General features: G+C 63.0%; 52 protein-coding genes and 6 pseudogenes. 39 read left to right on the top strand and 19 right to left on the bottom strand.

Annotation, left to right across the window (positions count from 1 at the left end; genetic code table 11):
• The 4 genes and pseudogenes from BLV20_RS29670 to BLV20_RS29655 form a co-directional block, all read right to left on the bottom strand.
• Positions 1-473: pseudogene (locus BLV20_RS29670) on the bottom strand (glycine dehydrogenase (aminomethyl-transferring)); the annotation flags it as partial.
• A gap of 9 nt (positions 474-482) precedes the next feature.
• Positions 483-866, bottom strand: coding sequence for a glycine cleavage system protein GcvH (gene gcvH / locus BLV20_RS29665; RefSeq protein WP_092305918.1), 384 nt, complete (start codon positions 864-866; stop codon positions 483-485).
• A gap of 302 nt (positions 867-1,168) precedes the next feature.
• Positions 1,169-2,677, bottom strand: a complete 1,509-nt coding sequence (locus BLV20_RS29660; RefSeq protein WP_092305917.1) for a sigma-54-dependent transcriptional regulator — start codon at positions 2,675-2,677, stop codon at positions 1,169-1,171.
• 104 nt (positions 2,678-2,781) lie between these two features.
• The gene (locus tag BLV20_RS29655) at positions 2,782-3,696 is read right to left on the bottom strand and encodes a LysR family transcriptional regulator (protein ID WP_092305916.1); all 915 of its coding nucleotides are present in this window, start codon (positions 3,694-3,696) and stop codon (positions 2,782-2,784) included.
• 152 nt (positions 3,697-3,848) lie between these two features.
• Here BLV20_RS29655 and speB point away from each other — a divergent pair, with 152 nt between their 5' ends.
• The 9 genes and pseudogenes from speB to BLV20_RS31845 form a co-directional block, all read left to right on the top strand.
• Complete coding sequence (speB, locus tag BLV20_RS29650) at positions 3,849-4,847, top strand: agmatinase (RefSeq protein ID WP_092305915.1); 999 nt, start codon at positions 3,849-3,851, stop codon at positions 4,845-4,847.
• A gap of 71 nt (positions 4,848-4,918) precedes the next feature.
• Positions 4,919-6,427 carry an aldehyde dehydrogenase family protein gene (locus BLV20_RS29645; RefSeq protein ID WP_092305914.1) on the top strand — a complete coding sequence of 503 codons (1,509 nt, stop codon included), beginning with the start codon at positions 4,919-4,921 and terminating at the stop codon, positions 6,425-6,427.
• A gap of 127 nt (positions 6,428-6,554) precedes the next feature.
• Positions 6,555-8,075, top strand: coding sequence for a purine-cytosine permease family protein (locus tag BLV20_RS29640; RefSeq protein ID WP_092305913.1), 1,521 nt, complete (start codon positions 6,555-6,557; stop codon positions 8,073-8,075).
• A gap of 31 nt (positions 8,076-8,106) precedes the next feature.
• Positions 8,107-9,795, top strand: a complete 1,689-nt coding sequence (gene betA, locus BLV20_RS29635) for a choline dehydrogenase (RefSeq protein WP_092305924.1) — start codon at positions 8,107-8,109, stop codon at positions 9,793-9,795.
• A 245-nt stretch (positions 9,796-10,040) separates the two neighbouring features.
• Complete coding sequence (locus BLV20_RS29630; RefSeq protein WP_092305912.1) at positions 10,041-10,955, top strand: helix-turn-helix domain-containing protein; 915 nt, start codon at positions 10,041-10,043, stop codon at positions 10,953-10,955.
• 67 nt (positions 10,956-11,022) lie between these two features.
• A complete protein-coding gene (locus BLV20_RS29625; RefSeq protein ID WP_092305911.1) occupies positions 11,023-11,679 on the top strand; it encodes a 2Fe-2S iron-sulfur cluster-binding protein in 657 nt (218 codons plus the stop codon).
• A gap of 3 nt (positions 11,680-11,682) precedes the next feature.
• Positions 11,683-12,672: an FAD binding domain-containing protein gene (locus BLV20_RS29620; RefSeq protein WP_092305910.1), complete on the top strand. Its 990-nt coding sequence runs from the start codon at positions 11,683-11,685 to the stop codon at positions 12,670-12,672.
• On the top strand, positions 12,669-14,906 hold the full coding sequence (locus tag BLV20_RS29615; RefSeq protein WP_092305909.1) for a xanthine dehydrogenase family protein molybdopterin-binding subunit: 2,238 nt from the start codon (positions 12,669-12,671) through the stop codon (positions 14,904-14,906). The genes BLV20_RS29620 and BLV20_RS29615 overlap by 4 nt, the downstream gene beginning before the upstream one ends.
• Before the next feature lie 40 nt (positions 14,907-14,946).
• Positions 14,947-15,190: pseudogene (locus BLV20_RS31845) on the top strand (LysE family translocator); the annotation flags it as partial.
• Positions 15,191-15,384: 194 nt separating this feature from the next.
• On the opposite strand, the gene BLV20_RS31240 reads toward BLV20_RS31845, so the two are convergent.
• Entirely contained in the window at positions 15,385-15,798 is a 414-nt protein-coding gene (locus BLV20_RS31240; protein WP_139192766.1) for a hypothetical protein, read from the bottom strand.
• Positions 15,799-15,825: 27 nt separating this feature from the next.
• Positions 15,826-16,785: a lipid II-degrading bacteriocin gene (locus BLV20_RS29605; RefSeq protein ID WP_139192765.1), complete on the bottom strand. Its 960-nt coding sequence runs from the start codon at positions 16,783-16,785 to the stop codon at positions 15,826-15,828.
• A 215-nt stretch (positions 16,786-17,000) separates the two neighbouring features.
• Here BLV20_RS29605 and BLV20_RS31615 point away from each other — a divergent pair.
• The 3 genes and pseudogenes from BLV20_RS31615 to BLV20_RS29590 form a co-directional block, all read left to right on the top strand.
• Positions 17,001-17,259: pseudogene (locus BLV20_RS31615) on the top strand (LysE family translocator); the annotation flags it as partial.
• Positions 17,260-17,275: 16 nt separating this feature from the next.
• Positions 17,276-17,518, top strand: a pseudogene (locus BLV20_RS32190) (hypothetical protein); the annotation flags it as partial.
• A gap of 88 nt (positions 17,519-17,606) precedes the next feature.
• Positions 17,607-18,068 (top strand): GNAT family N-acetyltransferase, encoded by a 462-nt coding sequence (locus BLV20_RS29590; RefSeq protein WP_092305907.1) that lies wholly within the window; start codon positions 17,607-17,609, stop codon positions 18,066-18,068.
• 91 nt (positions 18,069-18,159) lie between these two features.
• Here BLV20_RS29590 and BLV20_RS29585 read toward each other — a convergent pair whose 3' ends face one another.
• From BLV20_RS29585 to BLV20_RS29575, 3 genes are all read right to left on the bottom strand, one after another.
• On the bottom strand, positions 18,160-18,642 hold the full coding sequence (locus BLV20_RS29585) for a GNAT family N-acetyltransferase (protein WP_092305923.1): 483 nt from the start codon (positions 18,640-18,642) through the stop codon (positions 18,160-18,162).
• A gap of 167 nt (positions 18,643-18,809) precedes the next feature.
• The gene (locus BLV20_RS29580) at positions 18,810-19,769 is read right to left on the bottom strand and encodes an HlyD family secretion protein (protein WP_092305906.1); all 960 of its coding nucleotides are present in this window, start codon (positions 19,767-19,769) and stop codon (positions 18,810-18,812) included.
• Between the two features lie 3 nt (positions 19,770-19,772).
• Positions 19,773-20,126 carry a DUF3302 domain-containing protein gene (locus tag BLV20_RS29575; RefSeq protein ID WP_092305905.1) on the bottom strand — a complete coding sequence of 118 codons (354 nt, stop codon included), beginning with the start codon at positions 20,124-20,126 and terminating at the stop codon, positions 19,773-19,775.
• Positions 20,127-20,482: 356 nt separating this feature from the next.
• Between BLV20_RS29575 and BLV20_RS29570 the strand changes: the two genes are divergently transcribed.
• Entirely contained in the window at positions 20,483-21,688 is a 1,206-nt protein-coding gene (locus tag BLV20_RS29570) for a PrpF domain-containing protein (protein ID WP_092305904.1), read from the top strand.
• A gap of 78 nt (positions 21,689-21,766) precedes the next feature.
• Here the strand turns inward: BLV20_RS29570 and BLV20_RS29565 are convergent, their stop codons facing one another.
• A complete protein-coding gene (locus BLV20_RS29565) occupies positions 21,767-22,891 on the bottom strand; it encodes an endonuclease/exonuclease/phosphatase family protein (RefSeq protein WP_092305903.1) in 1,125 nt (374 codons plus the stop codon).
• A 156-nt stretch (positions 22,892-23,047) separates the two neighbouring features.
• On the opposite strand from BLV20_RS29565, the gene thpR reads away from it, so the two are divergent.
• Both thpR and BLV20_RS29555 read left to right on the top strand, forming a co-directional pair.
• Positions 23,048-23,593 (top strand): RNA 2',3'-cyclic phosphodiesterase, encoded by a 546-nt coding sequence (gene thpR / locus BLV20_RS29560; RefSeq protein ID WP_092305902.1) that lies wholly within the window; start codon positions 23,048-23,050, stop codon positions 23,591-23,593.
• A gap of 84 nt (positions 23,594-23,677) precedes the next feature.
• On the top strand, positions 23,678-23,872 hold the full coding sequence (locus tag BLV20_RS29555) for a hypothetical protein (protein WP_092305901.1): 195 nt from the start codon (positions 23,678-23,680) through the stop codon (positions 23,870-23,872).
• Between the two features lie 52 nt (positions 23,873-23,924).
• Here the strand turns inward: BLV20_RS29555 and BLV20_RS29550 are convergent, their stop codons facing one another.
• Together BLV20_RS29550 and BLV20_RS29545 are read right to left on the bottom strand one after the other, a co-directional pair.
• Complete coding sequence (locus tag BLV20_RS29550) at positions 23,925-24,410, bottom strand: adenosine-specific kinase (protein ID WP_092305900.1); 486 nt, start codon at positions 24,408-24,410, stop codon at positions 23,925-23,927.
• A 203-nt stretch (positions 24,411-24,613) separates the two neighbouring features.
• On the bottom strand, positions 24,614-28,177 hold the full coding sequence (locus tag BLV20_RS29545; RefSeq protein ID WP_092305899.1) for a hypothetical protein: 3,564 nt from the start codon (positions 28,175-28,177) through the stop codon (positions 24,614-24,616).
• Between the two features lie 358 nt (positions 28,178-28,535).
• On the opposite strand from BLV20_RS29545, the gene BLV20_RS29540 reads away from it, so the two are divergent.
• From BLV20_RS29540 to BLV20_RS29525, 4 genes are all read left to right on the top strand, one after another.
• Positions 28,536-28,814 carry a DUF3303 domain-containing protein gene (locus BLV20_RS29540; protein WP_007931878.1) on the top strand — a complete coding sequence of 93 codons (279 nt, stop codon included), beginning with the start codon at positions 28,536-28,538 and terminating at the stop codon, positions 28,812-28,814.
• Between the two features lie 108 nt (positions 28,815-28,922).
• Positions 28,923-29,195 carry a DUF4242 domain-containing protein gene (locus BLV20_RS29535; protein WP_007931876.1) on the top strand — a complete coding sequence of 91 codons (273 nt, stop codon included), beginning with the start codon at positions 28,923-28,925 and terminating at the stop codon, positions 29,193-29,195.
• Positions 29,196-29,417: 222 nt separating this feature from the next.
• Positions 29,418-30,404, top strand: coding sequence for a DUF2157 domain-containing protein (locus BLV20_RS29530; RefSeq protein ID WP_092305898.1), 987 nt, complete (start codon positions 29,418-29,420; stop codon positions 30,402-30,404).
• On the top strand, positions 30,401-31,438 hold the full coding sequence (locus BLV20_RS29525; protein WP_092305897.1) for a DUF2157 domain-containing protein: 1,038 nt from the start codon (positions 30,401-30,403) through the stop codon (positions 31,436-31,438). The genes BLV20_RS29530 and BLV20_RS29525 overlap by 4 nt, the downstream gene beginning before the upstream one ends.
• 53 nt (positions 31,439-31,491) lie before the next feature.
• On the opposite strand, the gene BLV20_RS29520 is transcribed toward BLV20_RS29525, so the two are convergent.
• Entirely contained in the window at positions 31,492-31,845 is a 354-nt protein-coding gene (locus tag BLV20_RS29520; protein WP_092305896.1) for a hypothetical protein, read from the bottom strand.
• A gap of 472 nt (positions 31,846-32,317) precedes the next feature.
• Between BLV20_RS29520 and ltnD the strand changes: the two genes are divergently transcribed.
• From ltnD to BLV20_RS29490, 6 genes are all read left to right on the top strand, one after another.
• A complete protein-coding gene (ltnD, locus tag BLV20_RS29515) occupies positions 32,318-33,223 on the top strand; it encodes an L-threonate dehydrogenase (protein ID WP_092305895.1) in 906 nt (301 codons plus the stop codon).
• Between the two features lie 10 nt (positions 33,224-33,233).
• Positions 33,234-34,526 carry a 3-oxo-tetronate kinase gene (gene otnK / locus BLV20_RS29510; RefSeq protein ID WP_092305894.1) on the top strand — a complete coding sequence of 431 codons (1,293 nt, stop codon included), beginning with the start codon at positions 33,234-33,236 and terminating at the stop codon, positions 34,524-34,526.
• Entirely contained in the window at positions 34,523-35,173 is a 651-nt protein-coding gene (locus tag BLV20_RS29505; protein ID WP_092305893.1) for a 3-oxo-tetronate 4-phosphate decarboxylase, read from the top strand. The genes otnK and BLV20_RS29505 overlap by 4 nt, the downstream gene beginning before the upstream one ends.
• A 188-nt stretch (positions 35,174-35,361) precedes the next feature.
• Entirely contained in the window at positions 35,362-36,822 is a 1,461-nt protein-coding gene (locus tag BLV20_RS29500; protein WP_092305892.1) for a GntT/GntP/DsdX family permease, read from the top strand.
• Positions 36,823-36,837: 15 nt separating this feature from the next.
• Positions 36,838-37,620, top strand: a complete 783-nt coding sequence (gene otnI / locus BLV20_RS29495) for a 2-oxo-tetronate isomerase (RefSeq protein ID WP_092305891.1) — start codon at positions 36,838-36,840, stop codon at positions 37,618-37,620.
• A 154-nt stretch (positions 37,621-37,774) separates the two neighbouring features.
• A complete protein-coding gene (locus tag BLV20_RS29490; RefSeq protein ID WP_092305890.1) occupies positions 37,775-38,182 on the top strand; it encodes a hypothetical protein in 408 nt (135 codons plus the stop codon).
• 21 nt (positions 38,183-38,203) lie between these two features.
• On the opposite strand, the gene BLV20_RS29485 is transcribed toward BLV20_RS29490, so the two are convergent.
• Positions 38,204-39,037, bottom strand: a complete 834-nt coding sequence (locus BLV20_RS29485; RefSeq protein ID WP_092305889.1) for a DeoR/GlpR family DNA-binding transcription regulator — start codon at positions 39,035-39,037, stop codon at positions 38,204-38,206.
• Between the two features lie 255 nt (positions 39,038-39,292).
• On the opposite strand from BLV20_RS29485, the gene BLV20_RS29480 reads away from it, so the two are divergent.
• Both BLV20_RS29480 and BLV20_RS29475 read left to right on the top strand, forming a co-directional pair.
• Complete coding sequence (locus BLV20_RS29480) at positions 39,293-39,508, top strand: hypothetical protein (RefSeq protein WP_092305888.1); 216 nt, start codon at positions 39,293-39,295, stop codon at positions 39,506-39,508.
• Positions 39,509-39,611: 103 nt separating this feature from the next.
• Positions 39,612-39,926, top strand: a complete 315-nt coding sequence (locus BLV20_RS29475; RefSeq protein ID WP_092305887.1) for a hypothetical protein — start codon at positions 39,612-39,614, stop codon at positions 39,924-39,926.
• Between the two features lie 15 nt (positions 39,927-39,941).
• Here the strand turns inward: BLV20_RS29475 and BLV20_RS29470 are convergent, their stop codons facing one another.
• From BLV20_RS29470 to BLV20_RS29455, 4 genes are all read right to left on the bottom strand, one after another.
• Complete coding sequence (locus BLV20_RS29470; protein WP_092305886.1) at positions 39,942-40,844, bottom strand: alpha/beta hydrolase; 903 nt, start codon at positions 40,842-40,844, stop codon at positions 39,942-39,944.
• 20 nt (positions 40,845-40,864) lie between these two features.
• Positions 40,865-43,114, bottom strand: coding sequence for a TonB-dependent siderophore receptor (locus tag BLV20_RS29465; RefSeq protein ID WP_092305885.1), 2,250 nt, complete (start codon positions 43,112-43,114; stop codon positions 40,865-40,867).
• A 73-nt stretch (positions 43,115-43,187) separates the two neighbouring features.
• The gene (locus tag BLV20_RS29460; protein ID WP_092305884.1) at positions 43,188-44,561 is read right to left on the bottom strand and encodes a HAMP domain-containing sensor histidine kinase; all 1,374 of its coding nucleotides are present in this window, start codon (positions 44,559-44,561) and stop codon (positions 43,188-43,190) included.
• Positions 44,561-45,253 carry a response regulator transcription factor gene (locus tag BLV20_RS29455; RefSeq protein ID WP_092305883.1) on the bottom strand — a complete coding sequence of 231 codons (693 nt, stop codon included), beginning with the start codon at positions 45,251-45,253 and terminating at the stop codon, positions 44,561-44,563. Before BLV20_RS29455 ends, BLV20_RS29460 begins: the two co-directional genes overlap by 1 nt.
• Positions 45,254-45,428: 175 nt before the next feature.
• On the opposite strand from BLV20_RS29455, the gene BLV20_RS29450 reads away from it, so the two are divergent.
• The 12 genes and pseudogenes from BLV20_RS29450 (at position 45,429) to BLV20_RS29395 (ending at position 54,096) form a co-directional block, all read left to right on the top strand.
• A complete protein-coding gene (locus BLV20_RS29450) occupies positions 45,429-46,025 on the top strand; it encodes a type II RES/Xre toxin-antitoxin system antitoxin (RefSeq protein WP_092305922.1) in 597 nt (198 codons plus the stop codon).
• Positions 46,025-46,522 (top strand): RES family NAD+ phosphorylase, encoded by a 498-nt coding sequence (locus tag BLV20_RS29445; protein WP_092305882.1) that lies wholly within the window; start codon positions 46,025-46,027, stop codon positions 46,520-46,522. The genes BLV20_RS29450 and BLV20_RS29445 overlap by 1 nt, the downstream gene beginning before the upstream one ends.
• A gap of 326 nt (positions 46,523-46,848) precedes the next feature.
• Positions 46,849-47,277 (top strand): PAAR domain-containing protein, encoded by a 429-nt coding sequence (locus BLV20_RS29440; protein WP_175540282.1) that lies wholly within the window; start codon positions 46,849-46,851, stop codon positions 47,275-47,277.
• Positions 47,274-47,849 carry a PAAR domain-containing protein gene (locus tag BLV20_RS29435; protein ID WP_256577912.1) on the top strand — a complete coding sequence of 192 codons (576 nt, stop codon included), beginning with the start codon at positions 47,274-47,276 and terminating at the stop codon, positions 47,847-47,849. Before BLV20_RS29440 ends, BLV20_RS29435 begins: the two co-directional genes overlap by 4 nt.
• Positions 47,846-48,547 carry a VRR-NUC domain-containing protein gene (locus BLV20_RS29430; RefSeq protein WP_092305880.1) on the top strand — a complete coding sequence of 234 codons (702 nt, stop codon included), beginning with the start codon at positions 47,846-47,848 and terminating at the stop codon, positions 48,545-48,547. Before BLV20_RS29435 ends, BLV20_RS29430 begins: the two co-directional genes overlap by 4 nt.
• Before the next feature lie 15 nt (positions 48,548-48,562).
• On the top strand, positions 48,563-49,651 hold the full coding sequence (locus tag BLV20_RS29425; RefSeq protein ID WP_092305879.1) for a DUF3396 domain-containing protein: 1,089 nt from the start codon (positions 48,563-48,565) through the stop codon (positions 49,649-49,651).
• A 182-nt stretch (positions 49,652-49,833) separates the two neighbouring features.
• A complete protein-coding gene (locus tag BLV20_RS29420) occupies positions 49,834-51,294 on the top strand; it encodes a PAAR domain-containing protein (protein ID WP_092305878.1) in 1,461 nt (486 codons plus the stop codon).
• Positions 51,291-51,680, top strand: coding sequence for a hypothetical protein (locus BLV20_RS29415; RefSeq protein ID WP_092305877.1), 390 nt, complete (start codon positions 51,291-51,293; stop codon positions 51,678-51,680). Before BLV20_RS29420 ends, BLV20_RS29415 begins: the two co-directional genes overlap by 4 nt.
• A gap of 215 nt (positions 51,681-51,895) precedes the next feature.
• Positions 51,896-51,982, top strand: a pseudogene (locus BLV20_RS29410) (DUF3077 domain-containing protein); the annotation flags it as partial.
• 410 nt (positions 51,983-52,392) lie between these two features.
• The gene (locus BLV20_RS29405; protein ID WP_092305876.1) at positions 52,393-53,214 is read left to right on the top strand and encodes a formyl transferase; all 822 of its coding nucleotides are present in this window, start codon (positions 52,393-52,395) and stop codon (positions 53,212-53,214) included.
• Between the two features lie 16 nt (positions 53,215-53,230).
• Positions 53,231-53,296, top strand: a pseudogene (locus tag BLV20_RS31940) (DUF3077 domain-containing protein); the annotation flags it as partial.
• A gap of 179 nt (positions 53,297-53,475) precedes the next feature.
• Positions 53,476-54,096 (top strand): dihydrofolate reductase family protein, encoded by a 621-nt coding sequence (locus BLV20_RS29395; protein WP_092305919.1) that lies wholly within the window; start codon positions 53,476-53,478, stop codon positions 54,094-54,096.
• Positions 54,097-54,217: 121 nt separating this feature from the next.
• Here BLV20_RS29395 and BLV20_RS29390 read toward each other — a convergent pair.
• A partial coding sequence (locus BLV20_RS29390) for an IS30 family transposase (RefSeq protein ID WP_139192764.1) occupies positions 54,218-54,557 on the bottom strand: 340 nt, incomplete at its 5' end.

Here is a 54,557-nt window from a genome sequence, read left to right as displayed (position 1 = left end):
CAGAAGGTCATGGCCTCGGCGGCGGCGGTGGCTTCGTCGAGCAGCGAGGCGTTGGCGATCGGCAGGCCGCTGAGGTCGCTGATCAGGGTCTGGAAGTTCAGCAGCGCTTCCAGGCGGCCCTGGGAGATTTCCGGCTGGTACGGGGTGTAGGCGGTGTACCAGGCCGGGTTTTCCAGGAGATTGCGCAGGATCGGCGACGGCGTGTGGCAGTTGTAGTAGCCCTGGCCGATGTAGGTCTTGAACAGCTGGTTCTTGGCGGCGATGGCCTTGATCGAGGCCAGGGCATCGGCTTCGCTCTGGCCGGCGGGCAGGTCGAGCACGCTGGTGCCCTTGATGCTGTCGGGGATCACGCTGGCGCCCAGGGCTTGCAGGGAATCGAAGCCCAGGCTGTTGAGCATGGCCTGCTCGTCGTCCTGGCGCGGGCCGATGTGGCGCGCGATGAATTCGTCACGAGTGTCGCAAAAGGGAGTCATATACCGTCCTCACGCGTCTGCCTGGTCTTGGATCAGGCGGTCATAGGCGGCCTGGTCGAGCAGATGGTCCATTGCGCTGGCATCGCTGGGGCGCAAGCGGAAGAACCAGCCTTGGCCCAGCGGGTCTTCATTGACCTGTTCCGGGGAGTCTTGCAGGGTCGCGTTGACATCGACCACTTCGCCGTCCAGAGGCATGCCGATATTGCTGGCGGCCTTCACCGACTCCAGCACTGCCGCCTCATCGCCGGCGCGATAGCTGCGCAATTCCGGCACCTGCACGAATACCACGTCGCCCAGCGCCGCCTGGGCATAGGCGGTGATGCCGACAGTGATCAGCCCGTCGCTTTCCAGGCGCAGCCATTCGTGATCGACGGTAAAACGTAATGCGCTCATATCCACTCCTCACAGGGTTAGGCGCATCCGCTGCGATGGCGGATGGCGATTGGCAAGCTCGCAGCGGTCGGCGAGCGTTGCCCAGGGACGGACAGCAAGTGCAGTGCCAACTCTATTTATTCGTTATTTATCAAATAGATAGATGTTTTTTTGAATGCTTTGACGGCTGTCTCTGTATTGAAATCAATACAGGCATGGAGGAAAGCGCAGGCGAGGGGAGAGGTGACGCAACGGAGGCCTGACTCGCGGTGTTCCGTCTTGAATTCGATACGCCGTATCGATTTTCAGACAGGCGTCGAGCCTCAGGCCTTGCCGGGAATGCCGTACTTGCGCAGGCGGATAGCGATGGCGCTGTGCGAGGACTGCAGGCGCGCGGCCAGCAGGCGGCTGGAGGGATAGCTGCGGTAGAGCTGTTCCAGCAGGCGCTTTTCGAACTCCTCGACCGCCTGTTCCAGGCTTTCGACTTCGGTGTCGTTCTGGCGCGCCACCGCGGTCCTGGCGATATCCAGGTCTTCGATTTCCACCTGCGGGTTCTCGCAAATAGCTGCGGCGCGAAAGATCACGTTCTGCAGCTGGCGCACATTGCCCGGCCAGCGGTTGCCCAACAGTGCCGGGTAGGTGCCGGGCGCCAGACGACAAGGGGCGCGCTGGATTTGCGCGCAGGCCTGTTGCATGAAGTGCCGGGCCATCAACAGAATGTCCTGGCCGCGCTCGCGCAATGGCGGTACTTGCAGGTTGAGCACGTTCAGGCGGTAGAACAGGTCTTCGCGAAAGTTGCCCTCGGCGACCATCTTTTCCAGGTCGCGATGGGTGGCGCTGAGGACGCGTACATTGACCTTGACCTCGCGGTCGCCACCCACCCGACGGAAGCAGCCGTCGCTCAAGAACCGCAGCAGCTTGGCCTGCAGGTAGGGCGACATCTCGCCGACTTCGTCGAGGAACACCGTGCCCTGGTCGGCCAGTTCCAGCAGGCCGAGTTTGCCGCCGCGCTGGGCGCCGGTGAAGGCGCCTGCGGCATAACCGAACAGCTCGCTTTCGGCCAGGCTCTCCGGCAATGCCGCGCAGTTAAGGGCGAGAAAAGGGGAATCCCGTCGTGCACTGAGGGCGTGGCAGGCGCGAGCCACCAGTTCCTTGCCGGTGCCGGTTTCGCCCTGGATCAGCAATGGCGCATCCAGCGCGGCGACACGCTGGGCGCGGACCTTGAGGGTGCAAATGGCCGGGGACTCGCCAAGCAGCGCGTCGAAACCTTCGGCATGGTCGTGGTGCAGGGCCGACAGGCGTTCGCCGATGCGGTTCGGCTGGTAGAGCGTCAGCAGGGCGCCGGCATCGGTGATTGGTGTCGCATCGAGCAACAGGCTCTGGCCGCCGAGGGTGACTTCGCGCATGGGCAGGCGGTAACCGTGCTCGATCAAGGTGGATTGCAGGGTTGGATCATCGAACAGGGCAGTCAGCGGCTCGCCGGCCGGTTCGCGACCACAGAGCGCGATCAGTGCCGGGTTGGCCAGCAGCACATGGCCGCGGTCATCCACTGCCAGGACCGGGTCGGTGCTGGCGGCCAGCAAGGCGTCCAGCTGCAGATGCCGACGCTGCCCCGGGAGCATGTCGACGACCGTTACCGTCTGCACGCCTTGCACGCCGAGAAAGGCCTCGCGCAGTTCCTCCAGGACATCGGCTTCGAGGGCCGGTGCATCGATGTAGACGTTTGGCGGCGTCATCTCGACGGCATCCAGGTTGAAGCTGCGCCGGCCCAGCAGCGCGAGGACCTCCTGGGTGATGCCGACGCGGTCGATGAACGTGACGTGGATACGCATGGCTGGCCTGCAAAGGGGCGAATGGGGTGCCGGGGCAATGAGTATGCCGGGCTCTGTCCGGGGCTGGCGAGGGGGCGGTGTCCGTGATTGCCCGAGAGTGCTGCCTAGCCGTTGCCCGCCTTGCGCGAACAGGCTGCCAGGTCTTCGAGGAAGGCCTGGAGTATCGGTGGCGGGGCAGTGCCACGGCGGGTGATCACGTCGAAGGGCGACATCAATTGCAGGCTGACGGGGGCCAGCTGGTGCATTTCGCCGGTCTTGATCCACTGCGCGGCGAAGTGCATCGGCAGGAAGCCCAGGTAGGCCCCGGAGATCAGCAGGATGGCCAGGGCCTCGATGTTGTCCACGGTTGCCGCGGCCTTGCTGACCCCCAGGTGCTCCAGGTCGTACTGCTGCATGTAGCCCCTGACGACAATTCGGCTCGTGGCGACCTCATTGAGCAGCTCGTCACCTTCGGCCTTGTTGCCGTACAGCGGATGGCGCCGCCCGCAATACAATCCCAGCGCCTCTTCGTAGAGCGGGGTGTGCAGCAGGCCTGGCACATGGATGGGGAAGTGCCCGATGGCCAGGTGCAGCCGGCCGTCGAGGACCCGTTCTTCCAGTTCGGCAGGGGTGCCGACATATACGTTCAGGTGTACGTCGTGTCCCCTGGACACGAAGCGCTGGGTGGTTCGCGGGATCGGTGAGTCGGGATCGCTGATTGTGGTGTCGATGATCCCCAGGTTGAGCTTGCCGCTGATGTGCTGTTTGAGCACATCGGCGTCCATGCAGAAGTTCTCCACCGCCGAAAGCAGGCGCTGGGTTGCCTCATGGATCGCCACGCCTTGCTCGGTCAGGCGAAAGCCGCTGCGCCCGCGCTGGCAGAGTTTGACCCCGAGGCGGGTCTCCAGGTGGGTCATCTGTTCGCTGATGGTCGACTGGCCGGCATTCAGCGCTGCCTGCGCAGCGGAAAACCCGCCGCAGCGGACAATGGTGGCAAAGACCCTGAGCAATTTCAGGTCGACATCGTGCAGTTGAATCACCTGGGATCTCCCGCCTGTGGATGCATCGGCAATGCCGATATGAGTATCTGATGTTTAGCATTTTTTCCACGAAAACCTGCGCCCATAGTCACCTCCAGCGGCGGTCGCCTTGCAGTCCGCCTGGCCTATAACAAGAAGTGGAGAGGCTTGAAATGTCGAACAATGGTTATGAATCCGGTCGCCTGAACCTGCCATTCGTGGGGCACTGCACCTTTGGCAAATCCCCGGTGTGCACCGATTGGGATGCGCTGGACGCCGATGTGGCGGTCCTTGGCGTGCCGAACGACATGGGCACCCAATGGCGCTCCGGCGCACGTTTCGGACCGCGCGGGATCCGCGAGGCATCGACCCTGTTCGCCTTCGGCCACGCCGGCGCCTACGACCACGAAGATGACGTCATGTACCTGACCGCGGCCGACGTGCGCATGGTGGATGTCGGCGATGCCGATATCGTGCATACCGACATGGCGACCAGTAACGCCAACACCGAATATGCGGTACGCAAGATTCTCGACGCCGGGGTGATGCCGGTGGTGCTTGGCGGCGATCACTCGGTGCATGCTCCGGTGATCAAGGCGTTCGAGGGGCGCGGCCCGATCCATATCATCCACTTCGACGCGCACCTGGATTTCGTCGACGAGCGTCACGGCGTGCGCTATGGCCATGGCAACCCGCTGCGTCGCGCCTCGGAAATGAACCACATCGTCGGCATGACCCAAATGGGCATCCGCAACGTCTCGTCGTCCAACCGCGATGACTACGAAGCGGCCCACGAGGCCGGCTCGAAGATCCTTTCGGTGCGCGATGTCCGCCGCCTCGGCGTCGATGGCGTGCTGGCGTTGATCCCGCAGGATGTCGACTACTACATCACCATCGACATCGACGGTTTCGACCCGTCCATCGCCCCGGGCACGGGCACCCCGAGCCACGGTGGCTTTCTCTACTACGAAGTGCTGGAAATCATCCAGGCCCTGGCCAAGCGCAGCCAGGGCAACATCGTCGGCATGGATCTGGTGGAGGTCGCACCCGTCTATGACCCGACCGGCATGACCTCGATTCTCGCCGCCCAGCTGTTGCTCAACAGCATCGGCTTCATCTTTCACGAGCGGGCCCAGGCGCGCCAGGCCGCAAGCCGAGCCACCCCGGCCTGATCAAGGCCAGGAATCGATCATCGAACCACAATGCCCCGGCGTGACCTGAGCGCCGGGCAGAGAGAATAAAAATGGACACGATCGTCAAGCAATACCTGCAGAAATTCGGTGTCAGCGAAGCCACCCAGCGCTTTCTCGGCAAGCAGCAGAAGATGTTCATCGCCGGCGCCTGGGTCGCGGCCAGCGACGGGCAGACCTGCGATGTCATCGAACCCTCGACCGAGGGCGTGCTCACTCAAGTGCCCGTAGGCACCACCGCGGACCTGGATCGCGCCGTGCAAGCCGCCCGCGCCCAGTTTGACGGCGGCGCCTGGCGCCAGGCGAAACCGGCCGAGCGCGAGCGGATGATCCAGTGCCTGGCCGACCTGATCGAGCAGAACGCCGTCGAGCTGGCCGAAATCGAATCGATCGACATGGGCAAGTCGGCAGCCTTTGCCCGGGATGTCGATATCCAGGGCACGGTCGATACCCTGCGCTATTTCGCCGGCTGGGCCACCAAGCTGCACGGGCGCACAGTCGAACCCTCGCTGCCAGGCAACTACCTGGCCTATACCCGCAAGGAAGCGGTGGGGGTGGTCGGCGCTATCGTGCCCTGGAACTTCCCGTTGCAGACCATGGCCTGGAAGCTCGGCGCCGCCCTGGCGACCGGTTGCACCGTGGTGGTCAAGCCGGCGGAACTGACCTCGCTGTCGGCCTTGCGGTTTGCCGAGCTGGTGCAGGAAGCGGGCATTCCGGACGGGGTGATCAACATCGTCACCGGTCGCGGCAGCGTGGTCGGCGCGGCCATGGCCACCCATCCCGGCATCGACAAGCTGACCTTCACCGGCTCGACTCCGGTTGGCCGTACCGTCGGCCGTGCGGCATTGGACGAAATGAAGCGACTAACCCTGGAACTCGGAGGAAAATCACCGGTAATCGTCCTTGCCGACGCCGACCTTCCAGCGGCTGCCCAGGCCATTGCCAACGGGGTGTTCTTCAACTCCGGCCAGGTCTGCGATGCCGGCACCCGGGCCTATATTCATCGCAGCGTGTACGACGAGTTCCTGCGAGAGCTGATCGCCTATACACGGACGTTGAAGATAGCGCCGGGCCTGGATCCGGACTGCTTCATCAGCCCGCTGGTGTCGGCGTTGCAAAAGCAGCGCGTGACCGACTACATCGAAACCGGCAAGCAGGAGGGCGCCGAACTGGTCTACGGCGGCCAGCCCGTCGCCGGCCCGGGCTACTTCGTCGAGCCGACCATCTTTGCGCATTGCCGCAACGACATGCGTATCGTCCAGGAGGAGATCTTCGGCCCGGTGCTGGTGACCGCGCCGTTCGACGATGAAGAACAGGCGCTGGCCCTGGCCAACGACTCGCCCTACGGGCTGGCGGCGGCACTCTATTCCAACGACCTTGGACGGGTGCACAGCCTGATACCGCGCCTGCGTGCCGGCTCGGTATACGTCAATGCCCATGGCACCCTGGATCCTTCGATGCCGTTCGGCGGCTACAAGCAATCAGGTTTCGGCAAGGACCTGGGGCCGGAACAGCTCGATTATCTGTTGGAGACCAAGGCAGTCTGGATCACGCTGCCCTAGAGGCTCAAAGCAACCTGGCGCCGGGAGGCGCCAGCACGGATTGGGAACGGCAAGGAGGCACCCGGGCGTCGTTCACCCAAAACAACGCAGTTATCCCGTCATGATCTTCCAACAATAAGAGACCATCATGAACATTGACGCCAAGCCTGCCCCGAGCCTGTCCATCCGCGATGATCAGCCGGTCATCGAAGGGCATTCGATCGACTTCATTCCAGAAAACGAACGTACCGACAAATTGGCGAGCCAGGGGCCGTTCTGGTTCCTCGGCAACTTCACCTTCTTCACCATGACCATCGGCTTCGTCGGTCCCAGCGTCGGGCTGACAGCGCTGTGGACCACCCTGGCCGGCACGCTGGGCATCATGTTCGGCACCTTGTTCATGGCCTTCCATGGCTCGCAGGGGCCGCACCTGGGGCTGCCGCAGATGATTCAATCGCGTGCGCAGTTCGGCTATCGCGGGGTCATCCTCGTGCTGTTGGCAACGCTGTTCGTGTTCGCCGGCTTCAATATCGTCAACCTGGTGTTGATGATGCAGGGGCTGCACACGCTCTTCGGCTTCAACCCCGCGGTGGTTGCCGTGGCGGTCACGATACCGGCGGCAGTCCTGGCCATTCTCGGTCATGACTGGATGCATCGCAGTTTCAAATGGGCGCTGTTCCTGTCGATTCCACTGTATGGCCTGGTAACCCTGGCCGTGCTGATGGGCTGGGTGCCCGATGCGCCGTTGCCAGTGCTCGTGGCCGGAGAGACGGCGCCAGCACCCCTGGGCTTCAACTGGACCGGATTCATCGCCCAGTTCGCGGCAGCGGCCAGCTACAACATCGCCTATGCCCCATATGTATCCGACTATTCTCGCTACCTGCCGAAAAACACCTCCAGCGGCAAACTGATCGCCGTGGTATTTCTCGGTGCCTCGCTGTCCGGGGCCTGGATGATCTCGGTGGGCGGCTGGCTGGCCGATCACCTGAAGTCCACCGATGTACTGGTGGCCCTCGGGCAAGTGGGCAACACCGTATCGCCGCTGATGGGAACGGCGGTGGTGGTGATCACCATCCTGGCGTTTCTGCCGGTGATCGCCATGAACATCTACAGCGCCAAGCTGACCACCCTGACCTGCGTCGACTCCATCAGGCACATCGAGCCGACCCGCAAGGCGCGGATCCTGGCCATCGGCTTCGTGATCCTGCTGCAACTGGGGGTAGCCCTGAGCATCCAGAGCAGTGGCAAGGGCCTGTCGGTGCTGGGTATCTACCTGGTGGTGATGCTGTACTTCCTGGTGCCCTGGACCTCGGTCAACCTCACCGACTATTTCTTTGTGCGCAAGGGCCGCTACGCCATCCCGCACTTCTTCATGCCCCACGGCAACATCTATGGCAACTGGGGCCTGCGTGGCATCGCGGCGTATGTGATCGGTTTTCTTTCGATGATCCCGTTCTTCTACATCTACGACGGTGTCGAGCAGCGCGAAGTCTATGTCGGCCCGCTCGCCAAGGCGCTGGGCAGCATCGACGTCGCCTGGCTCGTCGGGTTGATCGTGTCCGGGCTGGCGTACTACTGGCTCAGCCGTTCGATCGACCTCAATCGCGAAGAAGTGGTCATCCAGCATATTGAAAGAACGTCGCCGCAATGCACCACCGGCGACAAGTAAGCGCTCAACGAATAGAGGTCGGGAGATGACCATGGACATGCAGAAATACGACTACATAATCATCGGCGCAGGCTCGGCAGGCTGTGTACTGGCCAACCGGCTGAGCGAAGACAGCACTGTCTCCGTGCTGGTCCTGGAGTTCGGCGGCAGCGACCGCAGTGTGTTGATCCAGATGCCCAGTGCGTTTTCGATTCCGATGAACACCAAGAAGTACAACTGGCGCTATGAAACCGAACCCGAGCCTTACCTCAACGGGCGGCGTATCCACTGCCCGCGCGGCAAGGTGCTGGGAGGCTCATCGTCGATCAACGGCCTGGTCTATATCCGGGGCCACGCCTATGACTTCGACGAATGGGAGGAGCTGGGCGCGCGTGGCTGGGGCTATCGCAATTGCTTGCCGTACTTCAAGCGCGCGGAAAGCTACGAAGCGGGTGGCGATAGCTACCGCGGCCAGGCCGGGCCCTTGCACACCACCAACGGCAACCACATGAAAAACCCGCTGTATGGCGCCTGGATCGAAGCCGGCGCCGAAGCGGGCTACATCAAGACCGAGGACTGCAACGGCTTCATGCAGGAAGGTTTTGGCGCCATGCACATGACGGTGAAAAACGGCGTGCGTTGTTCCACGGCCAATGCCTACCTGCGGCCGGCCATGGGGCGGCCGAACCTGACCGTCATCACCAAGGCGATGACGCGCCGGATCATCTTCGACGGCAAGCGCGCGGTGGGCATCGCCTATGACCGCGACGGCCAGACCCATGAGGTTTATTGCACGCGGGAAATCCTGGTGTCGGCCGGGCCGATCGGTTCGCCGCACCTGCTGCAACGGTCCGGTATCGGGCCGGCACAGGTGCTGCGCAAGGCAGGGGTCGAGGTCCGGCACGACCTGCCGGGGGTCGGGGAGAATCTGCAGGATCACGCCGAGGTCTATATCCAGTTCGGTTGCAAGGAGCCGGTCACGCTCAACAGCAAGATGGATCCTTTGAGCAAGCTGCTGATCGGCCTGCGCTGGTTGTTGTTCAAGGACGGCCTTGGCGCCACCAACCATTTCGAGGCCGGTGGTTTCATTCGCTCCGACAAGGGCCTGCGCTGGCCGGATATCCAGTTCCACTTCCTGCCTGCGGCCATGCGTTACGACGGCAACAAGCCGATCAAGGGGCATGGCTTCATGGTGCTCACCGGGCCGAACAAACCCAAGAGCCGAGGGTATGTGCGGATCCGTTCCGCCGACCCCTACGAGCATCCGCAGATCCAATTCAACTATCTGCAGAGCGAACAGGACCGCGAAGGTTTCCGGCGTTGTATCCGCCTGACCCGGGAAATCATCGGTCAGCCGGCGATGGACCGCTTCCGCGACGGTGAGATCGCCCCCGGGCCCCAGGTGAACAGCGATGAGGAAATCGACGCCTTCGTGCGCGAGAACCTGGAGAGCACCTACCACCCCTGCGGGTCGTGCCGCATGGGCGAGGACGATGGGGCGGTGGTCGATTCCGAGTTGCGTGTGCGTGGCATCGAGGGCTTGCGGGTGATCGACTCGTCGGTGTTCCCAACCGAGCCCAACGGCAATCTCAATGCCCCGACCATCATGCTTGCCGAGCGGGCTTCGGACCTGGTGCGCGGACGCAGCCCGCTGCCCGCATCCGATGCCCCTGTCGGGCTGGTCCAGGATTGGGAAACCAGCCAACGCACCTCGCTGCCGGGACGCAATGTCAGGGTCTGAATGACCCGCGGGGCAAAAATGCTCCGGGCCATGGCCCGGAACATTAGGCCCGGAACATTGGCCCAGGACATCGGCCCGGAACATTGGGCTGGGGCAGTGATGGGAGCTTGCGGCGGCTCTTTGGCGCCAGCGCCGACACCGCATTGGCATCGCCATGGGGGCTGCCGTCGACCATGCAACGGCCTTGACCGAGGAGGACGTTGGAGTACGCTGGCCGTTCGCTGCATATCCGGAGGTGCCTGCTCATGACCCTGTTACGGGAATCCGCAAACCGGTTGCTGGAACCTCGGGTGGGCGCGGGCTGTATCCGCGCGCGCGGGGCGGAGGGCGCGCTCTTGCAATCGGCGTCGCTGTTCGATGGCCTGGTAACCATCGATCACCGCCGCTGGGCCTGTCGCGAGGCCGAGCTCAGCTGGACGGCGCCACAGCACGTGGTGATTCTCACGGAGTGCGGGGCAACGGCCAAGACCCATATCCGCAGCAGTTCGACGCTCACCTACGAAGGCTGCGACCGGCCCGGCTCGATCAGCTTCGTGCCGGCCGGCGTCGAGCGCCAGGGCTATTTTCGCGACGCCGACCTGGTCTACACCGCCCTGTGGATCGACACCGCCCTGGATTTTCCCGGCTGCCCGCGGCTGGCCGAGCTGCCCATGCGCATCAACAGCGGCGACGGGGTGATCCATTCGCTGCTCGCCGCGCTCAGCACCGAGATGGCCGCCGGGCATGTCCTGGAAACCAGCTATATAGAGCACTTGGTGGCGCTGGTGGGGCTGCGCCTGGGACGGGTCGATGCCGCAAGCGCCGGCAGCGGGCGCCTGGGGCCGCTGTTGCGCAAGCGCTTGAGCGACTACATCGACTCGCGGATCGACGGCAGCATTTCGCTGAGCGAACTGGCGCGGCTCGCCGGCATGCCCGTCGATACTTTCGCCCGGCACTTCAAGGCCGAAACCGGCATGGCGCCCTACGCCTATGTGATCGAACGCCGGGTGCGCCGCGCCGAAAGCCTGCTGCGGGCCGGCAGCATGCCGATCAGCGCCATGGCGCTGGAGCTGGGGTTTTCCAGCCAGAGCCACTTCACCTCGACCTTCCGGCGGGTCACCGGGACCACCCCGAGCAGCTACCGCCAGCAGGCGTCCAGAATCCTGACAAACGCGTCCTGATACCTGAAAGAACGGCGCCGCCCACAGGGCGATACTCGCTGGCAGCCGTTCATTTCAGGAGAGCACCATGGAAGACCTGGACCCGCCGCGCCCGTCGCGCCGCGCACTGCTGCAAGCCGGGGCCGCCGCCAGCCTGCTATGGGTAGGCGGCGCCAGGGCGCTGGCCCAGCCCGAGGCCAGCCCCGCGCCAGCCAACCGCTCCCGGCCGCTGCCGTCCCGGGCGATCACCTTGCGTATCAACGCCAGCGACCAGTTGCTGGACCTCGACCCGCGCACCACGCTGCTCGACGCGCTGCGCCATCAGTTGGGCATGACCGGCTCGAAAAAGGGCTGCGACCATGGCCAGTGCGGCGCCTGCACGGTGCTGGTGAACGGTCGCCGGATCAACGCCTGCCTGAGCCTGGCGGTGATGCACGAGGGCGATCAAATCACCACCATCGAGGGCTTGGCCAACGGCGACCTGCTGCACCCCATGCAGGCCGCCTTCATCGCCCGCGACGCCTTCCAGTGCGGGTACTGCACGCCGGGGCAGATCTGCTCGGCGATCGGCCTGCTCCAGGAGGTGCGCGCCGGCTGGCCGAGCCATGTCACCGAAGATGTGGCGGTGCATTCCGTCAGCCTGAGCGACAGGGAAATCGGCGAACGCATGAGCGGCAACCTGTGCCGCTGCGCCGCCTATCCCAACATCGTCGCCGCCATCCGCGACGCCGCCGAGGAGGCCTGAAGCATGATGCCTTTCAGCTACGAACGGGCGAGCGACGTGCAGCAGGCCGTCCGCCTGCTGGCCGCGCAGCCACAGGCGCGTTTTATCGCCGGCGGGACCAACCTGATCGACCTGATGAAGCTGGGCATCGAACGGCCCACGCACCTGATCGACATCAGCCGCTTGCCCCTGGCCGCCATCGAGGACAGCGCCGACGGCGGCCTGCGCATCGGCGCCCAGGTGCGCAACAGCGACCTGGCCGCCGACCGCCGGGTTCGCGAGCGCTACCCCATGTTGTGCCAGGCGTTGCTGGCCGGCGCTTCGGGGCAGATCCGCAACAAGGCCTCGACCGCCGGCAACCTGCTGCAACGCACGCGCTGCGCCTATTTCTACGACCCCGGCATGGCCTGCAACAAGCGCGAGCCCGGCAGTGGCTGTCCGGCCCGCCAGGGGCACAACCGCATGCACGCGATTCTCGGCGCCAGCGAGGCCTGCATCGCGGTGCATCCCTCGGACATGGCGGTGGCCATGGTCGCCCTGGAGGCGCGGGTGGAGACGCTCCTGCCCGACGGCCAGCGCCGCACCCTGGCCCTGGACCAGCTGTACCGCCTGCCCGAGACCACGCCGGAAGTCGAAACCCAGCTGGCCCATGGCGAAATGATCGTGGCCATCACGCTGCCGCCGCCCCCTGCGGGCCGCCAGCTGTATCGCAAGGTGCGCGACCGCGCTTCCTATGCCTTCGCCCTGGTTGCCGTTGCGCTGGTGGTCGAGGTCCGCGCCGGGCAGCTGCGCACGGCGCGCATCGCCTTGGGCGGGGTGGCGCCCAAGCCATGGCGGGCCACGGCGGCCGAGCAGGCGCTGCTCGGCCAGCCGCCATCCCAGGCGCTTTACCAACAGGCTGCCGACGCCGCCCTGGCCGGCGCGCGCGGGCAGGGCGGTAACGATTTCAAGATCCCGCTGGCCAAGCGGACCCTGTGCCAGATGCTGGCCAGCGCCGCCGAGGAGCAAGCATGAACCCAGCCACGCAAAACGGGCCGATCGGCCAACCGCTGGACCGCGTCGACGGCCGGCTGAAAGTCACTGGCCGCGCGACCTACGCCTACGAGCAGCAGGAAATGGGCGACGCCCTGTATGGCTATATCCTCGGCGCGAGCATCGCCCGGGGCCGCATCGACGAGATCGACACCCATGAGGCCGAACGCACGCCGGGCGTGCTGCATGTCATGACCCACCGCAACGCGCCGGCCCAGGCGGCATTCGGCCCGGCCCTGACGCCGACCCCGGCTGAAGTGTTCACCCGCGCCCGCCCGGTGCTGGCCAGCGACCGCGTGCGTTACCACGACGAACCGCTGGCGCTGGTGGTCGCCTCGACCTTCGAGGCCGCGCGCGCGGCGGCCCGGCTGATTCGCGTGCGCTACTCGCCGGAGCAAGGCGACTTCGACCTCGCTTCCCGCCTGGCCCAGGCCTACATCCCGCCGCGCACCAACGCCGGCTTCAAGACCGACAGTGCCCTCGGCGATTTCGAGTCGGGGTTCGACGCAGCGCCGGTCAGGCTCGACGAGACCTACAGCAGCCCCTACCAGAGCCACGTGCCGATGGAGCCCCATGCGTCCATTGCCGTGTGGTCCGGGGACGAGCTGACCCTCTACACCTCGGCGCAAACCCTGGCCAACTTCCGCGGCGGCCTGGCCAATACCCTGGGCATCGCGCCCGAGCGCGTGCGCGTCGTCAGCCCTTATATCGGCGGCGGCTTCGGCGCCAAGCTGATCGTGCATCCCGATGCGGTGCTGGCGGCGCTGGCCGCGCGGGTGCTCGAGCGTCCGGTGAAGGTGGCCCTGACCCGCCAGCAGATGTTCGCCAACGCCGGTTATCGTCCGGCCATGCAACACCGGGTGCGGCTGGCGGCGGACCCCAGCGGCAAGCTCACGGCCCTGGGGCATGACGTCTGGTCGACGACCTCGCGCTTCGAAGAGTACTGCGAGCAGACCGCGGTGTTCGCCCGCTCGCTGTATGCCGCGCCCAACCGCCTGACCCGCCATCGGCTGGTGCCGGTCGACCTCAATCGCGGCGAGTGGATGCGCTCGCCGGGCGAGGCCCCAGGCATGCTGGCCTTCGAAAGCGCCATGGACGAGCTGGCCGAGCGGCTGGGCCTGGACCCCATCCAATTGCGCATTCGCAATGAGCCGCAGCTGGACCCCGAACTCGGTGTGCCGTTCGCCTCGCGCAACCTGCTGGCCTGCATGCGCACCGGCGCCGAGCGCTTCGGCTGGGGCCGCCGCAACCCCAGGCCCGGCAGCGTGCGCGAAGGCCGCAAGCTGATTGGCATGGGCATGGCCGCGGCGATCCGGCCCAACTACCTGGGGCTGTCCAAGGCCGAGGTGAGCCTGAGCCCGACCGGGCGGGTTCTGGTGCGCCTGGACATGACCGATATCGGCACTGGCACCTACACCATCCTGACCCAGGTCGCCGCCCACAGCCTGGGCGTGCCGATGTCGGCGGTGCAGGTGCAACTGGGTGACAGCCGCTTTCCGCGGACCGCGGGGTCGGGCGGTTCCTGGGGCGCGGCCAGCGCCGGTTCGGCGGTGGAGGCCGCCTGCCAGGCGCTGAAGCAGCAGCTTGTCCAGGCTGCCGGCGCGCCTTACCAGCAGGGCGCGGTGCATTTTGCCGACGGCCGCATCACTACGGCCGGGCGCTCGGAGCGTCTCGGCGACTTGCTGCTGCGGATGGCCCCCGCGGGGCTGCGGGCCGAAGGCAGCGTCGGGCCGATGGGCGAGGACTACAAGCAGTTTTCCCAGCATTCCAACGGTGCGCACTTCGTCGAAGTCGCGGTGGACATCGACACCGGCGAAGTCCGCCTGCGGCGCATGCTCGCGGTGATCGGTGCCGGGCGCATCCTCAACCCCAAGACCGCGCGCTCGCAGATCCTCGGCGGCATGGCCTGGGGCGTCGGCGCGGCGCTGATGGAGCAGACCCTGCTGGACATCCGCCACGGCCATTTCGTCAACCACGACCTGGCCGAGTACCTGATACCGGTCAATGGCGATATCGCGGCGATGGATGTGGTGTTTCTCGAGGAACCCGATCCCAGGGCCAACGCCCTGGGCGTCAAAGGGCTTGGCGAATTGGGCGTGTGCGGGGCCGGGGCGGCGGTGGCCAATGCGGTCTACAACGCCACCGGCATTCGTGTGCGCGAATTTCCGCTGACCCTGGACAAACTGCTGCCCGGGCTTGCGGCTCTGGAGGAGTAGGCGCAGCCTGCATCGACAAAAAGTCTCGACGGCGGGCGCCGGCTTTCGCACCTCCTGCTTGGAGGGAGTAGGGCGGCAGCCGGGCTGGCGGTGGTGCTGCAAGCCTCGGAACTGTTGTTCCACGGGATCAAGATGCTCGGCGCCGGCTGCCTGCTGTACCTGCGTACCAGCTACGGACCGCGGACACCCAGGTCGAGGCCGAGAAAAACAGCGCGCCACTGGACCTGCTGGCCTTGGCTCGGCAGGAATTTCTGGTGGCCATCGGCAAACAGAAACTCATCCTCGGTGTTCGTTGAGTCGACGCCGCGGGGTTCTAAAAATAGATAGAAAGTTGGTCCGGGTACAGCACTCGCCTCTGCGTGCCTTTATTTATAGGTGTTTTGGAAAAGATTTTTAAATCCAAAGATTGAGAATCTTCAGAAGTAGATAAATGGCGCTCGGCAGGGAGCAGTATCAGTTCCAAGCGCCATGTAGTTCCTTAAAGGGGGTTTTGTTTTTTTTGATATAGCCTGTATTGAAATGCAATAAAGGTAAGTGCTGCTAAGACATAAAGGATTTTTATATTGAGATCGGTATCTCCATTCCAGAATTCGATGATCCAGCCGAAAATTACCAGTGATATTAACGTTGCGACTATTGCAGTGGCTTTTTTGAGTAGACCTCTGCCAGACCCTGAAGGGCGATGGGTGTAATATGGTAATTGCAGTGCATATAGAAATATTTGGGTTGTCAAAGTAAAAGCTATTGCGAAAATCGGTATCGCAAGGGAGTCCGCTTCGCTACTATATTTTCCGGATGAATAGTTGTTGAGTAGCGCGTTGGCACATAGAGCACTGATGATGAGCAAGATTAATGGATATAAAATTGCAATTATTTTATCTGTTTTTTTCATGTGTGATCCAAATAGTTAGTTTGTCTGTCAATCTAGCGGCGCATTGCCGGCACCAACAAGATTGATTTGATGGGTGCCATAAATATCTATCTCGAAGGGTGTTCCATTAAAGGCTGCACCCAAGGTCGTTGCAGTTTCTGCAACAACTCCCCGATTGCTGGCATTAAAGTCAAATACATCGTGATATGCTCTTGCATCACCTGTAAAGCTCCATGTTCCATTTTCATGCCGAGTGAAATCGCCTTCCACATTCAGAGTTATTCTGCCCAGCAGCGAACCAGTTGCAAGACTGTCATCAAAGGTATTGTATTGTACCTTGGGGTCAGAAATATGATAAGTGCCAGGGGTGTTAGAGAATTGGATATGTTGCGTGAGAAGGGGGAGTTCGTTTGACTTCACATTTAACTGGATGGAGTTGATGTCAACATTCATTTTTTCCCCGTTTCCGAATAGATAGTTTTCCATTGCTTTTACGGGGCTGAATAGGCCACCAGAGAGATGTTTGTCATTGTTGTAGTAGTTGACATGGTCGGCAAGCTTGTCATTGTTGACTTTGATGATGGCATCTCTGCTCGTCATACCTTTGCTCTGCCAGTCATCCGCTGTTGAGAAAGATGCTATTTTACTTTGAAAGTATGGGTCGTACTGCCAGACTTTGTAGTCGTTAATGGTTTGGGGTAGTTTTCCGGCAAGTTGCCAGGCATCTAATACGGCACCTAAAGAGTCCCCCTTGTTGAGGGCCTTGTCCAAAAGTTGTAATTCAAATGTGAATTTACTAATTCCGATTGTTGATTGGATTTGGTTTTCATATAGAGAGTTATTGACGATGTCAGCTGCCCGATAGGGAGGCGCTCCGTTTGTTCCGGCTGGATAATATAGTATGGGGCTGTCCCACCAATCGCTTTGCCAAAAAGAATCGTACATCCAGCTATGCTCGTCTGGATAAACAAAAGTAGGGCTTAGGGTTATAGGTGCAGGCGCGCCCATGCTCAATTTCCTTATTAACTATATAGAATGGAGATCGCTCAAATTTCGATAGGTTGGGTACTTATCGATGTTGCAAATCATTCTCGTTTAATCGGCGCTGAAGCAAGTCTTTTCCTAAGGATGGTTGTTGCAAGATGTTACGGGCTGACTGACCGACGCGTTTTTCTTGGAAAGGCTTGGTCTAGTCACGTAGGCAGTAATGATCATGAACTCATTATTTGAATGCTGGAGGGAAGGCGATCCTTATTTTCACCGCCTTCCTGCCGCAGTTCGTCGACTCTCAGGCCGCGGTTCCTGCCCAGTTCCTGGCGCTCGCGCGCTGTTCCTGGCCCTGGAATGGATCGCCATCAGCGCCTACGCCTGAATGGGCCTGCGCATGCGCCGCTGGTTCGCCGAGCTGCGGGGCAAGAAACTCTTCAACCGCTGCTGTTGTCGGCGGCGGCTTCGGTGCTGCTGTTGGCGCGGCGGGCGTGAGGCGGTCGGTATCGGGCCGACCTTGGCCAGCATGGCTGGCAAGTAGCCCGGGCCGTTGCTTGCCCATGACGACCGATACTGGCATGACGGCCGTTGGCACGATCGTAGAGACCATTGGCGCCGAGACGACTGGCGTAGGGAACAGTGGCGTAGGGAACAAGCCCGCCGAGAAGCTGAACGCCATCGTAATTGGGAGCGCCACCACGATCGAGCCATGCGGCACCGCTACGAAGACAATCACCGCTACTATCGTCGCTAGTGCGACGCCAGGAGATTAATCCAGCTGCAACAGTGCTGTCCGCGCCGATGAGTCAGGCGCAGTGCCAAAGCAAACACAAGGATCTCGAGTGGTTATGTCAACGGACGAACTGGCGATACGCCAGATCTCAGCGCTTTCTCCGGAAATCCTGGCACTGGAAGCGGAGGCGGTTGCGGATGGTTTCAGGTTTCTCACGCGCTTGGTCGCAGAGTGGGAGAACGGGTCGAACCGGTTTGATCAACCGGGTGAATGCCTGCTGGGCGCCTTTCGCAACGGGCAACTGATTGCCATCGGTGGCCTTACTCGTGACCCCTATGCCGGGCCGGATATCGGCAGGCTAAGGCGGTTGTACGTTGCGCGTGCAGCAAGGGGGCGGAATGTGGGCAAAGCCCTGGTGCAGCGGCTTTTGGGACACGCGGCTCAGCAATTTTGTGTGGTACGCCTATCCACGGATACACCAGAGGGCGCCGCGTTTTACCTGCGCTGCGGCTTCCAGCAGATACAGGATGATTTTGCTACGCACGCAAAGTCATTGGCCGATGCCATGTAACCAGGTCATTGGAGGGCAGATGGGGGGCGTAGTCGGTCAACGGCGAAGAGTGAAGGCTTTGCAGGCTTGCAAAGCCTTGCAGCAGGGGACCTCAGCGCGATAGGCCCACCGTCGGAACGCACTGACGAACATAGTAATTATCGAATTCACCGCTTTCGATGAATTGAAAACCGTGGCGGGTATAAAAACGATTCGAAGCGCTGCCTTTGAGGGCACCCACTCTAGTAGGGAGCCCAGCCACATCCGCCTCTTTGAAAATCTGGGCGAGAACAGCAGAGCCTATCCCTGATCCCTGCGCGCTCGGTCTCACATACAAGTGGTCGAGCAAGAGTTCATTGTGCCGGTGCTTGACCACGACAAAACCAACCCTCTCTCCAGATACCTCGATGTAGCGTGTATTGCGGGCTTCAAAGCCGCTAAGAAAACGTTCGCGCGCGCGTACCGGATCAAATCGTCTAACACGCTCCAGGCTTTCGCGCATGGCCTCGATTCGAATGGCTACAAGGTTGTCCAAGTCGCTTTGTCGAGCCGGGACCAAAATGACCTGGGAATTTTTATCGGTTGTGGCGGGCATCATTTGCGCTCTGACTATCATCCTGGGCAGCGAGTATAGAGAGAATAGAAACAAGCGGCTCACCCGCTTTTATCTGTTGAGGGCCACAGGCGAAAACGCCCACTCGACCGGTAGTGAAATCAAGCAGGGCTTGTCACGCACCAAGTATCAGCCCCGATCCCTGCTCATCAATGGAACGGGAAGATGTAGTTCATCCAGGACGCCATGCGCAAAAGGATCTTGCGCATGATTGCCACGTGGTGGAAGTGCTTGCTGTAGAGCGCCGCCTGGCCATAGGCGCCGCCGGGCATGAGTTTGGCGTAGGGCTGGAATAGCGGGTCGGTGATTTCGATGATCACCGGCACTCGCCCCGGTGGCGGTGAGCCGGTGAAGCTCAGCAGGGTGCCGGAGGGTTGGACCTGGCCTTCGCCGATGACCGTCACGACATTTTTCACCCGGCCCTTGAAAACCCGGCCGGGAATGCCGTCGAACGCCACTTCCGCCTCGTCCCCCGGGACCAGGCGCAGCAGGCTGTTCTGGCGCATCCAGGCGGAGAAGTAATGGCCCTCGTCCGGGATGAACACCATCGACGGGCGCAGCGGCAGCTTGCTCGCCATCATGCCCGGGCGCAGCGACACATGGGTGACGAAACCTTTGCTGGGGGCGCGGACCACGCTGTTGTCCAGCTCGAACTGGGCGTTGTCGATCTGTGCCTGCAGGTCGTCGACCCGGGCAATGGCGGCTTCCTGTTCGCGGCGAGTGCCGAAGTTGCGCTTGATCAGCTCGTTGATCCGGTACAGGTCGCCCCGCGCCGCGGTCTGCTGGGCCTTGAGCGACTTGAGGCGGTTCTCGAAAGGTTCCGGGTCGATGCGAAACAGCACGTCGCCCGGCTCCAGCGGCGTGTTGCCCTGGACCGGCACCTCGATCACCCGGCCGGTGACGACCGGGATTACCGGCACCGAGACGAAATAGGAGCGCGCCACTTCCGAATAGGGGTGGTTGTAGTTCATCAGGAAGATCAGCGTGCCGATCAAGACCACGCCGCCCAGCACGGCGGTGGGCACTGTCCATTTGTTGAGCGGGATGCGGAAAATCTTGAAAATGGCGACGCAGATGGCGGTGTAGGTAAGGATCAATAACAAGTCCATGGGTCACCGTTTTCCTTCCGGGTGGAGCCCGGCCTGGGATCGTTGCTCCAGTTGCTCGACCCGTTGCCGCAGTTCGGCGAGCTCTTGCGGCAGGTCTCGTTCAGCCTGGATACGCTGCTTGTCGGTGGCAAAACCCCAGCCTCGATCCTCGCGGTACAACATCGCCCAGATCCACAGGAACGGCCACAGGGCATGGAGGGTGAACAGGCTGACCCAGCCGGCCGCGTGGATTGCGTCCTGGTGCGGATGGTTGCGGTGTACGGCAATTTCGTAGGGGATGTCGTGCAGGACAATGATTCCGTAGAAAAGGACTATCCCGGCAAAGACAAGAATGCCTAGCGCAATTTGATCGAGCATGATTTTCCTCCCGGAAGCCCTCAGCTCGCACGCAACCGCTCAGGATATCGACCAGCAAATGCCGCCTGATATTCCGATGGCGTGGGCCTGGTGAAACTCATACTAGTTCAAGTTCGATTAACTGCCTGGCCGCCTTTTTTAGTGACTGTTGCAAAGAAAACGGGCCGATGATCCGGCGTGGGTTCGAGCCGGGCGGCGGGTGCTTTTAGCGCCGCGCGAGCCTGCCGGGAGGGCTGAGTGGCCTGAAGGTTTGCGCCGACGGGTAAAACCATGCCGGCGCCAGCCGGCAGAAAGCTGCGCCGGGCCCGGCAGCGGTTTATGATCGCAACCTGTCGCCCATCACTGCGAGCCCGATCATGCCTTCAGAACCGGTCCTTCCTGATATCCACGCCGGCATCGTTGAGTTCCCTGTCTGGCATGCGCGCGGCGGCACGTCCACCGGCCTGATCCTGGCCCATGAGAGCCTGCCCGAAGACCCGTTGCTGGTCGAGGAGTTGCTGCGGCATCTGATGGGTGTGCCGTTGACCGGCGAGCTGCCGGGCAATAACCAGATCACCGGGCTCGGCCGCGGCGGGCCCACCAGCAACAAGGTGTTCATCGTCGAGCGGCGGCCCGGCGAGACGCGCATAGTCAGCACCCTGGCGCAGCTGGCGGCGGGCAAGAGCGCGATCGACTGGAGCGTCAACTGCGGCAACATGTCCGCGGCCTTGCCTTTGTATGCCCTGGAGCGTGGCTGGCTGAGCGCGGACCAGGACAGCGCGCAGATCGAGATCTTCAACAGCAATACCCAGACCCGCATGCTCGCGCGCCTGGGCTTTCACGACGGTCGGCTGCTGAGCGATACCCGCATCCCCGGGGTCAATGGCGTGTTCCCCGGGGTCGACCTGTTTCTCAGCGACCCGGTGGGGGCCAAGACCGGCCAGTTGTTTCCCACTGGCCAGCGCATCGACCTGCTCGACGGCGTGCGCGCCACCTGCCTCGATGTGGCGGTGCCGATGGTCATCGTCCAGGCCGCCGACCTGGGCAAGACCGGCCTGGAAAGCCCGGCGCAGCTGGACGCCGATGCCGGGTTCAAGGCGCGGTTGATTGGCCTGATGGTCGAAGGCGGCCTGCGCATGCAATTGCGCAACCGCAGCGGCGCCTTGCTGGGCGCCGACGAATTGCGGCGCAGCGAAACCCTGCCGAAGATCTGCATCGTCAGCCCGGCCCGGGGCGCGGGCGATATCAGCACCCGTTACTTCACCCCGCAAAACGCCCATCCCTCGCTGGCCGTTTCCGGTGGCTGCTGCCTGGCCGCCGCCTGCCTGGCGCCAGGCACCGTGGCCCATGAACTGCTCAAGGCGCCCAAGCCCCTGAGCGCCGTCACGGCGGAATACCCGGTGTCGATCGAAAACCCGGCAGGCCTGCTGGACACCCTGATTACCGCGCGCGAGGAGGGCGGTTCCATCCGCATCGATGCGGCCGCCTACCGGCGCAGCGCGCAGATCCTGCTCAAGGGCCGGGTGCCGCTGTACAACGCCTCGGCGGCGCTGGTCGAGGCGTTGCTGCCAGGGCGGCGCTGAGGCCCGGCCCGGTACTGCCTTTGCCCGCCGTCAACGCGGCGTTGTTTTTCTTTGGCGGGAGAGGCGCTACCTGCTGGCTTACAGGTCCAGGTCGACCCACACCGCGGCATGGTCCGAGCCGGCGTTTTCTTTCCTGTCCAGTTCCGGGTAGACCGCCCAGCGCTGGGGCTTGCTGCCCGGCCACATGCCCTTGCGCCACACGCCGCCGGCGCTGACGGTGGCGAACAGCGCGGGGGACAGCAGCAGGTAGTCGATTTTGTTTGCCGCCTTGCAGGTGTCGAAGGTGCCGGGAAAGCCGCCGTCATCAAAGGCCGGGTGGGCAAAGGCGTCCTTGAGGTCGGTGTCCTGCAGCAGCGGGGCCAGGGGTGCGCTGTCGGGGGTGTCGTTGAGGTCGCCGACCACGGCGATGTAGGTCTCGCCCTGGGACACCAGCGCCTGGTAGATGACCTTGATCCGCTCGGCCTGGGCCCGGCGCTTGTTCGCCGACGCCGCAAGGCTGCCGAAGCCTTTGCTCTTGAGGTGGTTGACCAGGACGATCAGCTGCTTGCCGGTCTGTTCGCCAGACGCCAGCGGAATATGAAACTGCGCGCAATCGCGGGAAAAGATCAGCTCGCCATTGGCCGCCGCATCGTCGACGTGGCTGCGCATTTGGCCGATGGGGTAGCCCGCGGCGGTCATCAAACCGACATCGATGCCGCGTGTATCGTTGCCGTCGATCAGCATCACATGCGGGTACAGCGGGCCGCCCAGGCCGCCGATGATTTCCGTGTTGAAGTCGCGCAGGGCCGGGCGGCTTTCCGCCTCGACCACCGCCAGCACATCGGCTTGCAGGTCGATCATCACCCGCGCGGTATTGCGCATGGCTTCCAGGTCCACCGGGGCCTCGATCAGCTCCAGCGAGCCGACCCACTCGGTGCGGCCGTTGGCGACGACTTCCAGGCCGCCGGCCTTGGGCCGCTTGACCAGGCTCGCGCGGTTCTGCCGCAGGATCACGAAAGGGCCCTTGTCCGACTTGGCCAGCCCCAGTTCGGTCAGCAGCTTGACCATCTGCGCCTTGTCCTGGTCGGTGTAAATGGGCTCGCCCAGCAACTGGTTGAGCCGGGCGAAGCTTTCCAGCACCGGCTTGCCTTCGGCCCAGCTTTCGAGGTTCATGGCCTTGGCGCGGTTGAACAGGTTTTCAACGTTGTAGGTTGCGAGTCTCATCGTGCTCTTCCTGTGCGTGGGGCGGACGTCAACCGGCATTAAAACCGATAAAAATGACCGAATGCCGACAGGCGCGGGCCTTGGCGCCTTCTATATGCTGAACTCAAGAATGGGCAAAACCGGCGCACTGCGCCCGACTGAACGGGAGGACCTGACATGAATGATGAGCCCCGCGAGCAGGGCGAGCCGTTCAAGCGGTTGTTCTTCGCCTTGCCCTGTACCGCCGCGCAGCGCCGGGCCATCGCCCGCTGGCGCGGTGAGCTTGGGCTGCGCAACGGCCGTCCGGTGCCGGCGGAGAACTTTCATTTGACCCTGCTGTTCCTGGGGGCGGTCGCCGTGGCCCAGGTCCCGGGCATCTGCGCCGCGGTCGCCAATATACGGACGTCGGGCCAGCCGTTGTCTGTGCCGCTCGACCGCCTGGAGGTTTGGCGCCGGGCCGGGATCTTGTTGCTGGCCCCGGCACAGGCGCCGCTGGAGTTGCTTCAGCTGGTGTATGCCTTGCAACAGGCGCTGCTGCCCTTTGGGCTGGAGGAGGCGCCGCGCGAGTATCGCCCGCACCTGACTTTGATGCGTGACTATCGGGCGGCGGTTCCCGAGGCGCCGACGCCTCCCGATTTTCACCTGAGCTCCCGCCACTTTGCCCTGTTCGAGTCGCATAAGGGCCGTTATCGGCCGTTGGCCGAGTGGGCGCTGGAGCGCTGATGGCCGGCTGCCGATCGGCCGAAAGCCGGGGTGCCCAAGGCCTGCACGTTATAGTGGAAAAAGCCGAGTCGACGGGGAGGAACCATGCGCCAGATCGTTAGCAAAGAGCCGTGGTGGGCGGCGCCGCCGAAGCCGGGACAGGACGAGTTCGAGCTGGAATGGGGTTGGCTGGTCACTTACAGCGAGGGCGAGCCACGGTTCGAGTTCGTCAAGGAACGGCCTTCGGACCAGGAGATTCGTCAGCGCAAGAGTTGCCGCACCACGCCGGCGTCCGAATAGGCCCTGGCTGCGGCTGATCATACCTACCCGGGCAGTGGCGCTTGCGCGGCATTCACTGTTTGTAGCCGAGCTGGCGCAGCAGCGCCTTGCGCCGCAGGATGTCGTCGTCGCTTTCCAGGCCCTTGGCGCAGTAGCCATCGACCACGCCCAGCACCGCCCGACCCTTTGCCGTTTCCGCGAGAATCACCTCGGTCGGGTTGGCGGTCGCGCAGAAGATGCGGCACACCTCGGGTACCATTTTCAGGGTGTTCAGCACATTCAACGGATAAAAACCGTCGCCCAGGAACACGATAAAGCTATGGCCGGCGCCGATCGCCTGAGCGTTTTTTTGCGCCAGCGCGATCAACAACGGATCGCTGCCCGACCAGCGCACCAGGCATTGGCCGGAGGCTTCGCAAAAGGCCAGGCCGAAGCTGATATTCGGCACGCTGGCGACCAGGGCTTCGTGGATGTCTTCGACCGACTTGATGAAGTGCGTCTGGCCGAAAATGAAGTTGGTGGCTTCCGGCTTGTCGATGTTCACGCTGATCAGTTGCATTTCGGACCGCTCCTTGCCGATGTCGCGCGGCGCTGGGGGGCGTTGACGGAAAGGGTGGGCCCGACGCAGCCCGTTAGCACAGCGGCGGGATTGCTTCCAGCAACAGATCAAGCATAGCCATTCATTGGCTGCTGCCGGGTTCGTCATGCTTGAACGATGGCCGTCAACGGCTGATCGGCCCGTTCGTCCCTGACCGCCGGCACCTAGAACTTGGCGTAATTCAATGCATCGACAATCAGCGAGCCGCCCACGCCGGTCAGCGACAGCAGCAGGGCGCGCACCAGTGGTTCTTGCGAGTAACTTGAGAAGGCTCCGGTATTGAGGGCAACGATGCGTCCGCGGATCAGTTCGAGCTTTTTGTAGATCGGTGCGTCCTCGGGTGTTTCCAGCCGGTAGTTATCCAGACGCTGTAACGCTGCGCCACGTGCCTGTTCCGCGGCACGGCGCAGCGACAACGCGGAAGCGAGCAAGATCAATGTTATCAGCAGGAAGGAAATGACGATGCTGGGCGGTGTCGGCCAGTTGTCGAACACACTGTTGCGCGACGCAATCAGGATCAACATGACGACCGTGGGGGCATAGATCAGGCGATTGACGGTGGCCGTGCGCTTGGCGATCAGTTGCATGTCCATCCAGTCGTCGATGCAGGGGTGCAGAGGCACACCGAAAACCCTCCAGTGCTCCTTGCGCAGTGCTTTTGGCCAGATCGCGTAATGCGTGCTCAGGTTGCGGATGAACCGTGTCAGCAGGCGATTGGCATCCACCACCCAGAACACCAGCAACTGGAAGGCCAGGGTGGGCAGCAGCCAGTTCCACATCCAGATCGGCGATTCGCCCCGGGTGGGCGCGCCTTCCATTGGCCAGAGCACGAAGAGCGCGCTGGTGACTACGACGAATATCCAGGTGGCGAGGATGCTGCGCAGCATTCGGGCGCCGAAGGTGCCAGCCACGCAGTGTTCTCTCCAGAAGCTCGTGACGAAAATGATCCTGCGCTTGTCGGCAACATATGACTGGATTGTGGTCGTCAGTCTCTTCGGCGTGTGCCAGTCGCGCTCGTTGACTAAGAGCGGGAACAGGATCAGGAACAGGCAACGTCCCAGGGCGGCTCGCCACCTATGTGGCGTTGTGCCCCTTTCTCGGTTAACCAGGCGCAGTAGCTGCCCCCACAGGCTCATCTGCAGCCTGCTCATGTATCGATCCAGGTGGTAGGCCTTTTCGATCTCGACACGGTTGATGCGCAGGGTGCGCCAACCCCAGGCCAGCGCCGTGATCGAGATGACCACGGCGAGCAGGCGCAGGGCCACGGTGGGCCAGGCACTGATGCCCTCGAACAGGAACATCGGTTCACCCAGCCCGTCATCCGTCAACGCACGCCGGATCTGGTACATCCACAGCAAGGCCAGGACGAATACCACGATCGGTACCACGACGTACCACGCCGAGGCGTCGAACAAGCCACTGCTTGCAGGAACGGGGACCTGTCCGGGTTGCGCTGGTTGGGGCTGATGACGGCGGATAAGTTCCGAGCAAACGATGCCCAACAGGATCAGCACGAAGGCGGTCCACATGAACTCCACGCGCCAGAACCGCATGGCGAGCCACGCCGACAGTCCGGACACCACATACAGCGTCAGGGGGATACTGTGCACCCAGGCTGGCAGTTTGCTGTCTCTTGATTGCGCATAGGTCCACCACCAGCCAAGGAGGATCACCACTACCAGCAGGATGAACGTCAGCGGCCCGGCCCAGAAAAACGACTGTCTTTCATCGAGCTTGTCGCGTACCGACTGAGAGAGTTCGGGATAAGGAGGGGGTGAAGGATCCTGCAGGCAACGCAACGCCATGAGGTCGTGCGTTGCTTGCTGGGTCTGGCCGGGTGCGGCGCAATCCTTGGGGCGTTCGGCGCTCTTCTTGTTTGACAGGGGGATGAAGCCGCTGATGCCCACCTCATAGATGCCCGGCGAAAGCAGCTCCGATTTGGAGTAGTCGAACTTCGCCCGCTTGGCCTCGTAGTCCTGTGGTGCCTGGGCAGCCAGAACCGCGATGAATACCGCACTTTGCAAACTCTCGCGAAACGGCGGCACATCCTGTTGCAGGGCGCGCGTCAGCGTGAGCCCGTAGGGGGCTGCCAGGACGAGGTTGCGGGTGGTCTGGGCCTGGCCACGCTGGAGCATGCGCGCATCGAGATTGGTCGAGAAAAACACTTTGTTCGGCATCCGGCCCTTGAGGGCCTGCAACACCAGCAGCTTGTCGTAGGTATCGGCCCCCAGCACACCAATGGCGCCGATACCGCTGGTGCCCTTGCGGCGATAGGCTTCGTCCTCGCGCGCGATATGGTCGGCTAGGCGGCGCAGGTAATCGAGCTGGGAATTGCCGTCGGACTTCTCCAGCGGGCTTAGATCCAGGGTGTTCTTGTCCTTGCTGTTTTTATTGTCATCGCTACCAGGCGCCTTGTTGCCGCTGGCGGCCTCCTCTGGTAAACGCCCGTCCACGCCTCGCAGGTAACTGAAGCGCAATACCCAGTTATTGACCGCCGCCTGGTCTTTGCTGTCGATGCCGGCATCCTGGGCAACCTGCGATTTAAAACTCTCGCTCAGTGCGCGGCTGTAGAAACTGTCCCACTCGGAGACCAGCGCGATGCGACTGGGGCGCTGCCAGCCAGTGTCGCAATGTGTACCGACTAGCTGCGGTGCCCCTTCTCTGCATCGCACACCCGCGACTGGATCCACATGGCGCAGCTTCAGTTCGTCCAGCAGCAGGCGTGTCATGACGCCGTCGTCGCTGACGGTGCGCAGCAGGTTCATGGAGGATCTCGGCGTCGCTGGTGTTTGCTGCTGGGAGGTTGTTTCGGCGGGCGAGGGCTTGCCCAAGGCATGCATCAATGTGTCGTAGTCAGCGGTGGCCAGGGGGGAGTAAATCTCGATATTGGGCTTGGCGTGGCCGTTGGCCTCGTCCCGATACATATCGAGCAAGACTTTCGAAGTGGAGGGGCCGATGACCTTCAGCAGTGTCTGGTTGGACACACCAGGGCAGGTTTGTGGCGGGCCGCAATCCGAATGAAGCCTGCTCTGCAGGGTGAGGCGCAAGGCTTCGAGTCGTTGTAGCGGGTGTGAGCCCAGATGCTCCTGCTTTACCCAGAGCAGAATGGTCCGGGCGGATGGGCGCTGTTTGTCCTGCATGTCCCTGGGTGGGTTGAATGGGTTGGCAATGAAGGTTTCATAGGGGATCTCTGCGTACTTCGACTTTTCTTGCTGACCGGCTTGCGACGTTATCGGCCTACCTGACAGGTCGTCGGCAAGGGCCAGGCAGCGGATGTGCTGTTCGTCCTCGGGCACCATGCGGGAGTTTTTGAAGCCGGCCAGGATTGCATAGCGAATGCGCCGGCGCAGCTCCACTTCATCGGCATAGGGGCCGCCTTCGACCAACGCCACCATGAGTTGGGGAGGTTCTGGCGGCTGTTGCGTTTTTTCGTCGTCCAGCACCGCTGGCTTGCTGAAAACAAGATGGGAGCTGCACTCAACAAGCTCAGTACCTGCAGCCTTGTTACCGTCCTTGAACTTTTTGCGATAACGCTCGAGCGCATCGAACGGGTCTTGCCACAGGCGCGCTTCTATCGGTGGTTGCGCCTGGAATTGCGCGCCGATGGGGCGTGGCTCTAGGAAAGGCTCGCGGGTGAGGGCGAAGGTCGAGACGACCAGACTGAGGATGAGGGCGCTACCGGGTAACCAGAGGACGAGGTTGTTACCTGAGCCATTGCTGTTGTCCATGGTCTTTTCCCCCTTCCTTAGGTGTAGGGCCGACCGCTATGCATAGGTATAGCCCCCGGATCAGGCTTTATCTACCGGCCCTCCGACGCTGCAACGAGGGCGTCGCAGGGCCAAACGAGCGTGCTTTCAAGCGGCCTGGGGCGCGCGAGCAACTGGGCCGCTGACCGGTGGCCTCATGCTGCGGGCGGGAACAGGATCGACGGTCATGCGGCGGGGGCGCAAGGCTGCTATTCCTTCCCTTGGGACAATCGTTTCAGACCAGACGGAATGCGGGTCGATACCGATGCGTGGCCGTGGTCAAGGTGCCTGCCAGGTGCGCGCGCAGAACAACGGGCGCCAGTTTCGCTGGAGGTGCCAAATGTTATTCATTGTCAGTTGGTCAATCAGCCCCGAACGTCGTAACAGTGCGATCGAGCGATTTCTCAAGACGGGTGGGGCGCCACCCGCAGGGGTGAGCATGTTGGGGCGCTGGCATGCCGTTGGCGGCATGACGGGCTTTGGGATCGCGGAAACCAGCGATCTCGCGCTGATGCAGAAATGGGTGCTTGAGTGGAGCGACCTGCTGCGCATGGAAGTGCACCCGGCGTTGACCGATGAACAGGCTGCGCCGCTATTGGCGGCAGCGCTTGGCAGGTAACGGGCAAGCAGACCGTTGGCGATCCGCCGAGGGCTGTCTGCCTCGGCCAATATACGGGGTAACGCTGTTTGTCGGCGTGCCCCGGCCATTCACGAAGTGGAGGTTGTCATGCCGAAGTTCGTCATCGAGCGCGAGATGCCGGAAGCCGGGGCGCTTACGCCGCAGGATCTGCAACAGATCTCGCAAAAATCCTGCAAGGTTATCAGTGAGCTGGGGTCGCAAGTGCAGTGGCTGCATAGCTACGTCACGGGCGACAAGATCTATTGTGTCTACATCTCCCCGGACGAGGAACTCGTCAGGGAGCACGCCAGGCTAGGAGGTTTTCCGGCGGATCGGGTATCGCGGGTTACCTCGATCATCGATCCGACGACCGCGGAGTAGGGCCTTGCGGTGACATGTGTGCGCCTGGCTCGGTGCCCCCTTACTCCATGGCGAGGTGATGCCGCTGGCAGGAAGACAAGGCCGCCCCAGGGGCGGCCTTTTTCATGGGCGCGGCGTGCCGCGTTAGTGTCGCGGGGCGTCTTGCCAGACACCCGGCTCGGCTATGCTGCATAGTCGACGGCCGGTTTGCGGCCGATGCCCAAACCTTGAACCAAGAGCGCCATGAGAAAAACCACCCAACAGATGTTGCTCCACGAAATCGCCGACTGGCGCCATCGTGGCCTGATCGATGCCGAGGCGCAGCAGCGGCTTGGCGCCTTGTACGAACGCCCCGGGCATCGCTTGTCCACGGTGCTGCAATGGCTGGGCATCGGCGCGGTGCTGCTGCTCGGCATGGCGGTGCTGGGCGGCCTGAGCCTGTTGGCCGAGTCGGTGCTGGTGGGGGTGGTGCTGTTTTTCGCCGGCGGTGTCGGGCTATGGCTGATCGGCGCGCGCCTGGCCCGCGACCCGGCGCGGCGCATGCCGGTCACCGGGGTGGCGATCCTGACCATCGGCCTGGTCCTGATGGGCGCCAGCCTGTTGCTGGGCAGCTCCGGCAGCGAGACCAACGATTTCGGCAACCTGCAACTGGCGTTGCTGGTCACCGCCGCCCTGAGCATTGCCACCGCCTATGGCTATCGCCTGCGCTGGCCGTTGCTGCTCGGTTTGTTCTGTGTTTTCCATGGCCTGGGTTCGTGGGAGCGCTATGGCGGTTCCGGCACTTACTTTTTCGACATCCAGGACCCACGCTCGATGGCCGTGGTCGCCGCGCTGACCGCCGCGCTGGGGCTGTGGCACCAGCGCGCCGAGGACCACGCGCTGCGCCGCTTCAGCGGTTTCGGCCGGCTGTATGTGATCTTCGGGCTGCTGTATTTCAATTGCTCGCTGTGGTTTCTCAGCCTGGAAGGCGTCTACCGGCAATCGCTGACCTGGACCCTGTTGTTCACCCTCGGCGCCATCGTCCAGCTGGTGCTCGGCGCGCGCTTCAAACACCCGAGCTTCACCGGCTTTGGCGTGGTGTTCCTCAGCATCGATCTGTATACGCGTTTTTACGAATATGCCTGGGACCACCTGAGCGTCGCGGTGTTTTTTGCCGTGGCCGGTGCGCTGGGCATGCTCCTGGGCTGGTTGTTCGAACGCACCGCGCTGCGCGGGGAGGCTGGCCAATGAACCCGGACCGACGTAATCGCCAGGTGCACAACGCCCTGGACCAATGGCTGCGCGACGGCTTGATCGACACCCAGGCCCACGCGCGGATCGCCCAGCTGTACCCGCTGACCCGCTGGGACTGGCGCTCCCTGGGGCGCTGGTTCCTGACCTTCGGCGCCATCAGCCTGGCGGCCGGGCTGCTGATCCTGGTGCATGAGCACCTGACGTTCACCCTGCCGATGCTCGCGGGTGGCCTTGGGGTATTGATGGTCGGGCTGTTCGTCGCCGGGCGCTGGCTGTTGGGCAAGCAGCTGAAGCTGTTCGGCGCGACCCTGGAATTGCTCGGCGGTTTTGCCCTGGTCGGCCTGAGCCTGGTGCTGGGCATGATCTATTCCGACGGCTCGGGCAACTGGCCGGCGCTGTTGCTGGTGGACCTGCTGCTGTTGCTGGCGCTCAGCTATGTGCTGAACAACGTCTTGCTGCTGACCCTGTGCAGCGTGCTGTTCTTTATCTGGTTCGGTGGGCGCAGCGGTTATGAATCGGGCTGGGGCGCCTATTGGTTCGGCATGAACTATCCGCTGCGCTTTTTGGCGGCGGCGCTGGCCATGGCGCTGTTCGGCTTTGTTCATCTGCGCGGCGAGGCGCTGTGGCTGGCGCGTTATAGCGGCTTTGCCAAGGTGTGGATTTCCGCGGGGCTGTTCATGGCCCAGATGTCCTTGTGGCTGCTGTCGCTGTTCGGCAGCTACAGCCTGATCGACGGCCCCTGGTACCTGGCCGGGACGGGCGAGCTGTTGCTGTTCAACGGCCTGTGGGCGGCATTCAGCCTGGGCTTGCTCGGGCTGGGCATCGGCCTGCGCTTTTCCATGCTGGTGGGGTATGGCGCGACATTCTTCATCATCCAGCTGTACACGCTGTTCTTTACCTACGTGGCGCAAACCCTGGGGTGGTTCGTCAGCCTGCTGCTCGTCGGCGGCAGCCTGCTGGGGCTGGTGGTCTGGCTGGAAGGCAAGCGGCAACAGCGCCGGCCGGTGCCAGGCGGTACTGAGTCGGTGTAAGGGCAGGAAAGCCCATGCCCCCGTACCGCGGGGCATGGGACGGCAGGCGGTTGCTAGGCCGTCAGCCGTTTTTCGATATCCCGATAGGTTTCGCTGTCCGTGGCTGCCAACAGCTTGCGGCCGTCCTTGAATGTGGCGATGAACGTTACTTCGGTTTCCTTGCCTGCTATCAGATAGCCGGCGATGGCCCCCACGGGGCCCAGCAGCATGGCGCCGGCGATGCCGTAGCCAATGGCGTCCCTGTTGGTGATGCTGTCCTGCGTCGCAATTTCCACGCGTTTGAAGGCCGAAGCCTTGATTTCCACCCCGGGCGCGGGGTTGGTGACCGTGGCCAACCTGAAGACTCCCTGCCGGTACTCACCATTCCCTTGTAGAAAATCACCCGCCAATACATTGATTTTTGCCATGTTGAATATCCTTGTTCAAGCATTGCGAATTGACCATGCGGTGCTCTCCGTCGGCCCCCGCCAAGGGTTGTTCGATGAAGGGCGATCCTGCTGATCGACATGTTGCGTCTAACAGCATCGGTCTCGAGTGTAGTCGCCTGGTTGATTCAGGTCAGTGCGCTGGTCGTAATGCGCTACCGCTCGTCCGTTAGATTCTGCGCGGCCTGCGAGCCTGTTGCCGGGTGTCCTTGAGCCTGTGTCGATCGATGTTAATAAATGTTAGATAGAAAAAATACTTCACATAATCTGTTCATTGGTGGATGATCGACCACAACCTGATAACAACAAATCACAGGACGGCCCTCGATGTCCGACAAGGTCTCGATGCATCAGCCGAGCGACACCGGCGCCGCCCGTGCTCCCTTTACCACGCGGCCCGTTGCCGGCTTCGCGCCGGCATGGACCCAGCCGTTGTCTTTCCCTGGAGTACCCCATGAATAACAAGAATGTCGGTGTTGTCGGTCTGGGCGCGATGGGCCTGGGCATTGCCCGCTCGCTGTTGCGCGCAGGCTTCAATGTGCATGCCTGTGACGTGCGTGAGGCGGTCACCCGCCAGTTCGCCAGCGAAGGTGGGGTGGCCTGCGCGTCGCCGGCGCGGATGGCCGAGACCTGCGATGTGATCGTCACAGTGGTGGTCAACGCCGAGCAGACCGAAACCGTGCTGTTCGGTGGAGATGGCGCGGTGTCGGCCTTGGGTGCCGGCAGCCTGGTGATCGGTTGCGCCACCGTGGCGCCGACCTACGCCGTGGAGCTGGGCGAGCGCCTGGCCGAGCAGGGCCTGCTGTACCTCGACGCGCCGATTTCCGGCGGCGCGGCCAAGGCCGCCGCCGGCGAGATGACCATGATGACCTCCGGCCCGGTCGCGGCCTACGCCAAGGCCGAAGCGATACTCGCCGGCATGGCGGGCCAGGTTTATCGCCTGGGCGAGGCCCATGGCCTGGGTTCCAAGGTGAAGATCATCAACCAGCTGCTGGCCGGGGTGCACATCGCCGCGTCCGCCGAAGCCATGGCCCTGGGCCTGCGCGAAGGGGTGGACGCCGACGCCCTGTACGAAGTGATCACCCACAGCGCCGGCAACTCCTGGATGTTCGAGAACCGCGTGCCGCACATCCTCAAGGCCGACTACACGCCGCTGTCGGCGGTGGACATTTTCGTCAAGGACCTGGGCCTGGTGCTGGATACCGCCCGCGCCAGCAAATTCCCGCTGCCGCTGTCGGCCACCGCGCACCAGATGTTCATGCAGGCCTCCAGCGCCGGTTTCGGCCGCGAGGACGACTCGGCGGTGATCAAGATTTTCCCCGGCATCGACCTGCCGACCGCCAAGCCCGAGCCTGTCTGAGGAACGCGTCATGACTGATTCCACCGCACGCCCGCTGCTGGGCTGCATCGCCGACGATTTCACCGGCGCCACCGACCTGGCCAACATGCTGGTGCGCGGCGGCATGCGCACGGTGCAAAGCATTGGCATCCCGAGCCGCGAAGTGGCGGCCGGGCTGGATGCCGACGCCATCGTCATCGCCCTCAAGTCGCGCACCCTGCCGCTCAAGGAGGCGGTCGAGGAGTCCCTCGCGGCCCTGGCCTGGCTGCGCGGGCAGGGCTGCGAGCAAATCTTCTTCAAGTACTGCTCGACCTTCGATTCCACCGCCGCCGGCAATATCGGCCAGGTCAGCGAGGTCCTGCTCAAGGCCCTGGACAGTGATTTCACCCTGGCGTGCCCGGCGTTCCCGGAAAACGGCCGGACCATTTTCCGTGGCCACCTGTTCGTCCAGGACCAGTTACTCAGCGAATCGGGCATGCAGCACCACCCGTTGACGCCGATGACCGACGCCAACCTGGTGCGCGTGCTGCAAGCCCAGACCCAGCTGAAAGTCGGCCTGCTGCGCTACGACAGCATCGCCGCGGGCGTCGAGGCGGTACGGGTGAAAATCGCCGAACTGCGCGCGCAGGGCGTCGGCATGGCCATCGCCGATGCGCTGTCCGACCAGGACCTCTACACCCTGGGCACTGCCTGCGCCGACCTGCCGTTGCTGACCGGCGGCTCCGGCCTGGCCCTGGGCCTGCCGGGCAACTTCCGCCGCGCCGGCAAACTGCGCGACTTCGACGCCGCGTCGCTGCCAGCCGTCGGCGGTGACGAAGCGGTGCTGGCCGGCAGCGCCTCGGTGGCGACCATCGGCCAGGTCGCGGCCTGGCTGGAGGCCGACCGCCCGGCGCTGCGCATCGACCCGCTGGCCCTGGCCGCCGGCGAGCCGGTGGTGGAGCAGGCCCTGGTCTTTGCCCGCGACAGTGACGAAACCGTATTGATCTACGCCACCAGCACCCCGGCCGAGGTCAAGGCGGTGCAACAGCAGCTCGGCGTCGAACGCGCCGGCGCGCTGGTGGAAAACGCCCTCGGCGAGATCGCCGCGGGCCTGCGCCAGAACGGCGTGCGGCGCTTTGTGATTGCCGGCGGCGAAACCTCCGGCGCGGTGGTCAAGGCGCTGGGGGTCGACCTGCTGCAGATTGGCGCGCAGATCGACCCGGGCGTGCCGGCCACGGTGAGCAACTCCGCCGAACCGCTGGCGCTGGCGTTGAAATCCGGCAATTTCGGCAGCCGCGACTTTTTCGCCAAGGCCCTCGAGCAACTGGCCGGAGGTAGCCGATGAGCGCCGCGGCGAGCAAGGAACAGGCCCTGCGCGAAGAGATCTGCGACGTCGGCCGCAGCCTCTACCAGCGCGGCTACACCGTGGGCAGCGCCGGCAATATCAGCGCGCGCCTCGACGATGGCTGGCTGATTACCCCGACCGACGTCTGCCTCGGGCGTCTTGCCCCGACCTCCATCGCCAAGGTCAACCGCGCGGGGGAGTGGGTGTCCGGCGACAAACCGTCGAAAACCCTGGCCCTGCATCGCCAGGTCTACGACCGCAACCCGGGCGTCGGCGGCGTGGTGCACACCCACTCCACCTATCTGGTGGCGCTGACCCTGGCCGGCGTGTGGCGGGCGGACGACATCCTGCCGCCGCTGACGCCGTACCAGGTGATGAAGGTCGGGCACATTCCGCTGATCGGCTATCAGCGCCCGGGTTCGCCCAAGGTCGCCGAGCAGGTGGCGCAACTGGCCAACAGCGTGCGCGGAGTGATGCTCGAACGCTTGGGGCCGGTGGTCTGGGAAAGCTCGGTGGCCAAGGCCAGCTACGCCCTGGAAGAACTGGAGGAAACCGCGCGCCTGTGGCTGATGAGCAACCCCAAGCCCGAGCCGCTGGACCAGGCAGCCCTGGATGAGCTGCGCGAGGCTTTCGGCGCGCATTGGTAGCGCGCCGCTGCAACTCGAAACGGTAAACCGACACCGCAAGCATTGCCCGGGTGCCGTCGTCAGGCGCTCGACGGCACCGGCTTGCCCGAAAAAACAATAACAACAGGACATTCCCGCATGACGTTCCCTGACTGCAGCTGTTTTGGCTTCACCGCCGGTTCTTCTGGCCATGACGGAGGTGCCGCGCAATGAGCCCGTTCATCCTGATGTTGACGGCCGGCGCGGGCATCGCGCTGCTGCTGTTCCTGGTGCTCAAGTACAAGTTCCAGCCCTTTGTCGCGCTGATGCTGGTGAGCATCCTGGTGGCGCTGGTGGCCGGGGTGAAACCGGCCGACCTGGTAGCGACCATCGAAGGCGGCATGGGCAAGACCCTGGGTCATATCGCGATCATCATCGCCCTGGGCGCCATGATCGGGCGGATCATCGAGCTGTCCGGCGGCGCCGAGGCCCTGGCCAAGACCCTGATCGAGCGTTTCGGCAACCGCCGCACGCCGCTGGCGCTGACCATCGCCGGGTTCATCATCGGCGTGCCAGTATTCTTCGAGGTGGGGGTGATCATCCTCATGCCGCTGGCCTATGGCGTGGCCCGTCGGGCGCGCAAGCCGCTGCTGGTGTTCGCCTTGCCGATGTGCGCGGCGCTGCTCACCGTGCATGCGTTCCTGCCGCCCCATCCGGGTGCCGTGGCCGCGGCCAGTCAGCTGGGCGCCGACCTGGGCCGGGTGCTGATGTTCGGCCTGCCGATCACCGCGTTGTTGTGCTACGTCGGCTACCGCGTGGCCGGGCGCATGACCCGGCGCTTCTACCCGATGACCGACGACATCCGCGCCGAAGTCTATGGCCCGCACGTGACCAACGAGGACCTGCTGGCCTGGACCAACGGCAATGCCAAGGACCCGCAACAGGCCGCGGTGGCCGTTTCCCACATGGGCCTGGAAGAGTCCACCAGCGCCATCGTCGCCAAGCTGCCGCCGGCCCCCGCGCCAGGTTTCGGCCTGATCGTCAGCCTGATCCTGCTGCCGATCGTGCTGATCCTGCTGGGCACCCTGGCCACTTCGCTGCTGCCGGCCGAATCCACCCTGCGTGGGGTCATGACCGTGCTCGGCGCGCCGCTGGTGGCGCTGCTGATCGATACCTTGCTGTGCGCCTGGCTGCTGGGCTCGCGCCGTGGCTGGAGCCGCAGCCAGGTGTCGGACGTGATTGGCTCGGCCTTGCCCGGCGTGGCCATGGTGATCCTGATCGCCGGTGCCGGCGGGGTGTTCGGCAAGGTGCTGGTGGACACCGGGATCGGCGCGGTGGTTTCCGACCTGCTGCGCACCACCGGCCTGCCGGTGCTGGCCCTGGGCTTTTTGCTGACCATGCTGCTGCGCGCGGTGCAGGGCTCGACCACGGTGGCCCTGGTGACCACCGCCGGGATCATCAGCCCGCTGATCGCCACCCTTGACCTGACCCCCAACCACATGGCGCTGCTGTGCCTGGCCATGGGCGGCGGCGGGCTGGCGATGTCGCATATCAACGACGCCGGCTACTGGATTTTCACCAAGCTGGCCGGGCTCAACGTGGCCGACGGCCTGCGCACCTGGACCGTGATCACCACCTTGCTCGGCACCCTGGGTTTCTGTATTACCTTGCTGATCTGGCCTTTTGTCTGAGCCTGAGGAGTCAACATGCCGCGTTTTGCTGCCAACCTAAGCATGCTCTACCCGCAATACGAGTTTCTCGACCGTTTCGCCGCGGCGGCGGCCGACGGGTTCGAAGCGGTGGAATACCTGTTCCCGTATGACTACAGCGCCGAGCAACTCAAGCAGCGCCTGAGCGACAACGGCCTGGTCCAGGCCCTGTTCAACGCGCCGCCCGGCGACTGGGCGGCGGGCGAGCGGGGCACCGTGACCCTGCCGGGGCGCGAGGCGGAGTTCCGCGCCGGCTTCGAACGCGCCCTGGAATACGCCGCGGTGCTGGGCAACTCGCGCATTCATGTGATGGCCGGCCTGCTGCCCTCGCAAGACCTGCGCGCGCGCCACCACGCGGTGTACCTGGAGAATCTGGCCTACGCCACGGCGCAAGCGGCCAAGGTCGGGGTCACGGTGCTGCTGGAGCCGATCAACACCCGCGACATGCCGGGCTTCTTCCTCAACCGCCAGGACCAGGCCCAGGCGATCTGCAAGGAGGTCGGCGCGAGCAACCTCAAAGTGCAGTTCGATTGCTACCACTGCCAGATTGTCGAGGGTGATCTGGCGACCAAGCTGCGCCGCGACTTCGCCGGCATCGGCCATATCCAGATCGCCGGCGTGCCGGACCGGCACGAACCGGACCTGGGCGAGCTGAATTACCCCTACCTGTTCGGGCTGCTGGACCAGCTGGGCTACGACGGCTGGGTCGGTTGCGAGTACCGGCCGCGCGGCGATACCTCGGCCGGCCTGCAATGGCTGCGGGATTGGAAAGCCTTCTGAACGGGCAGGGCGGCGCCACGGCGCGGTGCGCGCCACCCGGGAGCCGCCCGCGCGGCGAATCTGAACATTTCTGAAGGTCTCGGCCTTCGCTCTCCGGCTGCGGGTACCCTGTCGCCAGGGCCATCATTGGTGCCATCAATGGGAGCGGAGGAGCATGGAAAAGTCGATATTCGTCGATCAGTCGGGCCTGGACGACGCGCCTTGTCGCCCGCGCGACCTGCATTGGGAGCAGATCCCCACCGTGACCCTGGAACGCATCGAGCGCGAATACCGCCGCGCCCGGCGCACCACCATCCTCGGCCAGTGGATCAATATCGCCAGCGTGTTGCTGGTGGCCCTTGGCGCGGCGTGCAGCCTCTGGTTGTGGAACCACTTCCAGGTGCAGGGTCAGGGTTTCGGCCTGCGCCAGCTATTGGTGCTGCTGTTCTTCTTCGCCAGCCTGTGCGCGGTGGTGGAATGGCTGCGGCGCATCCGCCGGACCACCCGCGTCGCCCTCGACGGGCTGGGCGAGGACCTGCGGGACATAGCCTGCGTGTTGTGGTTCAGAAAGCAGCACCGGTGAGGCGTCTCCACTAGCCCGCGCTTAGTCCTTCGCGGTACTGGCTTGCGGGTCGGACGGCAGCAGCAATTCCACCCCCTGTTTGCGAATCCCGTCCGCCGCGGCCTGGGCCAGGTCGTCGTCGCTGATGATCACGTCGAACTGCTCCAGCCCGGCGATGCGGTACATGCTGAAGGTGCCGTACTTCGAACTGCTGGCCACCAGCACCACTTGCGAGGCCGATTGCATCGCCACCTGCTTGACCTCGACCTTCAGCGCCGACGGCGTGGTGATGCCGCGGCGCAGGTCCCAGGAACTGGTGGACATGAAGGCGATATCGGTCACCACCTGGCGCAGGGTCGCTACCGCCAGGCCGCCGACGCAGGAATGGTTGTCGTGGTCGAGCTGGCCGCCGGTGTGGATCACCGTGACCTGCGGCGCCTCCATCAGCGCCTGGACGATGCCGAAATCGTTGGTCACCACGGTCATGCCCGACAGCGCCTTGATGTACGGCACGATCTCCAGGGTGCTGGTGCCGGCGTCGAGGTACACCGTCATGTCCGCATGCAGCAAACGCGCCGCCAGCCGCGCCATGGCCTGCTTCTGCGGCAGCTCGACCACCGCCTTGGTCTGGTGGCTCGGCTCGCTGTGCAGCTGGCTGGCGATGCGCACCCCGCCGGTCACCGAATAGGCCCGGCCTTCCTGCTCCAGCAGCGCGATATCGCGGCGCACGGTCATGTGCGAGCAGTCGAACATCTCCATCAACTGATGCACGCTCAACACCTGATGCTTGCGCAACTGGCGCAGGATCAGCTCGCGACGCTGCTCGGGAATCATCGGGGCGCCGCTATCGCTGGCGATGTCCTTGGGGTTGGGCATTGAGGCTCCGCAGTGGCTGGGCAGAAGGCAAATAACTGGCGGACATAGTAGCGAATCCGCGGGCGGCATGCCGCTGCTGTAACGCGGCGTGGCCTTCGCGGGCAAGCCTCGCTCCTACGGAATGGTGGCTGCTTTTGTAGGAGCGCAGCTTGCGCGCGAAGAACGATGACGCGGTGGGGCAGGTGTTACGCGGCGTGGCTTTCGCGGGCAAGCCTCGCTCCTACGGGGCGGTGGCTGCTTTCGTAGGAGCGCAGCTTGCGCGCGAAGAACGATGACGTGGTGGGGCAGGTGTTGCGCGGCGTGGCTTTCGCGGGCAAGCCTCGCTCCTACGGGGCGGTGGGCTGCTTGTGCGCGATGAACGATGATGCGGTGGGGCAGGTATTGCGCGGCGTGGCTTTCGCGGGCAAGCCTCGCTCCTACGGGACGTGCTGGGCTTTTGTAGGAGCGCAGCTTGCGCGCGAAGAACGATGACGCGGTGGGGCAGGTGTTTCGCGGCGCGGCTTTCGCGCGCAATCGAGCGTCGGCTGGCGGTGCCTATAGAATGGCCTGTGCGAGCAGTTACCAAGGAGCGGTCATGGACCCCAAACGTTATGAACACCTGACGATCAGCGTCGAGCCCCATGAAATGCGCATGAGCCATTGGGTGTACGCACCCAGGGTGGTGGACGCTCGCGATGGTCGGGTGCTGCTGGACTTGAGCGGCGGGCCGTGGGACCTGGTGTCCAGCGCGCCATCGACGGCGGCGGTGGAGCTGCTGTTGCGCAAGTACCCCGGAGATGGCGAGGCGCTCTGCCTGAGCATTCGCCTGGCCGACAACAGCCTGTGGCTGGCTGGCCAGCCGGTCGCCGCCGAGGGGCTCGCACGGGCGTTGGACAAGGCGCAGGGCTGAGCTGCGCCTGCTGGTTCAGGGGCGGGAATACAGGGTGTCCAGCACATAACCCAGCGACGCGGCCAGGGTCTGGCCGTGGCTCATGCCGTCGAAGCTGTGATAGCTCAGGGTCAAGCCCGGCAGGCCTTGCAGGTCTTTTTGCAGTTGCCGCGCCAGGCGCTCCGGGTGCGGTTCGGCCGGGCCGCGCGGGGTGGCGGGTTCGGCGCCGCCGCGCATCAGCAGCAGTTGCGCGTGTTGTCCGTGCAGGCGCTGCGCGAGGCCTTGGGTCTGCGCGAGTATCGCCTGGTCGCCCCACCACAGCGACGGGCTGGCCGCCGCGTAGTGACTGAATTCCCCCGGCCTTTGGAACAGCGCATGCAGCACCAGCAGGCCACCGTAGGAATGGCCCCAGAGGGTCTGCTGGCGGGTGTCGATGGGCACCTGGGCGGCTACCGCCGGACGGATGCGTTCACGCAGCAGGTCGAGGAAGGCATCGGCGCCACCGCTGGGTTGCCCGGTCAGCGGGTCTTGCTGGGTGGTCACTCCAGGACGACGCGGGGTGTAGTCGAGGGTGCGGGCGTTGCGTTCGATGCGCAGCGGCGTCTGGTAACCGATGGCCACCAGCAGCGGTGCGTGCTCCGGGTCCAGCCGCTTGAGCTGCTCGGCGTCCAGGGCGCCGAGGGCGGCGTTGCCGTCGAGCATCCACAGCACCGGGTAGCCGTTCCTGGGCGCGGCGTGGCGCGGTTGGCCGATCCACAGTTGGTAGTGGCGCTGGCCATCGGCCGAATCCAGCCGCAGGCTGCTGAAGCGGTAAGGCAGGTCCTGGCGTTGCAGCAGCCGGGTGTCCATCGGTTGGTCCGGCGCCGGCTGCGCCTGGGGCGCGAGCCCTGGCAACAGCGCGGCGAAGACCCAGGCCAGGGGGCGGGCAAGAAGTCTCATCAGGCGATCTCGTTATAGGTTCAGAACGATGCTGTCAGGCTGGTGTACAAGGTGCGGCCGGGTTCGTTGTAAGTGGCGGCGCCGGCCCCGGCGATGTTGTTCACGCCCTGGGCGTTGCCTTCGCGGTACAGGCGTTTGTCGAACAGGTTGTCGACCCCGGCGGTCAGGCTCAGGTTGCGGGTGAGGGCATAGGTGCCGCTGACGCCGGCAATGGCATAAGGCGACAACTGGTTATTGGCGCTGCCGGTCACGCGGTCGCCGTGGTAGTCGTATTTCTTCGGCGTCTGCTTGCCGTACCAGGCCACGCTGGCTTGCAGCGACAGGTCGTCGGTGGCCTGCCAGTCGAGCATCGAGTTGAGGGTGAAGCGCGGGGTTACCGACAGGTAGTCGCCGGTTTCCTTGTTTTTCGATTGCAGCATGTAGGTGAAGTTGTTGCTCCACTTCAAGGCATCCGCCAGGGGAACGGTCAGGGTGCCTTCCAGACCCTCGACCAGGGCCTTGGGGACGTTCTGCCACTGGTAGATCGCCGCGTTGCGGTAGCTGCCGCTGCCGCCCGTGGCCTGGCCCACCGGCGCCATGCCGGATTCGACCTTGTTCTTGTAGTCGTTGCGGAAGTAGGTCAGGCCCGCCACCCAGCCGTCGGCCTTGTACTCCAGGCCCAGTTCCTTGTTGATGCTGGTTTCGGCCTTGAGGTTCTCATTGCCTTGCAGGTAGCAACTGGTGGTTTGCCCGTAACAGCCCTGGCCACGGCTGTAGAGCAGATAGTCGGGGTTCAGCTGGTACAGGTTCGGCGCCTTGTAGGCCCGGGCGATGCCGGCCTTGAGGGTCAGGGTCTCGGTCAGGGCGTGGGACAGGTTGAGCGACGGGCTCCAGTTGTCGCCGACGATGCTGTGGTGGTCGAAGCGCAGGCCGGGGGTGAGCATGGTGCCGGGCGCCAGCTCGATGTTGTCTTCGGCGAACAGCGAGAAGATCTGCGCCGAGGACGAGGTGTCACGGCCGCTGCTGGCAAGGCCGCCGACCGAGCCGCCTTCGCTGGTGCTCTGGGTGTTGGCGCTCGGGTCGTCGAGCTTCTGCTGCACCCACTCGCTGCCCAGCGTCAGGGTCTGGTCCAGACCGACATGCAGCGGCAGGTTGACCTCGCCGTGGGCGGTGAGGTCGCGCAGCACCGCGGTGTAGAAGTGGGTGTCGCTGAAGATGCCTTCGGTGCCACCGGCCAGGCCTTCGTTGATGCGGCTGTTGCGGGTCTTTTCGTATTGCAGGTAGGCCATGGAACTGCCGAAGTCCCACTCGCCGCGATGGGTCAGCGCATAGTTTTCGCGGTAAGTGCGGTTGGTCTCGTGGCCGAGCATGCTCTTCACGTTGGCGTTGCTGTTGGTGTTCTGGGTGTCGCCGGTGTAGAGGTTGCCCTGGCGGCTGAAGCCGGCTTCGATGTCCAGGGTCTGCTCCGGGCTCAGGCGCCAGCTGAGCAGGCCGTTGAGGTCCTTGTTGCGCACGCCTTCGCGGCCGGCGGGCAGGGTCCCGGCCTGGTTGCCGGTGCGCGCCGATTCGTGGCCCTGGTTGATGTCCCAGTCGTCGGCGTCGGTCTTGGCCACGTTGCCGTAGACCCGGTAGCTAAGGTTTTCGGTAAGCGGGCCGTTGAGGCCGAAGCTCATGCGCTTGGTCGCGCCTTCGTCCTTGTGGGTCGGGAAGGAGCTGTAGAGCGTGGCGTTGCCGTGGGTTTCGGCGCCGGCCTGCTTGGTGATGATATTGATCACGCCGCCGGCCGCGCCGTTGCCGTAGCGGGCCGCGGCCGGGCCACGGATGACCTCGATCCGCTCGACCTGGTCGGCCGGCACCCAGTTGGTGTCGCCACGGCTGTCACGCTCGCCGCGCCAGCCGTAGCGCACCGAGTTGCGGCTGCCCACCGGCTTGCCGTCGACCAGGATCAGGGTGTTCTCCGGGCCCATGCCGCGGATGTCGATCTGCCGGTTGTTGCCGCGCTGGCCGCTGGTGGAGTTGCCGGTCAGGTTGACCCCCGGCATGGTACGGATGATCTGCGACAGGTCGTTGGCCGGCGGACGCTTCTGGATGTCTTCGGCGGTGATCACCGACACGCCCGGGGCCTGCTTGGTCTCTTCCTTGGCGGTGGCGACGATGGTCTGGGTCTGCAGTTCCAAGGCCGGCGGCCGGGTCGGCTCGGCATTCTCGGTGGCGGCCTGCACGGCGCAGGACAGCAGGTAGCAGCTGGACAGCAGGAAGGGTGCGAAGGGGCGCAGCGAACGGGACGACATGGTTGATCTCCGGGGGCAGCCTGGAACAGGAAGATCACGAATGATAATGACTGTTATTTGCGAGTAAAGCGCATTAACTTTCTAAACACTTCTCGCCATCCGTCGCCGGCAACAGCAGGTGCAGGCACAGCCCCGGCCGGGCGTTGCTGGCCCACAAGCGGCCCTGTTGCAGCTCGATGGCGCGACGGGCGATGGCCAGGCCCAGGCCGAAACCTTCGCTGCTGTCGTTGCGATCGTTGTTGGCCAGGCGCTGGTAGGGCAGGAAGATTCGCTCCAGGTCCTGCTCGTCGACGCCGGGACCTTCGTCGCGCAGGCACAGGTGCCAGAAGTCGCCCTCGCGCTGGCCGCTCAAGCTCACCCGACCGGTTGCCGGCGAATGGCGGATGGCGTTGCGCAGCAGGTTCTCCAGGGCCTGGGCCAGGCTGTCGAGGTGCACCTGCACGCGGCAGTCGAGGCCCAGAGTGCAGGGCAGGCGCTCGGGGGCCCAGCCACTTTCGAAGCAGGCGTCTTCGCGCAGGGCTTCCCACACCGAGAGCACCAGCACCGGTTCGGTGGGCAATTGCGGGCGTTCGGTGTCCATCCAGGCCAGGTCCAGGGTGTCTTCCAGCAGGCGCTGCATGTCGGCGATCTCGCGGTCCAGGCGCTGGCGCAGCTGTTCCGGCGCCAGCCGGCTGTCGTGGGCGATGCGCAGCCGCGCCAGGGGCGTGCGCAGCTCATGGGACAGGGTGCGCAGCAACAGCCGCTGCTGGCCCAGGCTCTGGCGCAGGCGTTCGGCCATGTGCTCGAAGGCCAGGGCCAGTTCACCGAGCTCGTCGCGCCGGTCGAGCAGCGGCGTGCCTGGGCCGTCGCTGTCCAGGTCGTCGGCGCGCAAGGCATCGGCGCGGTCGCGCAGGCGGTTCAACGGCACTACGAGGTGGCGATAGATCAACAGGCCGAGCAGGGCGGCCAGCAAGGTCGGCAGCAGGCCATGGCTGATCAGGTGGGTCCAGGGCGTGAGGCCGCCGGGCAGCAGGTGTTCGGGCAGTTGCAGCACCAGCCGGCCCTGTTCCGGGTGCTGCGGGAACTCGATGCTGACATAGGGCAACTCGTCCTGCAGGCGCCGGCTCATGGGCCAGTCGAGCTTGCGCATGAAGGTCAGGTGGCTGGCTTCCTCGGCGCTCAGCGGCGTGCTGCCCAGGCTTTGCAAATGCGGGCCGATGATCGCCACCCAAGTGTCTTCCCTGACCGACAGCTCGGCGCGAAAGCGCTCGACCCCGGGCGCCCCTTCGCGGTGCCAGATGTCCTCGGCCTGCTGCGCGTAGCGCGCCAGATACACCCGGTCGGCGGGGTCGAGGAAGTAGGTCCGGCGTTCCGCCGAGAGGCCCCAGATCCAGATGATCCAGGTCAGCAACAGGCAGAAGCTGACCTGCAACAGCGCCAGCTTCCACAGCAGGGGATGGCGACGCATCAGGCTTTTTCCGTGTCCACCAGCAAATACCCCTGGCCGCGCACGGCCTGGATCTGCACATGGTTGGCGCCGATCGCCGCCAGCTTGCGCCGCAGGTTGCAGACATGCACATCGAGCCCGCGATCCAGGCGGGTGTAGATCCGGTGCAGCACCTGCTGATAGAGAAACGCCTTGCTCAGCGCCTCCCCGGGGTGCTGGTGCAGGGTGGCCAGCAAGCGGTACTCGGAGCCGGTCAGGCCGGCGCCGCGGCCATGGTGGCTGACGTCCTGGGCCAGTTCGTCGAACAGCAATGCGCCGTCCTCGCGGGCCACCGGCGCACGCTGGGCCATGGCCATGCGCCGCAGCAGCGCGTCGGCGCGGGCATCCAGTTCGGCCAGGCTAAAGGGCTTGGGCAAGTAGTCGTCGGCACCGCGGGTGAAACCGGTGATGCGGTCCTGCTCGGCGCCTAGCGCCGACATCAGCATCACCGGGATGGTCTGGTCGCGGCGCAGGGCTTCGAGCAACGACAGGCCGTCCAGGCCGGGCAGCATGATATCCAGCAGCACCAGGTCGAAACGCCCGGCCCGCACCGCGGCCAGGCCCTGGGTACCGTTGGCGCAAGCGGTCACGGCAAAGCCGCGCTGACGGAAATGCGCGTCCAGATCGTGACGCAGTCTGGAGTCGTCTTCCACCAGGAGCAGGTTAGGGGACATGGTTGGCTTTTCTTAATGAGAATATTTCACAATCGCGAATATCTCATTTTTGTCCGGGGCTGCGCAATTGCGCGAAGCTTCACCGGGCCTGGCGACCGTTGGTAAGCTGGTGGTTCTTTCTTTTGCCAAATGGCATTAATGTAAATGCCATCTGTCATCAGGCAGGGAGATGATCATGACTGCTGCAGCCAAGAATACCGCCACCGTAAAACCTTCAGCCAAGGCTGAAAAGGCCCAGGGCGAGGCGCTCAAGCCTGCCGCCAAGGCCGAACCACGCAAGCCATCGGCAAGCCGCATCCGCAGCCCCAAGGTCAAGCTGCTGCGCGAAGAGGCGGCGGTCTATGCGCTGCCTTCGCCCATGGTCCGCGGGCTGCTGCCGGGCACCGACGCCGACGACCCCATGGCGGTGTTCAGGGCCACCCAGCTGGGGTTTTCCCTGGGCGCGGTGATCGAGCTGGTGGAGTCGGTCGAGGCCTTCAAGCGCTACAACGTGCTGGCGAAGATCGTCGGATTTTCCGAGCGCACCCTGGCGCGGCGCCTGAAGAACCAGGAGCAGGCCCTGACCCCCGAACAGAGCGCCCGCGCCTTGCATTACGCGCAAGTACTGGAAAAGGCCGAGGCGGTGCTGGGCTCCCGGGCGCTGGCCGAAGAGTGGATGACCCAGCCGGCGCTGGGCCTGGATGGCGAAGTCCCCATCGACCTGCTGGCCAACCCGGTGGGCTATGAACTGGTGACGGACTTTCTGCACCGGCTCGAGTTCGGGGTCTACTGATGCTCACCGACCCCTTGGCCCCGACCCTGCATTTCTGGCGCCTCGACCAGGCCCGGCATGCCTCGACCTGGAACAGCGGCATTGGCGCCGAAGGCAGCGGCGGGCGCTGGAACCCCAAGGGACTGCAAGTGGTGTACGCCAGCCTGGACGCCTCGACCGCGATCCTGGAAGTGGCGGTGCACAAGGGTTTCAAGGCCCTCGACTGCCTGCCCCACACCCTGACCGCGGCCCGGGTGCTGGACCCGTCGCGGGTCCACACCGTCCGCCCCGAAGACATCCCCAACCCCAACTGGCTGATCCCCGGCACCCCCAGCCACAGCCAGCAAGCCTTCGGCGCCAGCCTGCTGGAGCAGCACCCCTTCGTGCTGATCCCCTCCAGCGTGTCGCGCCATAGCTGGAACCTGCTGATCAACCCATTGCTGGCCACGGGGTTGTATGAGCTGGTGTTGCAAGAGCGCTTTGCGCTGGATGGGCGGTTGAGTCCGCCGGAGCGGTGAGGGGGCTGCGCGCTTCAAGTACCGGCACCTGGGCCTCCCATACCCTCTGCGTCTGACGCTACAAAGAGACTTTTGATGTCTTCAGTTCAGAACTGTCCTACAGCCCGTTTGTAGCCATCTAGCGTAACGTCCCATCGCCAACTGCTGACAAATTTGCCTCCATCCTGATGGGGGCATTTTTTTGGCAATGTGGAAGCGGACAGGATCCCAATGAAACTGTTCACGTACTAAGTCTGGCCAGCGGGGGCGCTCACTTACCTCACTCGATAGGCAGGCCAACTCACGCTGCCCTTAGGCGGCATGTACAACTTCAAGGAAGGCCCATAGTGAAAAACACAGTAGAGGAAGGGCAGCACCTGGCCGCCAAGTTCATGGCGAAGCACGCCGCACGCCCCATAAAAACCACTTATGACCTTGCCACGCTAGGTGCCAAAACCCGTCTGGGGGGCGAAGTCGCCACGGCCAGTTCCAGTGTAAAAGTCAGCGGCCATGGAATCGCCTGTGTGGGCGACCGGGTACGTTACCCGGACGGCACCGAAAGCAGGATTGTCTCCGGTGCCGGCGCTGCGCTGACCCACCAGGGTCGCCCGATGGCCACTGTGGGCAGTGCCACCGACAACGGCGACACCATTATCAGCAGCCTGCAAAACTGTGCGCAGATTCGGGAATACGCCGATGGCGATGGTATCCCCGGGTTGCTCCAACCCGGCTTTGAGGTGCCATTCAGCTCTAGCGAAAGCAAGACTTCTCGCTGAGGCCTCCAGCCTATCTCTCGACGCTTCATCATGCTCAGGCAAGGAACTGCGCAATGAGTGGAAAACCCGCCGCCCGCGTCACCGATCCAACGGCTTGCCCTCTGCCAGGCCATGGCACCAATCCCATCGCCAGTGGTTCTCCCGATGTCTTTTTCGACGGCCTGTCCGCCGCCCGAAAAGACGATGTATCCGCGTGTGGCAGTCCGATCGTATCCGGTGTTTCATCGAGCGTTTTCATCAACGGCCAACCCGCAGCCACCCTGGGCAGCATCGGGGCGCACGGTAACGTGATCATCGGCGGCTCGGGCACGGTCATCATCGGGGATGCGTTCGTACCGGCTACCGTCTCTCCCATCGCATCGCTGGGCACTAGTACCGCGCCTTATTCCGGACGCTTCCAGCTCGTTGACCAGGAAACGGGCAAACCCGTTGCTGGGCGCAAGGTCAAGGTCTGGTCCAGTGGCGGTTGGAACACGCTTGACACCACGGATGCCGAAGGCATGACCTTGTGGGTCAACCACGAGGCACCGGAGTCCATCCATATCGATCTGGTGCAGGGGGGCGAAGCATGAGCGATCAGCCCAGCCTCTCTCAGGGTGGCATGAGCCCGGAAGGCAAGATCAACCCCGTTGGCATTCTGGAACCCAAGCTCGATCCGCAGGACAAAAAGGTGCTGTGCTCGGCGATCTGCTATTGCAGTGCCACGCCTAACGTCAGCCAGGATGGCAAGAACCTCAAACAGGCGTGCGTTGCCCAGCGCCTGGGCGAACTGGACGAAATCCTGCAAGGCCGTAGCCCCTACAAGCCCGAGGTCAGCTACGACATGACCAAGAACCCGCCGCAGCCGATTCTGGACAGCCAGACCGGTAATAGCCCGCATGGATGGATTCCAGGTTGGATCAGCAAGTACTGGGACGAAGACCCGGAACATCCGACGTTCAAGCCGGGCCGAGGTATGATTCGCCGGCCCGATGTGGTGATCGTTAAAGACCCGAAAAAGCCGCCGACCCAGGACAATATCAAGCAGGTGGTGGAGATGAAGTTTCCGCCTGATCCGTCAAACCAAGGCCAGATAAGTGCCTACGCAGAGATTGCAGGTGATGACGGAAAAATTGTCGAAATGAAATCTACCGATTGCGACTGTAGCCAGGAAAACCAGCAGTCCAAGGTTCCCGTGGAGCAACTGGGATGGGCTGCGGCTATCGCTGGTGGAGTGATGTTTATCCTGACGCGCGGTCGCTCCCCTCGACCCATGATCCCAGCCTATTAATTCGGAGGAAGTCTTATGGAACAGGAGTTCAATTTGGCTGAGGAGCTGGCCAAACAGCCTCATCTGCTGGAAGTGCCCGGCAACCTGCTGATGAAGGGTGGTCCCGAGGACTATATCGGCGCCGTGTTCTGCGTGCGGGGCACGCTCTATTTCAAGGAGGCCCATACCCCTTTGGTGCGCGAGGCGCTGTGTCAATGCTTCGACGAGTTCAAGCGCCTGGCCGGGTCTTATCTCACCTGGCTTTGGCGTGAGGAGCCGCCAGAGGGCAAGCCGCTGACTGCGTACCCTGATGCAAAGCCATTGCGTGAAATGCTGGCCAGCATGGATGAGGATTACCCGCTGAGCTTTTACTACACCAGCGGCAAGCAATCTAACGATGCGAGCCCCTGGTTCTTCGAGATTTTTGGTAAGTCTGCCTGGGAGAGTCGAGTCGGGCGGGATCTTAGCATTTTGCAGTTCTCTATCCCGCAGCTGTACCAGGAGCAAAACCCACTTAAGTTCCTGCAACTATTCATCAACTTCTCGCGGCGACTGAACCCGGAGCAGGGCTATGCTGGCCATGCCTACAACCTCTCAATAACCAACCGGGACGATAATCAGCCGACTGAGGCTTTCATGGCTACACGCATGCCTGGCTTGGATGTCGGCACTGCGGCGTTGCTGGCTAACCGCCCGAAGTTCAAACACCCGAAGATCAAGACCGTCAGTTGGCTAACCGTACTCGATCAGGAACGCTTGGACCTCGTTGGGGGGCTGGACGCTTTGCGCGCCCAACTGCCGTCCAGTCATTTCGCTTTCTACGACTACGGTGCCGGCGTGGTGATCCAGGCCGGAGCTTACCCCTACCTCGGCGGTGATGCCGAAGACCCGAGACCCGCCCCCTACGTACTGCTGAACCATGTGCTCAAGGGCATCCGCTACGAGACCGTGGGCTCGTTGCACGGTGGCTCCCACGACGGCGAACTGCGCCTGGTCGGCTGGTCGGCCGATCAGTGGCTCAAACGCCTGGATGTGGATGAGAGCGAGATAGCTGGCTGGCGTGCCAGGCTGCTTGCTGACGAACCCAGCCTGGACGTTGCGAGCACTCTGGTAGAGCGCCTCTGATGCCACTGGAACAGGGGTTCAATTTGCTTGTGAAACTGTAAGCCGTACCCAGGGTTCTCCCGCTTTCGTTCCTACGGCTCATAGCGACTTTTAAGACAGAGGGTTGGGAAAGCTCCCATGTTACGACTTTTCCGCATTGATAGGGTCGGTGCCTGAATTTCTCAGACACTCAGGATGTACTCATGGCCTATGTCATCAGGGAAGGGGACCCGACCACGACCGGTGGGAAGGTTATTGCAGGTTCGTCAACGACCATCGTTGAGCACCGCAAAGTTGCACGCATCACCGACCCGGTGTGGTGCCCGGTGTGCCAGTCGGTGGGGTATATCGCGGAGGGCCATAACACATGGCTGGATAACCAACAGGCTATCGCGGTGGAAGGGAGCGCCGTTCAGTGTGGTTGCCCTGTAGGTTCCAACCGTCTTGTCGCCACTCAATCTTCTGTCCTCTCGGATAATCAGCCAGCGGTCCCTGTTCCCGCCGCCTTGGTGCCGCAAGTTGTGGCGAATACCCATCAATGGGCCGAAGCGATCAGGCGAGGATATTCGCAAAACGAATTTGCGGATTCGCTGCCGCGCGATCAGGTGAAGGGGCTGGCGCCCATCAGCGAAACGGCGCTGTCAGCGCCTGCTCGGCTGGCACAACAAAGCGTAGAGCCAGGCTTTTATATCGTTCAGTCCCCGATGAGCCGTGCCGCCCTCGAAGTGGTGCTTTTCGGTCGGCCCGACGCGGCCCTCCTGGAGAAATTTCGTCGGCTCAACCCCCAACTGACCGACACCGCCAAACCCGGCCAGATGGTGGTCCTCAGCCATCCCGAAAACCATCAGTGCAGCCGTGAAGAAGCACTATTGATGGACGCAGCGCAAAAGGTCAGCGCCGCGTTGGACACCCTCACGGCCGAGGAGGCGGCCTTTATGGTCCAGTACCGGCAGCAGATCGAGTCGGTCCTGTCTTATGGCTCAACCAACCTTGGGGTCGCGACCACTGCCGCCGGCAACCATCTGGACGGTATTAAAAGCACCTTGCGGGAAATCGAATCCCTCCACCAGACCTACTTCCTGCGGGATGGGCATCTACGCAGTGTCCAGTTCTTTGTCGAACGGCGGAAGCTGCTCGCCCGGCTGGACGCAAACCTCACCACCATCACGAAAATGAGCATCGCCTTTCCCGATCACCCTGACCTGAAAAGCGCCCTGGGAATTTCCAGCCGCAGCCTGGTTCATCATTGGACCAAAGCAGGAGCAGTGGGGCAGATACCAGGGTATGCGACGCATATCGAGGGCGTGTCGAAGGCTTCCACGGTGCTCAAGTATGGTGGCTGGATTGGCACGGCTTTGGGCGGTGGAGCGTCTTACGTGAAAGTTCAGGATGTTTGTTCTGCGGGGAATAAAGAGGCTTGCGAGAAGGTGAAGTTTACTGAGGTGGGGAGTTTTGTTGGTGGGGTGTTCGGAGGGGCAATCGCCAGCCCGGTTTTAACCCAGGCTATGACTTCCATCTGTGCTGCAGTTGCTGTTCCTACAGGGGGTATGGGCGGTGTTGTCTGTGGCTTGGTGGTGGTTGGAGCGGGGAGCTATTTGGCAGGGAAGGGCGGAGGGGCCTTTGGAGAGCTCCTCGGAGAAAATATTTATACGGTCGGGCAATGAGTAAGTTAAGTACTGCGGAATACGTGCTTACCTTTTTGGGTGTAGCCACGTTTTTGGGTGGGGGAGTTACTGCAGGGGTGTATTTCTATCTGAGTTGCACCCGAATGGATGAGATTTTGGGGTATGTAAAAAACTGCAAAGTAGTAAATAACCAAAGGTATTACCTTTATATAGGGGCTTGGGGTCGATTTTTAATGGTTGGGATGATTTCGGGTGCCTTGGCATACTCTAACTATCAAATTAGAAAGGGGATGATGGATGCTGGTGATGTAGATAATTTTCCTGAGCCGCTCAAGCGGAGGCTGATTGCAATGTTTAACATGCAGTTAGTATTTCTGGTCTGTCTAATAGTTGAGTTTATTATTCTGAAGTTGATCGGGCCGTGAAAAGTGGCGTTATTTATGAGGTTTTCAATTGAGCCTGCTTAGCCTGGCGGCAGTTGTGCTTGCATTTACATTTGCCGGAATACTCGTTGGTGTCTTTGCCCTGATGGGCGTTTTTCTGTATGTCGGATATTCACGTACGGAGGAAATGCTGGGCCATCTTGAGAATTGCCAAGCAATACAGCAAAGAAAGTTTCTTATGCACGTCGGGCCGTGGGGCCGCGCACTTTCTGGCGGAGATGGGCAAGGCGGTGATCGATGATGTGGGGTTGGGGCTGAGGGAAGAGGAGGTGTTGCAGGTTTAACCGGTAGGGGAATGCTGGATAGAGCGCCGTTTCTGGGTGGCAGGGAAACGGCGTTTTTTATGGCGCTCACCTCGGCAGCGCACAGTCGATTTCCCAAAGTCTGGTTCGGCTATCTTTCAGGGAGTGAGGCCGGTGGATCGCAATGACCGTCGGCGTTCCCTGCAGCCGGGCCATCCACGACCTGTTCTCGCAGCCGTTCGAGTTGCTGCTGGGGCGCCGAATCGGTCGGGAGCTGCCCGGGGACGTAGCGATGACAAAAGAGCAACTATGCTAGGTCTGATGCGGGAATTGATTGAGCCGATCGGGCTTTGCGTCCTTACGTCGTGGAACAGCAATGGGAATGGGCTTGATCCGCTTGGGTTGAATTGACCGTCGCTGCATCTCAAGGTCAGTCTGTTGGAGGTCTGAAGTTGCGTATCGCTTTTCTGGTGAACCGAGACGTGGAGAGCAATCTCACGCTCAACTTCCTATTGCCCGAGATCCACGAGAGCACAGTGGGGATCTTCCTTTCGGAGAGAGTGGGAGCGGGCAGGCAGGTACCGCGCATGCTCGGGCAACTCGCATTGATCGAGCAGGACTTCTTCAATGCCTTGGCGCCGGGGTTGATCGGATCGAGCGACCAGGTCGGCAGCGGGCATCGATTCGGTTTTGCAGAGTTGCAGCAACGCTTTGGGGTACCTGTGCGGGTGTTGCCCAGCTTGCGGGAACCGCAGGGCCTGCAAATGCTGCAGGATGCGGGAGCGGATCTGTTTGTCTCAATCCGCTTTGGTCAAATCCTCTCCAATCAAGCGTTGGTCATTCCGTCACGCGGCGTCCTCAACCTTCACTCTGGCCTCTTGCCTCAGTATCGAGGCGTTCTCGCGACGTTCCGGGCGCTGCTCAATGGTGACCCGGAGATCGGTTGCACCCTCCATTGGATAGACAGTCCCGGCATTGATGTGGGGCGCATCATTGAGACGGCGCGTGTGACGGTCGAAAAGGAGCGCTCCTTGCTGTGGCACATCCTTTCACTTTATCAACCAGGCGCGCGCCTCATCCTGGACGCAATCAGACGTCTGGAGCGCGGCGAGCCCATGACGGGGGCGCCTCAGGATCCATCCGCAGGGGCCTATTACTCCTTTCCCAGCGAAGAGGACCTGATGCGTTTCACGACACTGGGGTGGCGGCTCTTCGATCGCGAGGATGTCTGGGATCTTTTCGAGTCGTACGGTTTTCCGTTGCGCACGCTTTGAGCGTTGAACGGCCCTCGCTGCCGCCATGGAAGAGCAGGGCAAACGTTACGCCTGGGCCGCGCACTTTCTGGCGGAGGTTTAACAGGGCGCCGTTTCCGGATGGCCGGGAAACGGCGTTTTTTATCGCGGTTACCCGGCATCGCACCGTCGATTTTCCGGCGTCTGGTTCGACTATCTTTCAGGGAATAAAGCCAATGAGTCGCCATGATCGTTGGCGCTTCCTGCCTGAAAACTTATATGCAGACGAATCAGGAGAAGATCATGCGCAAGCTTATCGTTGCCGCTTTCATGAGTCTGGATAACGTCATTCAAGCCCCCGGCGGGCCCGATGAGGACACCAGCGACGGGTTCCGCTTCGGTGGCTGGGTGGTGCCCTACGCCGATGAACGCTTCGGCCAGGCCATGGAAGAGCTGTTCTCGCAGCCGTTCGACCTGTTATTGGGGCGGCGTACCTACGACATATTCGCGGGCTATTGGCCGCATATACAGGCCGGCTCAAACAACAGCGCCATCGCCGACCTGTTCAACCGCGTGCCCAAGCACGTGGCCACCCACAGTCCCGACACTCTTGATTGGCACAACAGCCACGCGCTGCAAGGCAACCTTGCCGACGCCATACAAGCCCTCAAACAGCAGGACGGTGCCCACCTGCTGACCCAGGGCAGCGCCGATCTGGTGCGCCAACTGCTGGCCGCCGGGTTGGTGGACGAGCTGCGGCTGATGATCCATCCCATTGTGTTGGGGCGCGGCAAGCGGTTGTTTGACGATCATGCCCAAGCGTCGGCTTTTACTTTGGTGAACTCGGCGAGTACTCCTGGCGGGGTGTTGATTGCCCACTATGTTCGCAGTGGTGATGTACAAACAGGAAGTTTTGAAGAGTAGGAAAGACCGTGACGGCGTTGGAAACCTGCGCCTCTGGTGGAGAGTCGCCTCTGGAGTGTCAGAGCGTTGGCTTCGGGGCAAAGGCGGGGGTGGTTGTGAGTGACCGCTAGCGGCTGTGGATTCAACCGGTCGACGCAACAGATTGGCTAAATCGTTCAGCGGGTGTTTCGTAGTCTAGTGTTTTCCGAGGGCGGCTATTTAGCTGCCTTGCGACTTCATTGAGCGTGGCTTGCGAGTGATCCGCAAGGTCGGTTCCTTTCGGGAAGTACTGCCTTAACAACCCGTTGGTGTTCTCATTCGATCCCCGTTGCCAAGGACGATGAGGATCGCAGAAGTAGACCTTGATGTCGGTAGCCACCGTAAAGCGCTTATGGTCAGCCATCTCTTTTCCGCGATCCCACGTCAGCGATTTGTAGAGTTCTTGGGGTAAGTTGCGGGCGCTTTCGATCAGGGCGCTGATG

Source organism: Pseudomonas sp. NFIX28, assembly GCF_900107395.1.
GTDB lineage: Bacteria > Pseudomonadota > Gammaproteobacteria > Pseudomonadales > Pseudomonadaceae > Aquipseudomonas.
Note: the sequence above shows the minus strand (reverse complement) of the source record. Positions and strands in the feature narration are given on the sequence as shown.

Bases quoted from the DNA above. Each gene is read 5' to 3' on its own strand.
- BLV20_RS29660 (WP_092305917.1), bottom strand. From the start codon at position 2,677: ATGCGTATCCACGTCACGTTCATCGACCGCGTCGGCATCACCCAGGAG.
- BLV20_RS29580 (WP_092305906.1), bottom strand. From the start codon at position 19,769: ATGGACTTGTTATTGATCCTTACCTACACCGCCATCTGCGTCGCCATT.
- BLV20_RS29425 (WP_092305879.1), top strand. From the start codon at position 48,563: ATGGAACAGGAGTTCAATTTGGCTGAGGAGCTGGCCAAACAGCCTCAT.
- otnI (WP_092305891.1), top strand. From the start codon at position 36,838: ATGCCGCGTTTTGCTGCCAACCTAAGCATGCTCTACCCGCAATACGAG.
- BLV20_RS29485 (WP_092305889.1), bottom strand. From the start codon at position 39,037: ATGCCCAACCCCAAGGACATCGCCAGCGATAGCGGCGCCCCGATGATT.
- BLV20_RS29475 (WP_092305887.1), top strand. From the start codon at position 39,612: ATGGACCCCAAACGTTATGAACACCTGACGATCAGCGTCGAGCCCCAT.
- speB (WP_092305915.1), top strand. From the start codon at position 3,849: ATGTCGAACAATGGTTATGAATCCGGTCGCCTGAACCTGCCATTCGTG.
- BLV20_RS29575 (WP_092305905.1), bottom strand. From the start codon at position 20,126: ATGCTCGATCAAATTGCGCTAGGCATTCTTGTCTTTGCCGGGATAGTC.
- BLV20_RS29420 (WP_092305878.1), top strand. From the start codon at position 49,834: ATGGCCTATGTCATCAGGGAAGGGGACCCGACCACGACCGGTGGGAAG.
- BLV20_RS29450 (WP_092305922.1), top strand. From the start codon at position 45,429: ATGACTGCTGCAGCCAAGAATACCGCCACCGTAAAACCTTCAGCCAAG.
- BLV20_RS29395 (WP_092305919.1), top strand. From the start codon at position 53,476: ATGCGCAAGCTTATCGTTGCCGCTTTCATGAGTCTGGATAACGTCATT.
- BLV20_RS29625 (WP_092305911.1), top strand. From the start codon at position 11,023: ATGGAAGACCTGGACCCGCCGCGCCCGTCGCGCCGCGCACTGCTGCAA.
- BLV20_RS29550 (WP_092305900.1), bottom strand. From the start codon at position 24,410: ATGCAACTGATCAGCGTGAACATCGACAAGCCGGAAGCCACCAACTTC.
- otnK (WP_092305894.1), top strand. From the start codon at position 33,234: ATGACTGATTCCACCGCACGCCCGCTGCTGGGCTGCATCGCCGACGAT.
- BLV20_RS29530 (WP_092305898.1), top strand. From the start codon at position 29,418: ATGAGAAAAACCACCCAACAGATGTTGCTCCACGAAATCGCCGACTGG.
- BLV20_RS29505 (WP_092305893.1), top strand. From the start codon at position 34,523: ATGAGCGCCGCGGCGAGCAAGGAACAGGCCCTGCGCGAAGAGATCTGC.
- BLV20_RS29540 (WP_007931878.1), top strand. From the start codon at position 28,536: ATGTTATTCATTGTCAGTTGGTCAATCAGCCCCGAACGTCGTAACAGT.
- BLV20_RS29615 (WP_092305909.1), top strand. From the start codon at position 12,669: ATGAACCCAGCCACGCAAAACGGGCCGATCGGCCAACCGCTGGACCGC.
- BLV20_RS29520 (WP_092305896.1), bottom strand. From the start codon at position 31,845: ATGGCAAAAATCAATGTATTGGCGGGTGATTTTCTACAAGGGAATGGT.
- BLV20_RS29415 (WP_092305877.1), top strand. From the start codon at position 51,291: ATGAGTAAGTTAAGTACTGCGGAATACGTGCTTACCTTTTTGGGTGTA.
- BLV20_RS31240 (WP_139192766.1), bottom strand. From the start codon at position 15,798: ATGAAAAAAACAGATAAAATAATTGCAATTTTATATCCATTAATCTTG.
- BLV20_RS29455 (WP_092305883.1), bottom strand. From the start codon at position 45,253: ATGTCCCCTAACCTGCTCCTGGTGGAAGACGACTCCAGACTGCGTCAC.
- BLV20_RS29465 (WP_092305885.1), bottom strand. From the start codon at position 43,114: ATGTCGTCCCGTTCGCTGCGCCCCTTCGCACCCTTCCTGCTGTCCAGC.
- gcvH (WP_092305918.1), bottom strand. From the start codon at position 866: ATGAGCGCATTACGTTTTACCGTCGATCACGAATGGCTGCGCCTGGAA.
- BLV20_RS29460 (WP_092305884.1), bottom strand. From the start codon at position 44,561: ATGCGTCGCCATCCCCTGCTGTGGAAGCTGGCGCTGTTGCAGGTCAGC.
- BLV20_RS29645 (WP_092305914.1), top strand. From the start codon at position 4,919: ATGGACACGATCGTCAAGCAATACCTGCAGAAATTCGGTGTCAGCGAA.
- BLV20_RS29640 (WP_092305913.1), top strand. From the start codon at position 6,555: ATGAACATTGACGCCAAGCCTGCCCCGAGCCTGTCCATCCGCGATGAT.
- BLV20_RS29570 (WP_092305904.1), top strand. From the start codon at position 20,483: ATGCCTTCAGAACCGGTCCTTCCTGATATCCACGCCGGCATCGTTGAG.
- BLV20_RS29545 (WP_092305899.1), bottom strand. From the start codon at position 28,177: ATGGACAACAGCAATGGCTCAGGTAACAACCTCGTCCTCTGGTTACCC.
- BLV20_RS29620 (WP_092305910.1), top strand. From the start codon at position 11,683: ATGATGCCTTTCAGCTACGAACGGGCGAGCGACGTGCAGCAGGCCGTC.
- BLV20_RS29470 (WP_092305886.1), bottom strand. From the start codon at position 40,844: ATGAGACTTCTTGCCCGCCCCCTGGCCTGGGTCTTCGCCGCGCTGTTG.
- BLV20_RS29430 (WP_092305880.1), top strand. From the start codon at position 47,846: ATGAGCGATCAGCCCAGCCTCTCTCAGGGTGGCATGAGCCCGGAAGGC.
- BLV20_RS29630 (WP_092305912.1), top strand. From the start codon at position 10,041: ATGACCCTGTTACGGGAATCCGCAAACCGGTTGCTGGAACCTCGGGTG.
- ltnD (WP_092305895.1), top strand. From the start codon at position 32,318: ATGAATAACAAGAATGTCGGTGTTGTCGGTCTGGGCGCGATGGGCCTG.
- betA (WP_092305924.1), top strand. From the start codon at position 8,107: ATGGACATGCAGAAATACGACTACATAATCATCGGCGCAGGCTCGGCA.
- BLV20_RS29555 (WP_092305901.1), top strand. From the start codon at position 23,678: ATGCGCCAGATCGTTAGCAAAGAGCCGTGGTGGGCGGCGCCGCCGAAG.
- thpR (WP_092305902.1), top strand. From the start codon at position 23,048: ATGAATGATGAGCCCCGCGAGCAGGGCGAGCCGTTCAAGCGGTTGTTC.
- BLV20_RS29565 (WP_092305903.1), bottom strand. From the start codon at position 22,891: ATGAGACTCGCAACCTACAACGTTGAAAACCTGTTCAACCGCGCCAAG.
- BLV20_RS29445 (WP_092305882.1), top strand. From the start codon at position 46,025: ATGCTCACCGACCCCTTGGCCCCGACCCTGCATTTCTGGCGCCTCGAC.
- BLV20_RS29500 (WP_092305892.1), top strand. From the start codon at position 35,362: ATGAGCCCGTTCATCCTGATGTTGACGGCCGGCGCGGGCATCGCGCTG.
- BLV20_RS29605 (WP_139192765.1), bottom strand. From the start codon at position 16,785: ATGGGCGCGCCTGCACCTATAACCCTAAGCCCTACTTTTGTTTATCCA.
- BLV20_RS29585 (WP_092305923.1), bottom strand. From the start codon at position 18,642: ATGCCCGCCACAACCGATAAAAATTCCCAGGTCATTTTGGTCCCGGCT.
- BLV20_RS29535 (WP_007931876.1), top strand. From the start codon at position 28,923: ATGCCGAAGTTCGTCATCGAGCGCGAGATGCCGGAAGCCGGGGCGCTT.
- BLV20_RS29490 (WP_092305890.1), top strand. From the start codon at position 37,775: ATGGAAAAGTCGATATTCGTCGATCAGTCGGGCCTGGACGACGCGCCT.
- BLV20_RS29525 (WP_092305897.1), top strand. From the start codon at position 30,401: ATGAACCCGGACCGACGTAATCGCCAGGTGCACAACGCCCTGGACCAA.